General features: G+C 72.6%; 50 protein-coding genes and 1 pseudogene (2 of these 51 running past the window's edge). 26 read left to right on the forward strand and 25 right to left on the reverse strand.

All coding sequences use genetic code 11. The features are described from left to right. Positions 1-319: the 3' portion of an ABC transporter permease gene (locus ACWDZ7_RS28375; protein ID WP_451800838.1), read on the forward strand. It extends 530 nt beyond the left edge of the window; only the last 319 of its 849 coding nucleotides appear in the window; the start codon falls outside the window, past its left edge; the stop codon is at positions 317-319. A gap of 80 nt (positions 320-399) precedes the next feature. Here the strand turns inward: ACWDZ7_RS28375 and serC are convergent, their stop codons facing one another. From serC to ACWDZ7_RS28410, 7 genes are all read right to left on the reverse strand, one after another. Beyond that, the gene (gene serC / locus ACWDZ7_RS28380; RefSeq protein ID WP_451800839.1) at positions 400-1,518 is read right to left on the reverse strand and encodes a phosphoserine transaminase; all 1,119 of its coding nucleotides are present in this window, start codon (positions 1,516-1,518) and stop codon (positions 400-402) included. Between the two features lie 112 nt (positions 1,519-1,630). Continuing rightward, on the reverse strand, positions 1,631-2,890 hold the full coding sequence (locus tag ACWDZ7_RS28385; RefSeq protein ID WP_451800840.1) for a cytochrome P450 family protein: 1,260 nt from the start codon (positions 2,888-2,890) through the stop codon (positions 1,631-1,633). Then, positions 2,887-4,158 carry a cytochrome P450 gene (locus tag ACWDZ7_RS28390; RefSeq protein WP_451800842.1) on the reverse strand — a complete coding sequence of 424 codons (1,272 nt, stop codon included), beginning with the start codon at positions 4,156-4,158 and terminating at the stop codon, positions 2,887-2,889. The genes ACWDZ7_RS28385 and ACWDZ7_RS28390 overlap by 4 nt, the downstream gene beginning before the upstream one ends. Continuing rightward, complete coding sequence (locus ACWDZ7_RS28395) at positions 4,155-4,838, reverse strand: GTP-binding protein (RefSeq protein ID WP_451800843.1); 684 nt, start codon at positions 4,836-4,838, stop codon at positions 4,155-4,157. Before ACWDZ7_RS28395 ends, ACWDZ7_RS28390 begins: the two co-directional genes overlap by 4 nt. Further along, positions 4,819-5,175 (reverse strand): DUF742 domain-containing protein, encoded by a 357-nt coding sequence (locus ACWDZ7_RS28400; RefSeq protein WP_451518751.1) that lies wholly within the window; start codon positions 5,173-5,175, stop codon positions 4,819-4,821. Before ACWDZ7_RS28400 ends, ACWDZ7_RS28395 begins: the two co-directional genes overlap by 20 nt. Positions 5,176-5,177: 2 nt before the next feature. Then, complete coding sequence (locus tag ACWDZ7_RS28405; RefSeq protein ID WP_451800963.1) at positions 5,178-5,615, reverse strand: roadblock/LC7 domain-containing protein; 438 nt, start codon at positions 5,613-5,615, stop codon at positions 5,178-5,180. A gap of 8 nt (positions 5,616-5,623) precedes the next feature. Then, positions 5,624-7,804 carry an ATP-binding protein gene (locus tag ACWDZ7_RS28410; RefSeq protein ID WP_451800844.1) on the reverse strand — a complete coding sequence of 727 codons (2,181 nt, stop codon included), beginning with the start codon at positions 7,802-7,804 and terminating at the stop codon, positions 5,624-5,626. Between the two features lie 222 nt (positions 7,805-8,026). On the opposite strand from ACWDZ7_RS28410, the gene ACWDZ7_RS28415 reads away from it, so the two are divergent. Both ACWDZ7_RS28415 and ACWDZ7_RS28420 read left to right on the forward strand, forming a co-directional pair. Beyond that, positions 8,027-10,927: an FAD-binding and (Fe-S)-binding domain-containing protein gene (locus tag ACWDZ7_RS28415; protein ID WP_451800846.1), complete on the forward strand. Its 2,901-nt coding sequence runs from the start codon at positions 8,027-8,029 to the stop codon at positions 10,925-10,927. A 110-nt stretch (positions 10,928-11,037) separates the two neighbouring features. Further along, positions 11,038-12,042 (forward strand): EamA family transporter, encoded by a 1,005-nt coding sequence (locus tag ACWDZ7_RS28420; protein ID WP_451800848.1) that lies wholly within the window; start codon positions 11,038-11,040, stop codon positions 12,040-12,042. Positions 12,043-12,046: 4 nt separating this feature from the next. Here ACWDZ7_RS28420 and ACWDZ7_RS28425 read toward each other — a convergent pair whose 3' ends face one another. Then, on the reverse strand, positions 12,047-13,090 hold the full coding sequence (locus tag ACWDZ7_RS28425; RefSeq protein WP_451800850.1) for a HEAT repeat domain-containing protein: 1,044 nt from the start codon (positions 13,088-13,090) through the stop codon (positions 12,047-12,049). Positions 13,091-13,096: 6 nt separating this feature from the next. Then, positions 13,097-13,840, reverse strand: a complete 744-nt coding sequence (locus tag ACWDZ7_RS28430) for a HEAT repeat domain-containing protein (protein WP_451800964.1) — start codon at positions 13,838-13,840, stop codon at positions 13,097-13,099. Between the two features lie 161 nt (positions 13,841-14,001). Between ACWDZ7_RS28430 and ACWDZ7_RS28435 the strand changes: the two are divergent. The 7 genes and pseudogenes from ACWDZ7_RS28435 to ACWDZ7_RS28465 all read left to right on the forward strand — a co-directional run. Next, positions 14,002-14,793, forward strand: a pseudogene (locus tag ACWDZ7_RS28435) (TIGR03084 family metal-binding protein); the annotation flags it as partial. A gap of 185 nt (positions 14,794-14,978) precedes the next feature. Continuing rightward, entirely contained in the window at positions 14,979-16,685 is a 1,707-nt protein-coding gene (locus ACWDZ7_RS28440; RefSeq protein WP_451800851.1) for an acyclic terpene utilization AtuA family protein, read from the forward strand. Continuing rightward, the gene (locus ACWDZ7_RS28445; RefSeq protein ID WP_451800852.1) at positions 16,682-18,280 is read left to right on the forward strand and encodes an acyl-CoA carboxylase subunit beta; all 1,599 of its coding nucleotides are present in this window, start codon (positions 16,682-16,684) and stop codon (positions 18,278-18,280) included. Before ACWDZ7_RS28440 ends, ACWDZ7_RS28445 begins: the two co-directional genes overlap by 4 nt. A 10-nt stretch (positions 18,281-18,290) precedes the next feature. Further along, positions 18,291-20,171 (forward strand): acetyl/propionyl/methylcrotonyl-CoA carboxylase subunit alpha, encoded by a 1,881-nt coding sequence (locus ACWDZ7_RS28450; RefSeq protein ID WP_451800854.1) that lies wholly within the window; start codon positions 18,291-18,293, stop codon positions 20,169-20,171. After that, positions 20,168-21,367, forward strand: a complete 1,200-nt coding sequence (locus tag ACWDZ7_RS28455; protein WP_451800856.1) for an acyl-CoA dehydrogenase family protein — start codon at positions 20,168-20,170, stop codon at positions 21,365-21,367. Before ACWDZ7_RS28450 ends, ACWDZ7_RS28455 begins: the two co-directional genes overlap by 4 nt. A 9-nt stretch (positions 21,368-21,376) precedes the next feature. After that, positions 21,377-22,111, forward strand: coding sequence for an enoyl-CoA hydratase family protein (locus ACWDZ7_RS28460; RefSeq protein WP_451800858.1), 735 nt, complete (start codon positions 21,377-21,379; stop codon positions 22,109-22,111). Beyond that, positions 22,099-22,713 carry a TetR/AcrR family transcriptional regulator gene (locus ACWDZ7_RS28465; protein WP_451800860.1) on the forward strand — a complete coding sequence of 205 codons (615 nt, stop codon included), beginning with the start codon at positions 22,099-22,101 and terminating at the stop codon, positions 22,711-22,713. The genes ACWDZ7_RS28460 and ACWDZ7_RS28465 overlap by 13 nt, the downstream gene beginning before the upstream one ends. 31 nt (positions 22,714-22,744) lie before the next feature. On the opposite strand, the gene ACWDZ7_RS28470 is transcribed toward ACWDZ7_RS28465, so the two are convergent. Continuing rightward, on the reverse strand, positions 22,745-23,845 hold the full coding sequence (locus tag ACWDZ7_RS28470; RefSeq protein WP_451800862.1) for a citrate synthase 2: 1,101 nt from the start codon (positions 23,843-23,845) through the stop codon (positions 22,745-22,747). Between the two features lie 379 nt (positions 23,846-24,224). Here ACWDZ7_RS28470 and pdxH point away from each other — a divergent pair, with 379 nt between their 5' ends. Next, on the forward strand, positions 24,225-24,860 hold the full coding sequence (gene pdxH, locus ACWDZ7_RS28475; protein ID WP_451800966.1) for a pyridoxamine 5'-phosphate oxidase: 636 nt from the start codon (positions 24,225-24,227) through the stop codon (positions 24,858-24,860). 17 nt (positions 24,861-24,877) lie between these two features. Here pdxH and ACWDZ7_RS28480 read toward each other — a convergent pair whose 3' ends face one another. Next, positions 24,878-25,741 (reverse strand): alpha/beta fold hydrolase, encoded by an 864-nt coding sequence (locus ACWDZ7_RS28480; RefSeq protein ID WP_451800863.1) that lies wholly within the window; start codon positions 25,739-25,741, stop codon positions 24,878-24,880. 570 nt (positions 25,742-26,311) lie between these two features. Further along, positions 26,312-27,004: a metal-dependent transcriptional regulator gene (locus tag ACWDZ7_RS28485; RefSeq protein WP_125513430.1), complete on the reverse strand. Its 693-nt coding sequence runs from the start codon at positions 27,002-27,004 to the stop codon at positions 26,312-26,314. Positions 27,005-27,153: 149 nt separating this feature from the next. Between ACWDZ7_RS28485 and ACWDZ7_RS28490 the strand changes: the two genes are divergently transcribed. Continuing rightward, entirely contained in the window at positions 27,154-27,918 is a 765-nt protein-coding gene (locus ACWDZ7_RS28490) for an SIS domain-containing protein (protein WP_451800865.1), read from the forward strand. 66 nt (positions 27,919-27,984) lie between these two features. On the opposite strand, the gene ACWDZ7_RS28495 is transcribed toward ACWDZ7_RS28490, so the two are convergent. Together ACWDZ7_RS28495 and ACWDZ7_RS28500 are read right to left on the reverse strand one after the other, a co-directional pair. Beyond that, a complete protein-coding gene (locus ACWDZ7_RS28495) occupies positions 27,985-29,175 on the reverse strand; it encodes a sensor histidine kinase (RefSeq protein WP_451800967.1) in 1,191 nt (396 codons plus the stop codon). Positions 29,176-29,201: 26 nt separating this feature from the next. After that, positions 29,202-29,870: a response regulator transcription factor gene (locus ACWDZ7_RS28500; RefSeq protein WP_451800867.1), complete on the reverse strand. Its 669-nt coding sequence runs from the start codon at positions 29,868-29,870 to the stop codon at positions 29,202-29,204. A gap of 145 nt (positions 29,871-30,015) precedes the next feature. Between ACWDZ7_RS28500 and ACWDZ7_RS28505 the strand changes: the two genes are divergently transcribed. Genes ACWDZ7_RS28505 through ACWDZ7_RS28520 form a run of 4 tightly spaced genes read left to right on the forward strand, consistent with a single transcriptional unit; the run spans position 30,016 to position 33,516 of the window. Next, complete coding sequence (locus ACWDZ7_RS28505) at positions 30,016-30,540, forward strand: hypothetical protein (protein WP_451800868.1); 525 nt, start codon at positions 30,016-30,018, stop codon at positions 30,538-30,540. Next, a complete protein-coding gene (locus ACWDZ7_RS28510) occupies positions 30,537-31,607 on the forward strand; it encodes a peptidoglycan-binding protein (protein WP_451800870.1) in 1,071 nt (356 codons plus the stop codon). The genes ACWDZ7_RS28505 and ACWDZ7_RS28510 overlap by 4 nt, the downstream gene beginning before the upstream one ends. Further along, positions 31,604-32,317 (forward strand): ABC transporter ATP-binding protein, encoded by a 714-nt coding sequence (locus tag ACWDZ7_RS28515; RefSeq protein ID WP_451800871.1) that lies wholly within the window; start codon positions 31,604-31,606, stop codon positions 32,315-32,317. Before ACWDZ7_RS28510 ends, ACWDZ7_RS28515 begins: the two co-directional genes overlap by 4 nt. Beyond that, a complete protein-coding gene (locus ACWDZ7_RS28520; RefSeq protein ID WP_451800873.1) occupies positions 32,314-33,516 on the forward strand; it encodes an ABC transporter permease in 1,203 nt (400 codons plus the stop codon). The genes ACWDZ7_RS28515 and ACWDZ7_RS28520 overlap by 4 nt, the downstream gene beginning before the upstream one ends. A gap of 151 nt (positions 33,517-33,667) precedes the next feature. On the opposite strand, the gene ACWDZ7_RS28525 is transcribed toward ACWDZ7_RS28520, so the two are convergent. The 5 genes from ACWDZ7_RS28525 to ACWDZ7_RS28545 all read right to left on the reverse strand — a co-directional run bounded on the left by ACWDZ7_RS28525 (position 33,668) and on the right by ACWDZ7_RS28545 (position 39,248). Further along, positions 33,668-35,041 (reverse strand): PAS domain-containing protein, encoded by a 1,374-nt coding sequence (locus tag ACWDZ7_RS28525; RefSeq protein ID WP_451800875.1) that lies wholly within the window; start codon positions 35,039-35,041, stop codon positions 33,668-33,670. A gap of 436 nt (positions 35,042-35,477) precedes the next feature. Then, positions 35,478-36,050, reverse strand: a complete 573-nt coding sequence (locus ACWDZ7_RS28530; RefSeq protein WP_451800876.1) for a dihydrofolate reductase family protein — start codon at positions 36,048-36,050, stop codon at positions 35,478-35,480. 79 nt (positions 36,051-36,129) lie between these two features. Then, a complete protein-coding gene (locus ACWDZ7_RS28535) occupies positions 36,130-37,734 on the reverse strand; it encodes a transporter (protein ID WP_451800878.1) in 1,605 nt (534 codons plus the stop codon). Then, positions 37,731-38,507, reverse strand: coding sequence for an ABC transporter ATP-binding protein (locus ACWDZ7_RS28540; protein WP_451800879.1), 777 nt, complete (start codon positions 38,505-38,507; stop codon positions 37,731-37,733). The genes ACWDZ7_RS28535 and ACWDZ7_RS28540 overlap by 4 nt, the downstream gene beginning before the upstream one ends. An 81-nt stretch (positions 38,508-38,588) precedes the next feature. Then, positions 38,589-39,248, reverse strand: a complete 660-nt coding sequence (locus ACWDZ7_RS28545; protein ID WP_451800881.1) for a bifunctional DNA primase/polymerase — start codon at positions 39,246-39,248, stop codon at positions 38,589-38,591. A gap of 356 nt (positions 39,249-39,604) precedes the next feature. Here ACWDZ7_RS28545 and ACWDZ7_RS28550 point away from each other — a divergent pair, with 356 nt between their 5' ends. Then, entirely contained in the window at positions 39,605-40,993 is a 1,389-nt protein-coding gene (locus ACWDZ7_RS28550) for a transcriptional regulator (protein WP_451800883.1), read from the forward strand. A gap of 157 nt (positions 40,994-41,150) precedes the next feature. Beyond that, positions 41,151-42,971: a hypothetical protein gene (locus tag ACWDZ7_RS28555; protein ID WP_451800885.1), complete on the forward strand. Its 1,821-nt coding sequence runs from the start codon at positions 41,151-41,153 to the stop codon at positions 42,969-42,971. A gap of 38 nt (positions 42,972-43,009) precedes the next feature. On the opposite strand, the gene ACWDZ7_RS28560 is transcribed toward ACWDZ7_RS28555, so the two are convergent. Continuing rightward, entirely contained in the window at positions 43,010-44,284 is a 1,275-nt protein-coding gene (locus ACWDZ7_RS28560; protein WP_451800887.1) for an ABC transporter substrate-binding protein, read from the reverse strand. A 118-nt stretch (positions 44,285-44,402) separates the two neighbouring features. Here ACWDZ7_RS28560 and ACWDZ7_RS28565 point away from each other — a divergent pair, with 118 nt between their 5' ends. Together ACWDZ7_RS28565 and purU are read left to right on the forward strand one after the other, a co-directional pair. Next, positions 44,403-44,903: an SCO4402 family protein gene (locus tag ACWDZ7_RS28565; protein ID WP_451800889.1), complete on the forward strand. Its 501-nt coding sequence runs from the start codon at positions 44,403-44,405 to the stop codon at positions 44,901-44,903. Between the two features lie 64 nt (positions 44,904-44,967). Continuing rightward, complete coding sequence (gene purU / locus ACWDZ7_RS28570) at positions 44,968-45,849, forward strand: formyltetrahydrofolate deformylase (protein WP_451518501.1); 882 nt, start codon at positions 44,968-44,970, stop codon at positions 45,847-45,849. A gap of 44 nt (positions 45,850-45,893) precedes the next feature. Here the strand turns inward: purU and ACWDZ7_RS28575 are convergent, their stop codons facing one another. Both ACWDZ7_RS28575 and ACWDZ7_RS28580 read right to left on the reverse strand, forming a co-directional pair. Then, positions 45,894-47,261, reverse strand: a complete 1,368-nt coding sequence (locus ACWDZ7_RS28575) for a zf-HC2 domain-containing protein (protein WP_451800891.1) — start codon at positions 47,259-47,261, stop codon at positions 45,894-45,896. Beyond that, complete coding sequence (locus tag ACWDZ7_RS28580) at positions 47,258-47,854, reverse strand: sigma-70 family RNA polymerase sigma factor (RefSeq protein WP_451800893.1); 597 nt, start codon at positions 47,852-47,854, stop codon at positions 47,258-47,260. Before ACWDZ7_RS28580 ends, ACWDZ7_RS28575 begins: the two co-directional genes overlap by 4 nt. Before the next feature lie 257 nt (positions 47,855-48,111). Here ACWDZ7_RS28580 and ACWDZ7_RS28585 point away from each other — a divergent pair, with 257 nt between their 5' ends. After that, positions 48,112-48,486, forward strand: a complete 375-nt coding sequence (locus ACWDZ7_RS28585; RefSeq protein WP_451800895.1) for an STAS domain-containing protein — start codon at positions 48,112-48,114, stop codon at positions 48,484-48,486. Between the two features lie 3 nt (positions 48,487-48,489). On the opposite strand, the gene ACWDZ7_RS28590 is transcribed toward ACWDZ7_RS28585, so the two are convergent. Next, complete coding sequence (locus tag ACWDZ7_RS28590; protein WP_451800896.1) at positions 48,490-48,951, reverse strand: hypothetical protein; 462 nt, start codon at positions 48,949-48,951, stop codon at positions 48,490-48,492. 114 nt (positions 48,952-49,065) lie between these two features. Between ACWDZ7_RS28590 and ACWDZ7_RS28595 the strand changes: the two genes are divergently transcribed. Next, positions 49,066-49,578, forward strand: a complete 513-nt coding sequence (locus ACWDZ7_RS28595) for an EF-hand domain-containing protein (protein ID WP_451518506.1) — start codon at positions 49,066-49,068, stop codon at positions 49,576-49,578. A 35-nt stretch (positions 49,579-49,613) separates the two neighbouring features. Here ACWDZ7_RS28595 and ACWDZ7_RS28600 read toward each other — a convergent pair whose 3' ends face one another. Beyond that, on the reverse strand, positions 49,614-51,227 hold the full coding sequence (locus ACWDZ7_RS28600; RefSeq protein ID WP_451800898.1) for a class I adenylate-forming enzyme family protein: 1,614 nt from the start codon (positions 51,225-51,227) through the stop codon (positions 49,614-49,616). Between the two features lie 159 nt (positions 51,228-51,386). Between ACWDZ7_RS28600 and ACWDZ7_RS28605 the strand changes: the two genes are divergently transcribed. From ACWDZ7_RS28605 to ACWDZ7_RS28620, 4 genes are all read left to right on the forward strand, one after another. Beyond that, entirely contained in the window at positions 51,387-52,580 is a 1,194-nt protein-coding gene (locus tag ACWDZ7_RS28605; protein WP_451800899.1) for an amidohydrolase family protein, read from the forward strand. Between the two features lie 9 nt (positions 52,581-52,589). Next, positions 52,590-53,732, forward strand: a complete 1,143-nt coding sequence (locus ACWDZ7_RS28610) for an acyl-CoA dehydrogenase family protein (protein WP_451800900.1) — start codon at positions 52,590-52,592, stop codon at positions 53,730-53,732. Between the two features lie 8 nt (positions 53,733-53,740). Then, positions 53,741-54,607, forward strand: a complete 867-nt coding sequence (locus ACWDZ7_RS28615) for an acyl-CoA dehydrogenase family protein (RefSeq protein WP_451800902.1) — start codon at positions 53,741-53,743, stop codon at positions 54,605-54,607. A 388-nt stretch (positions 54,608-54,995) separates the two neighbouring features. Further along, positions 54,996-55,556, forward strand: a complete 561-nt coding sequence (locus tag ACWDZ7_RS28620; RefSeq protein WP_451800904.1) for an ATP-binding protein — start codon at positions 54,996-54,998, stop codon at positions 55,554-55,556. Between the two features lie 341 nt (positions 55,557-55,897). Here ACWDZ7_RS28620 and ACWDZ7_RS28625 read toward each other — a convergent pair whose 3' ends face one another. Next, positions 55,898-56,038: the 3' portion of a cyclase family protein gene (locus tag ACWDZ7_RS28625; RefSeq protein ID WP_451800905.1), read on the reverse strand. It continues 786 nt past the right edge of the window; the window shows 141 of its 927 coding nt (coding positions 787-927); its start codon lies off the right edge, out of view; the stop codon is at positions 55,898-55,900.

A 56,038-nucleotide genomic window follows, 5' to 3' on the forward strand; every position in this document is an offset into this window, starting at 1 on the left:
GGTCGGCGTCTACCTCGGCCTCGTCGTGCCGACGCCGGAGGCCGCCGGCGGGCTGTACGCGGTGGCCTTCCCGCTCACGATGATCTCCAGCGTCTTCGTGGCGCCGTCCCTGATGCCGGGCTGGCTCGCGCCCGTCGCCGCCTGGAACCCCGTCTCGTCGACGGGTACGGCCACCCGGGAGCTATTCGGCAACCCGGGCGGGGGCGGAGCGAGTTGGGTGGAACAGAACGCGGTCCTGATGGCGGTGGTGTGGCCGATCGTGATCTCGCTGGTGTTCCTGCCGCTGGCGGTACGGAGGTTCAAGGGCCTGAGCCGCTGAGTTCCGGGGCGCCCCGTCAGGGGCGCGGGGAACTGCGCGACCAGCCACAACGAACCCGCAGCCGGCCGCGCAGCGAAACGTCAGAGGCGCTCGATCACATAGTCGATGCACTTGGTCAGCGCCTCGACATCCGCAGGGTCGATCGCCGGGAACATCGCCACGCGCAACTGGTTGCGCCCGAGCTTGCGGTACGGCTCGGTGTCCACGATGCCGTTGGCGCGCAACGACTTCGCGACAGCGGCCGCGTCGATCTCGTCCGCGAAGTCGATCGTGCCGATGACCTGCGAGCGCTTGGCCTGGTCCGTGACGAACGGCGTCGCGTACTTGGACTCCTCGGCCCAGCCGTAGAGCGTGCGCGAGGACGCGGCCGTGCGGCCCGTGGTGAACTCCAGGCCGCCCTGGGAGTTCATCCAGTCCAGCTGCTCGGCGAGCAGGAACAGCGTGGCGAGCGCCGGGGTGTTGTACGTCTGGTTCTTGCGGGAGTTGTCGATCGCCGTGGGCAGGCTGAAGAACTCCGGGACGTGGCGGCCGGACGCGTGGACACGCTCGGCGCGCTCGATCGCCGCCGGGGAGAACACGGCGATCCACAGGCCGCCGTCCGAGGCGAACGACTTCTGCGGGGCGAAGTAGTAGACGTCCGTCTCGGCGATGTCGACCGGCAGGCCGCCCGCGCCGGACGTGGCGTCCACCAGGACGAGGGAGTCCGTGTCGGCGCCCGCGACCCGCTTGACAGGGGCCGCGACGCCGGTGGAGGTCTCGTTGTGCGTGAAGGCGTAGACGTCGACGCCCGCCTCCGCCTTCGGGTCCGGGTGCGTGCCCGGGTCGCTCGTGATCACGGTCGGCTCGGCCAGCCACGGGGCGAGCTTCGCCGCCTTCGCGAACTTGGAGGAGAACTCGCCGAAGCTCAGGTGCTGCGACTTGTTCTCGATCAGGCCGTGCGTCGCCACGTCCCAGAACGCGGTGGAGCCGCCGTTGCCGAGGACGACCTCGTACCCCTCGGGGAGGGAGAAGAGGTCCTTGACGCCCTCGCGCACGCGGCCCACCAGGTTCTTGACCGGGGCCTGGCGGTGGGACGTACCGAGGAGGGAGGTGCCGGTGGCGGCCAGGGCCTCCAGCGCCTCCGTACGCACCTTGGAGGGGCCCGCGCCGAAACGGCCGTCGGCGGGCTTCATGTCAGCGGGAATCTGGATCTCAGCCACGGGGGGAGCCTAGCGGCTTCTGGCACGGGGGCCTTGATCCGTCCGGCGGCTGAGACTCTGCCCCGGGGCTCTGCCCCGGACCCCGCTCCTCAAACGCCGGAGGGGCTGGAACTTAGGCGCCGGAGGGGCTGGAACTTAGCCGCACGGGCAGGTCGTAGAGGTCGTTCTGCGTTACCACCGGCTTGTTGCGGAGTTTTTCGTGCGGGATCGCCAGCGTCAGGGTCGGGAAGCGTTCGTACAGGGCCGGGAGGGCCACGCCCGCCTCCAGGCGGGAGAGCGCCGCTCCGGGGCACACGTGCGGGCCGTGGCCGAAGGAGATGTGGCGCGTGGCGGACGCGCGGGTGATGTCGAACTCGGCGGCCGTGGGGCCGTGCGCCGCCTCGTCGCGGCCGATCGCGCCGTACGAGACGATCAGCGCGTCCCCCTTGGGGATCACCTTCCCGCCCACCGGGACGTCCTCGGCGGCGAAGCGGATCAGGACGTGGGAGGTGGGGGTGGAGTGGCGCAGGGTCTCCTCCACCACCGCGTCCCAGCCGATCTCGCCGGAGAGGACCAGGGCGAGCTGCTCGGGGTGCCTGGAGAGGTTCACGACGGCGTTGACGATGAGGGAGATCGTCGTCTCGTGGCCCGCCGCGACCATCAGCTGAAGGGTGGAGACGATCTCGTCGTCGGTGAGGTGGTCGCCGTCCTCGGAGGCGGCGATCAGCGCGCTCGTCAGGTCGTCGCCCGGCTCCGCGCGGCGGGCGGCCACGGTCTTGCCCATCATCGCGGCCAGCTCGCCGAGCGTCGCCACGACCTCCTCCGGCGGCGTCTGCGTGGAGAAGAACTTGTCGAACAGGACCTTCAGGCGCGGGTGGTCGGTCTCGTCGATGCCCATCAGGTCGCTGATGACGTACATCGGCAGCGGATAGGCGAACTCCGCCTTCAGGTCGACCGCTTCGGAGCCCGACGCGGGCAGCCTGTCGAGCAGGCCGTGCGTCAGCTCCGCGATGCGCTCCCGCATCCTCTCCACCCGGCGCGGCGTCAGCGCCTGCGCGACCAGCGTCCGCATCCGGCGGTGCTCCTCGCCGTCCACCGTCAGCATGGAACGCCCGGGGTTCGCGAGGCCGATCAGCGGCCAGTCCGCCGGTATCTCGCCGCGCCGCCACGCGCCCCATACCCCGATGTCCTTCACCAGGCGCTTGTCGGTGAGGAGTTGACGGGCCTCCGCGTGGTGCGTGACCGCCCATACCGGCACCCCGCCCGGCAGCTCCACCTCGGCGAGCGGGCCCGCCGCGAGCAGTCGGGCGCTCTCCCCGTCCAGGTCGGTGACGAACGGGTCCAGGGCGATTCTGCCGGAGGGGCAGCCGGAGCCGGAGCCGGAGCGGGTCATCTGAGCTCTCCAAACGCTGAGGTCGGGGTCGGGGCGAAGCTCACCGGCAGGTCGGTCAGGCCGCGCAGCCAGGGGGACGGGCGGCGGGTCAGGTCCCCCGCCGGGACGGCCAGGTCGAGGTCGGGCAGGCGGTCCAGGAGCACCTCGATGCCCGTCCGCGCGATGACCTCCGCGACCTCCTGGGCGGGGAAGGGGCAGCGGTGCTCGCCGTGGCCGAACGCGAAGTGGGCGCTGTTGCCGCCGGTCAGGGCCGAACCGTCGGTGCGGACCAGCGGGTCGGCGTTGGCGGCGCCGAGGCCGAGCAGCAGCAGGTCACCGGCGTCGACGCGGCGCCCGCCGAGCCGGGTGTCGCGTGAGGCCCAGCGCCCGGCGACGTTCTGCGTGGGGGTGTCCTCCCACAGCACCTCGTTCATCGCCTCGGCGACGCTGTGCCGGCCGCCGAAGAGGGACGCGGCGAAACGGTCGTCGGTGAGCATCAGCCGCAGCGAGTTGCCGATCCAGTCGGCCGTCGGCTGGTGCCCCGCGGCCATCATCACCATCAGGTCCTGCGCGATCTCCTCGTCGCTGAAGCCGTCGTCCGCCGCCGCGGCCTCCGCGCTCTGCGACTCCAGCATGTACGAGGCGACATCGGCGCCCGGCTGCCCGTGCTTGTCGGCGATGAGCCGCGCCATCGAGGAGGCGAGGTGCTGCTGGCCCGCGAGTGCCCGCTCACGGCCGTCGATCATGTCGTTCATGGCGGTGACGAGACCGGGGCCCTGCTCGTCGGAGAAGCCGTAGATACGGGCCAGGACGCGCACCGGAAGCAGCATCGCGTACTGGGCGATGATGTCCGTGGCGCCCTTGCCGCAGAACTGGTCGATCAGCTCGTCCGCGAACTTCTCCGCGTGCGCCTTCAGCTCGTACGGGTCGACCGCTTCGAGCGCGTGCGCGATCATCGCGGCGCGCCGGGTGTGCCGCTCGCCCACCGTGTAGAGGATCGACGGCTGCTTGTGGCCGATCATCGGCAGGAGGGGCCAGTCGGCGGGGATGTTCGGCCACTGGTTCCACAGGTCGGAGTCGCGGCTGAACAGGACCGGGTCGCCGGTGACCTGGTGCAGCTCGCGGTAGCCGAGCACCAGCCAGGCCGGCACGTCGCCGTCGAGCAGCACGGGCGCCACGGGGCCGTGGTCGCGGCGCATCTCCCGGTAGAGCTGCGCGGGTTCGGTGGCGAAGCGGGGGCCGGAGAGCGGGACGGGGCCGGGGGTGGCGCCGGTCACGGGGCAGGTCACTGGGCGTTCTCCTGGGGGGCGTGCTGCTGACCGACGTTCTGTTGAGCGACGTACAAAGACTTCAGGTGCTCCACGAGCGTGATCAGTACGTCCTTGCTGGACTGGCGCGAACGCGCGTCGCAGTCCACGAGCGGCACCCCCGGATCGAGGTCGAGCGCCTCGCGCAGCTCCTCGGAGGTGTGCGCGGGCCCGCCGAAGTCGTTGCGGGCCACGATGAACGGCGTGCCGTGGTGTTCCAGGCGGTCGATCGCGTACCAGGAGTCCTCCAGGCGGCGGGTGTCGACGAGGACGACCGCGCCGAGCGTGCCGGAGAAGAGGCGGTCCCACAGGAACCAGAAGCGTTCCTGGCCGGGCGCGCCGAAGAGGTAGAGGACGTTGCGCGCGTCGAGGGTGATGCGGCCGAAGTCGAAGGCGACCGTCGTGGACGTCTTGTCGCGCAGTCCCTCCAGGCCGCCGGTCTCGTCGATGCCCTTGCCGGCCTGCGTCATCGTCTCCTCGGTGTTGAGGGGACGGATCTCGCTGACCGAGCGGACCAGCGTCGTCTTGCCGACGCCGAAGCCGCCGACCACGACGATCTTCAGACCGTTGTCGGCGGTCGCGGTCAGCTCTCTTCGGCCGGCACCGGTCGCGCCGCGGTTCGCGCCGCGGTTCGCGCTGCGTTCAGAGATTGCGGAGTCCAACGAGCACCTGCTCCAGGAGTTCGAAATCGGGAAGAGTGTGGGCGGGGCCCGAGCGGGGGTGGCGGGCGCTGATCCGACCGGCGTCGAGCAGGTCGGACAGCAGGATGCGGGTGATGCTCACCGGCAGGCCCAGCTCCGCGGCGATCTCCACGACCGCCGTCGGCAGCCCGCACATCCGCAGGATCGCGGCGTGCTCCGACTGCATGCCGGGCACCGGAGCGGACTCGGCGACGATGAGCGTCACCAGGTCGAACGGGGCGTCGGGCGCCGACCGGCTGCGGCCTCCGGTGAGGGTGTACAGCCGGTCGGGGGAATCGTCCCGGCCGGGGCGGCGCACGCTCATGCGGTGGGCCGGGTGCGGGGGCCGGGGCCGTCGTCCGCGCGGGGCGCGGCACGCAGGTGCTCGCCGAGCTGCTCGACCAGCTCGCTCATGGTGTGCCCGACCAGGCCCGCGTCGGCGTCCTCGGCGGCGATGACGGCGAGGTGCGCGCCCTCGCCGGCCTCGACGATGAAGAGGATCCCGCCGTAGAACTCGGCCATCGCCGAGCGCACCCCGCCGCTGCCGTCACCGAACTCGGCGGACGCGCCGTGCGACAGGGACTGGATGCCGGCGGCTATCGCGGCGAGCTGGTCGGCCTGGTCGACGGAGAGCTCCGGGGTACGGCACAGCTTCAGCCCGTCCCGCGAGAGCACGAGGGCGTGGCGGGCGCCGGGGGTGCGCTCAAGGAGCCCCACGAGGAGCCAGGTCAGCTTCTCGTCGGTGGTGGAGGAGGTGATGCCGGTGGTCATTGGGGGGTGTCGCCTTCCGGGTGCTGGGGAGTTGCTGGGTCGTCCGTGCCGCTCGGCGGACCGGAGGAATCCGGCGGAGTGGCACGAACGGCCTGACGGAAGCTGCTGAAACGGGCCGCGGTACTGGCCGCGTCGACGGCACGCGGCCGCGGATTCTCCCCGGTGTCACTATCGACCCGGGCCCGCTCGGCGGCAGCGAGGGTACGGCCGCGGGGGCGCTTGGGGAGGGGGGCCTCGACGGGGGTCGGGGTGGGGGCGGCCGGGGACTCGTGGGTGGGCACGGGGTCGCGGTCGACACGGTCGAGGCCGGGGTCGGGCGCGGGCGCGGTGTCGGGGGTGTACGGGGTGAGGGGTGGCGCCTTTTGGGCGGGTACTGGGGTGGTGGGGGCTGCCGGAGCCTGCGGGTCTTCGGCGAGCGTCGGGGCTGCCGAGGTGTGCGGGTCTTCAGGGAGCGTCGGGGCTGCCGGAGTCTGCGGGCCTCCGGCGAGTGACGAGGCTGCTGGGGCGTGCGGGTCTTCGGGGAGTTCCGGGGCTGCCGGAGTCTGCGGGCCTCCGGCGAGTGACGAGGCTGCTGGGGCGTGCGGGTCTTCGGGGAGTTCCGGGGCTGCCGGAGTCTGCGGGCCTCCGGCGAGTGACGAGGCTGCTGGGGCGTGCGGGTCTTCGGGGAGTTCCGGGGCTGCCGGAGTCTGCGGGGCTTCGGTGGGTGCTGAGGCTGTCGGAGTCCGCGGGGTCTCGGGGTGGCCCGGGGCCTCCGGAGTTTGCGCGGCTTCGGGGAGGCCCGGGACCTCCGGGTTGTGCGCGGCTTCGGGGAGCGCCGAGGCCGCCGACCCCCGCGGGGCCTCCGGGAGCACCGGGGCCGTCTGGGTGTCCGGGGTTTCGGTGGGTGCCGGGGCCGGCGAAGGCTGCGGGGTGCTCGGTGGCAGGGCACGGAGCGGGGACGGGGCCGTTTCCGTGGGGCCGGAGAGGAGTTCCTGCGGGATCAGCAGGAGTACGCCCGTGCCGCCGCGCGCCGAGGGGCGGAACGACACCGTCAGGCCGTGTTTGCGGGCCAGCCTGCCGACCACCGCGAGGCCGAGCCGCGTACCGGTGAGACCGCCGAGGCCCCTCGTCGCGCCGGACACGGCACGTTCCGCGCGACGCTGCTGAACCGGGCCCATCACCAGGCCGCTGTCCTCGACGGAGATGATGACGCCCGCCGCGACCTCCTCGATGTAGACGTGCACCTCGGAGGTGGGCGGAGAGAAGTTCGCGGCGTTGTCGAGAAGTTCGGCGAGCGCGTGCATGACGCCCTCGGCGGCGTGGCCCGCGACCGCGACCTCGCTGGCCGAGTGGACGCGTACACGCTGGTAGCCGCCGATGCGGCCCATCGCGCCGCGCAGGATCGACTCCATGACGATGGGCCGGGCCCAGCGGCGGCCCGAGCGGGCGCCGGTGAGGACCGCCACGGAGTCGGCGATGCGGCCGGCCTGCGCGGTCCTGTGGTCCAGGTGGAGGAGGTCGGTGAGGACGTCCTCGTCCGCGTGCCTGCCCTCCATCTCACGCAGGTCGGCGAGCATGCCGGTGGCCAGGGCCTGCATGCGGCCCGCCGCGTTGGCGCACGCGGCCAGCGCGGCGGCACGCTCCGACTCGGCGGTGCGCACGCGCTCGGTCAGCTCGGTCCGCACGCGCGTGTTCTCGGCGGTCAGCTCCGCGTGTACGCGGGTGTTCTCGGCGGTGAGTTCGGCGCGCACGCGGGTGTTCTCGGCGGTCAGTTCCGTGCGTACACGGTCGCGTTCGGACGTCAGCTCCTCCCGCACCCGGGTGTGCTCGGCGCTCAGCTCGGCCAGCGCGCGGGCGTGCTCGGCGGTGAGGCGGGCGTGCTCCTGGCCGAACTCGGCGGCTCTGCGAGCCTGTTCCTGCTGGAGGCGGGCGGCCTCCTGGCGGGAAGCGGCCAGCTGGCGCCGTGACAGGGCGAGCCCACGCAGGGCGTGGAAGGCGACGGTCACGGCGGCGCTGAACGCGAGCGCCGCGGCGCCGGCGCCCCAGGCCAGGGGGGTCCGCGTGGACGCGGGCGCGAGGGCGACGGCCGTCCCGGCGAGCGCCGCGGTGACGAGGGCGCAGGCCAGCAGGACGTACGCGGCGGGACGCAGCGGAGGGCGCTCCGTCCCGGGGCGCGCTATGGGGGTTGGCGCGGTCATCAATCGGGGTCCTCGATCGGAAGCGACACACTCTGCTCGAACATGCTCGGGCTTGTCTCACGCTCAGCTCAAGTTGTGGTCACTATAGGAGAGTTGGTGCGCGTGTTGGGAATGTTCCCTTCCGGATCGTTACATATCGGGTGAGGCGGGGTGCCTCCGGGGTGGCACCGAGGTGCCCCCAGGGTGCCTCCGGCGGGCCGCGGCGGGGGCATCCTGGACCGCATGAGCGACCTCGACGGCGACTTCGGCGGCCTCGGCGGCCTGGAGCGGGACCTGCGCGCGGTGGTACGCGGCGCGGTGGACCTCTCCGTGACCGCGCGGGCCCTGCACACGATGGACGCCTCCAACTACCGCCGCGTGCCCGCCGCGGTGGTGGCCCCGCGCGACGCCGACGACGTGGCGGCGGTACTGGACGTCTGCCGACGGCGCTCGGTGCCGGTGGTGGCGCGCGGCGCGGGCACCTCGATCGCCGGGCAGGCGACGGGCGTCGGGGTCGTCCTCGACTTCACCCGGCGCATGAACCGCGTCGTCTCCCTCGGTCCGGAGGCGCGGACGGCCGTGGTGCAGCCGGGGGTCGTCCTCGACGACCTGCGGGCCGCGGCGGCGCCGCACGGCCTGACGTTCGGGCCCGATCCGTCCACGCACAGCCGGTGCACGCTGGGCGGGATGATCGGGAACAACTCGTGCGGATCGCACTCGGTGGCCTGGGGGACGACAGCCGACAACGTCCGTCAGCTGTCGGTCATCAGCGGCCGGGGCGATGCCCTCCGCCTCGGCCAGGGCTGGGACGGCGCCCCCGCCGGCCTGCGCGCACTGGCGGACAGCGATCCGGCCCTCCTCCGCACCGGCTTCCCCGACCTCCCCCGCCGCATCTCCGGTTACGCCCTCGACGCCCTGCTCCCCGAGCGCGGCGTCGACCTCACCCGCGCCTTCTGCGGTTCGGAGGGCACCCTCGGCATCGTCACCGAAGCCGTCGTACGTCTCGTCGAGGCGCCCCGCGCCCGCGCCCTCGCCGTCCTCGGGTACGCCGACGAGAGCGCGGCGGCCGAAGCCGCGGCCGGCCTCCTCCCGTACGGCCCGCTGACGGTGGAGGGCATGGCCGCCGACCTCGTACGCCGCGACCCCCAGAGAAGCTCCCTGCCCAGGGGCGGGGCGTGGCTCTTCGTCGAGACGGGCGGCGCGGACCCGGCCGAGGCACGCGCGCGTGCCGAGACGATCGTGCGCGCGGCCGACGTCCTCGACGCCGTGGTCGTCGACGACCCGGCGCGCCAGCGGGCGCTGTGGCGGGTACGGGAGGACGCCAGCGGGACGGCCACGCGTATGCCGGACGACGGGGGAGAGGCGTGGCCGGGGTGGGAGGACTGCGCGGTGCCCCCGGCCCGCCTCGGCGCCTATCTGCGGGACTTCAGGGCGCTGCTCACCGGACACGGGCTGCGCGGCACCCCGTACGGACACTTCGGGGACGGCTGCATCCACGTACGCATCGACTTCGACCTGCTCGGCCCCGAGGGTGTGGCCCGTTTCCGCCGCTTCTCGGAGGAGCTGGCGGACGTGGTCGTGGCGCACGGCGGTTCGCTGTCCGGCGAGCACGGTGACGGGCAGGCCCGCGCGGAGCTGCTGCCGAAGATGTACGGGCCCGAACTCGTACGCCTCTTCGAGCGCGTGAAGGACGTATGGGACCCGGCGGGCCTGCTCAATCCGGGCATGCTGGTACGGCCCGCGCCCCTCGACGCGAACCTGCGCTTCGCGCCCCTGCCGCGCGAGCCCGTCGACGTCGCCTTCGGCTACCCCCACGACGGCGGTGACTTCTCGGCGGCGGTCAGGCGGTGCGTGGGGGTCGCCAAATGCCGTACGGCGACACCGTCCTCGCCCAGTGGGGTCATGTGCCCGTCGTTCCGGGTGACTGGCGAGGAGGAGCACTCCACGCGCGGGCGGGCGCGCCTGCTGCACGAGATGCTGGCGGGCGAGGTGGTGACGGACGGCTGGCGTTCCACGGAGGTCAGGGACGCGCTCGACCTCTGTCTGTCCTGCAAGGGCTGCCGTTCGGACTGCCCGGTGGGCGTCGACATGGCCACGTACAAGGCGGAGTTCCTGCACCATCACTACGAAGGCCGCCGCAGGCCCGCCGCCCATTACGCGATGGGGTGGCTGCCGCGCTGGCTGCGGGCGGTCGCCGTGACGCGTACGGCCCGGGTGGTGAACGCCCTCGCCCGGGTCGGCCCCTTGGCGGCCGTCGCCAAGCGGCTCGGCGGGATCGCACCGGAGCGGTCGATTCCGCCGGTGGCGCCGCGGACGTTGCGGCAGTGGTGGCGCGGAAGGCCGGAGTCGGAGTCGGGTTCGGGGCCGACGCCGAAGCCGGGGCCGAGGTCGCAGGGCGGCATGCCGCGGGTCGTGCTCTGGCCGGACACCTTCACCGAGCATCTCTCGCCGTCCGTGGGCAGGGCCGCGGTACGGGTCCTGGAGGCGGCCGGGCTGACCGTCGAGCTGCCGCCGACGGGCGTGTGCTGTGGGCTCACGTACGTCTCGACGGGGCAGCTGGAGCGGGCTCGCGCGGTGCTGCGCGCCACGCTGGACCGCGTGGAACCGCTGCTGGAGGCGGGTGTACCGGTCGTCGTCCTGGAGCCGAGCTGCGCGGCGGCCCTCAGGACGGACCTCGTCGAACTGCTGGGCGACGACCCGCGTGCCCACCGCCTCGCCGCGTCCGTCCGGACCTTCGCGCAGACCCTGGAGGAACTGGCCCCGCACTGGCGACCGCCACACGTCGGGCGCCCGGCGGTCGGCCAGACGCACTGCCATCAGCACGCGGTACTCGGCGACGAGGCGGAGCGGCGGCTGCGGGCGAAGGCGGGGCTGGCGGGCGAGCTGAGCGGCGGGTGCTGCGGGCTGGCCGGGAACTTCGGGTTCGAGCGGGGGCATTACGAGGTGTCGGCGGCCTGCGCCGAGGAGCAGCTGCTGCCCTCGGTACGACAGGCGCCGGGCGACGCGGTGGTGCTGGCCGACGGTTTCTCCTGCCGGACCCAGCTGGGGCAGCTGGCGGGGGTGCGGGGGCGGCATCTGGCGGAGGTGCTCGCGGAGGCGCTGGGGGCGCTGGAAGCGGAACGGGGTCATGTACGCGGCGCATAACCGCCGCCCATTCGGTATTTCCGCAATCCTGCCCTGGTCCATTACTGTGTACGGCGGAGTCCAGAACACTGAACTACCGTGAGCGGCGACAACGGCAGGAAGGCTCAGGCGTGAACGTCTCGCACAGCGATCAGGCGGCACCGGCGGCCCCTGCCCACGGGGCCGACCGGGCCGCGCAAGCCACCCAGGCCACCCAGGCCACCGAGGTCGCCCAAGCCGCCCAGGCTCCCCGGCCCACCCAAGGCCTCCGCGCCCGGTTCGGGCCGGTCGGACTCGTCCTCGCGGGCGGCATCTCCGTACAGTTCGGCGGCGCGGTGGCGGTCAGCGTGATGCCGCGAGTGGGGGCACTCGGCATCGTGACGCTGCGGCTCGCCTTCGCCGCGCTCGTGCTGCTCGCCGTCTGCCGGCCGAAGGTGCGCGGGCACTCCCGCGCCGACTGGGGCACGGTCGTCGCCTTCGGCGTGGCCATGGCCGCGATGAACGGCCTCTTCTACCAGGCCCTGGCCCGCATCCCCATGGGCGCCGCCGTCACCCTCGAAGTCCTCGGACCGCTCGCGCTCTCCGTCATCGCCTCGCGCCGCGCGGTGAACCTGATCTGGGCCGGGCTCGCGCTCTGCGGCGTGTTCCTGCTCGGCGGAGGGGGCGGCTTCAGCGGCCTCGACCCGGTCGGTGTCGCCTACGCGCTCGGGGCGGGCGCGATGTGGGCCGCGTACATCGTCTTCAGCGCGCGCACCGGGCGGCGCTTCCCGCAGGCCGACGGGCTCGCGCTGGCGATGGTGGTCGCGGCGGTGCTGTTCCTGCCGCTCGGGATCGCCGAGTCCGGGCCGAAGCTCGTCGATCCCGGCACGCTGGCGCTGGGCGCGGTGGTCGCCGTCATGTCGTCCGTGCTGCCCTACACCCTCGAACTCCTCGCGCTGCGGCGGCTCCCCTCGCACACCTTCGCGGTCCTGATGAGCCTGGAACCGGCCATCGCCTCCCTCGCCGGGTTCCTCGTACTCAGCCAGGCCCTGTCCCTGGCGGAGGCGCTGGCGGTCTCCCTGGTCATCGTGGCGAGCATGGGCGCGGTGCGGACGCAGGTGGGGCGGGGCAGGAAGACGGTGAGTGGTGAGGCGTGAGCGGTCACCGCGCGCCGCGTATCCCGAGAACGTACGCGGCGGTGAGCGCGACGCCACGGTCCTCGTCCTGGGAGAGGTCCGCGAGGGCGCGTGACGCCGTGGCTCCCGGGATGTCCGCGAGCGCCTGCGCCAGCCGTCGACGCACGGAGGGCGCAGACAGCGCAGCCAACCCAGACAGCGCAGACGGTCCGGCTCCGTCGCCCTGCGCGAGGCGGTCGACGAGTCCGGCGGCGATCTGATCCGCCAGCGCAGGACAGCTCGCCAGGGCGCTCAACGCGTCGGCCGCGTCGACGTCATTGGCCTCCTCGGCCACCATGTCGATGAGCGTAGGGATCGCCTCGGCCACCCCACGCGCCCCGAGCGCCAGAGCCGCGTACCTGCGGACCACGATGTCGGGGTTGGCGAGGGCGCCCCGCAGCAGTGCGGTCGCCTCGGCGTCCGTGATCTCGGCGAGGGACTGGACGGCGCGTTCGCGCACCTCGGGCGCCGGTGAGGCGAGGCCCTCCGCCAGCAACGCCCATCCGCCGTCGCCGGATCGCGCCAGAGCCCACCGCAGGGCTCCGGCGACGTTCGTGTCCGTCTCGCTCAGCGCCGCCTGGACCAGTGCTTCCACCGGCACCGGAACCTCTTCGCCCGAGGACAGGGCCGCGCGCTGGCGCTTCGCGGCGCTCTTGGACCCCAGCGCCTGGAGGAGGGCGACGGTCTGGAGGACGTCCTCCCAGCCAGAGGGTTCCGCCGCGTCGATCCGACGGAGCCGGGTGAGCAGTTCCGTCTCGTCCGCGATGCGTTCCCGCGTCCGGCGGATGAGGTCGTCGACCAGCTCCGAGGGTGCGAAGCCGGGGTCGTCGAGCGCGCGCCCGACGTCACGCAGCGACATTCCCAGGGACCGCAGGCTCTCGATGTGGAAGATCCGCAGGAGGTCGTCGTCGGAGTACTCGCGGTAGCCGCCGCCGGTGCGGCCCGTCGGCCGCACCAGGCCGAGCGAGTCGTAATGCCGGAGCATGCGGGCGCTGACCCCGGACCGCCGAGCCACCTCACCGATCAGCACGGCCGCTCACCCCTCCTGGCCCCTTCCGCCCTCCTGGCCGGTCCCGCCGAGGGCGACGACGCGCTTCGCCTCCTCGACGGCGAACTCGAACCCGGCGTCCGGGTCGCGCAGCAGCCGTTCCGTGGCGAGCGCGTGCGTGCGCACGCGAGGATCGGGCCCCGTCGTACTCACCGTACTCGTCGTCCCCGGCGTCCCCGGCGTCCCCGTCGTCCTCGTCGCGGCGCGCAGAGCCGGCAGGATCACCTCGCCGAGTGCGATCAGCGCCCGGCTGAGGCTCAGCTGCGTCTCCCGTCCGCCGCGCCCGAGCTGTGTCGCCAGTGCCGTGGCCAACCCGGGCTCTTCACCGTCGGGTACGAGCGCGACCGCCGCCCGCCAGGCGCTCCGCGCCACCTCGTCATCCGCGTCGGACAGCAGCGCCGGTGTGATCGCCGGCCACGCCCGGCGGTCGCCGATCTTGGACAGTGTGTGCAGCGCCTGGCCCCGCGCCTGCGCACGCTCCGAGCGCACCTGGCGGAGAAGCGCCGGGACCGTCGTCGACGCCGGGTGGCGGGTGAGCGCCCAGGTCAGCATCTCGCGTACGTAGAACTCGGGTTCGGTCGCGCAACGCTCGATGAGCTTGTCGATGAACCGCGGGTCGGGGGACGTGCCGACCGCGAGCGCCGCGCGCAGCCGCACGGACGAGCGGCTGTCCTCCAGTCCCCGCAGAGCGCGAAGCGTGTCCTGTTCCGGGTCCTGCTCCGGCATGACCATCGGGATCACTGAGATCACCTCCTCGGCACAGTGAAGACCTTGTCACGGTGTCAAGGTCAAGCCACCGCCACCGCCCCTCAAACTCATGCAAGCACGCTTGCTTGTTTCTATGCGCGCTGCCATGCTCCAGGCACACCGCCGTCCCCCGAGGGGAGCGTTCCGTGTCCGACGCGTCCGATGTCCTGTCCGTGCTCGACGACCTGCGCGGCGAGAGCGAGGAACTCGACCGGCTCGTCGCGGAGTTGAGCGAGGACCGCTGGGCCCTCGCGACGCCCGCGCCCGGCTGGACGATCGCCCACCAGATCGCCCACCTCGCCTGGACCGACCGGGCCGCACTGCTCGCCGCCACCGACCCGGAGGCCTTCGCCGCCGAGGTCGAGAAGGCGGTCGCGGCTCCCGGCTCGTTCGTCGACGAGGGCGCCGAGGAGGGGGCCGCGCTGCCGCCCGCCGAACTGCTCGCCCGCTGGCGGGCCGGGCGCGGCGAGTTGGGGCGGGTCCTCGGCGAGGCCCCCGCCGGGACGCGTCTGCCCTGGTACGGGCCGCCGATGGCCGTGCCGTCCATGGCGAGCGCGCGGCTCATGGAGACCTGGGCGCACGGCCAGGACGTGGCGGACGCGCTCGGCGTGCCGCGCGCTCCGACCGACAGGCTGCGGCACGTGGCGCGGATCGGCGTGCGGGCGCGGGACTTCGCGTTCGCCGTACGAGGGGAGAGCGCGCCGCGTGAGGAGTTCCGGGTCGAGCTGACCTCGCCCGTGACGGGGGAGGTGTGGGCGTACGGCCCGGCGGACGCCGCCCAGCGCGTGACCGGGCCCGCGCTCGACTTCTGCCTCCTCGTCACCCAGCGCGCCCACCGCGCGGACCTCGCGCTGCACGCGGAGGGCGCGTCCGCCGACCGCTGGCTGGACATAGCCCAGGCCTTCGCGGGACCACCGGGCGCCGGCCGCCAGCCGCGTGCACTGCGTGAGCCTCGTGACCCGAGCGAGCCGAGCGAGCCGCGTGAGCCGCGTGAGCCACGCGATTCGTGCGATCCGCGCGGCCCGGTCGAGCCGAATGAGCCACGGGATTCGAGCGATCCACGCGAGCCGCGTGACCCATGCAAGCCACGCGACCCCCGCAAACCCCGCCAGGAAGCCGGCCGATGACCCCAGAACCCCTCCGCATCGGCAACGCCTCCGGCTTCTACGGTGACCGCTTCGACGCGATGCGCGAGATGCTGAACGGCGGCCCCCTCGACGTCCTCACCGGTGACTACCTCGCCGAGTTGACCATGCTCATCCTCGGTCGTGACCGGCTCAAGGACCCCGCGCGTGGGTACGCCAAGACGTTTCTGCGGCAACTGGAGGAGTGCCTCGGCACCGCCCACGAGCGGGGCGTGAAGATCGTCGTCAACGCGGGCGGGCTCAACCCGGCCGGGCTCGCCGGTGCCGTGCGTGAGCTGGCCGGACGGCTCGGCGTCCCCGCGCGGGTCGCGCACGTCGAGGGCGACGACCTCGGGGGGCCGGACGGCCGCTTCCCCGGCGCCCTCACCGCCCACGCCTACCTCGGCGGCGCCGGAATCGCGGCGTGCCTGAGCGCGGGGGCCGACATCGTCGTCACCGGACGCGTGACCGACGCCGCCCTGGTCACCGGGCCCGCCGCGGCCCACTTCGGGTGGGAGCCGACCGCGTACGACCGGCTCGCGGGCGCGGTCGTCGCCGGGCACGTCCTGGAGTGCGGGACGCAGGCGACCGGCGGCAACTACGCCTTCTTCGCCGAGTACGGCCCCACGTCCGTACGCCGCCCCGGCTTTCCGCTCGCCGAGATCCACGAGGACGGCTCGGCCGTCATCACCAAGCACGACGGCACGGGCGGCTTCGTCGACGTCGGCACGGTCACCGCGCAGCTCCTCTACGAGACGACGGGTGCCCGCTACGCCGGCCCGGACGTCACCGCCCGGCTCGACACGGCCGTCCTCACCCAGGAGGGCCCGGACCGCGTACGGATCGACGGCGTGCGCGGCGAGGCCCCGCCGCCCACCCTGAAGGCCGGACTGACCCGGATCGGCGGCTTCCGCAACGAGGTCGTCCTCGTCCTCACGGGACTGGACACCGAGGCCAAGGCCGCGCTCGTCCGCGCCCAAATGGAGGACGCCCTCGACCGCGCCAAGTCCCGCCCCGCCGAGGTCCGGTGGGAGCTGGCCCGCACCGACCGCGCGGACGCGGCCACCGAGGAGACCGCGTCCGCCCTGCTGCGGCTCGTCGTGCGCGACCCGGACGCGGACACGGTCGGCCGCGCCCTCAGCGGCGCCGCCGTCGAACTCGCCCTCGGCAGCTACCCCGGCTTCCACGTGACCGCGCCGCCCGGCAAGGCCGCGCCCTACGGCGTCTTCGAGGCGGCGTACGTCGACCGGTCCGGCGTCGCGCACGTGGCCGTGCTGCAGGACGGGGAGCGGCGCCCCGTACCGTCCGGCGACGACACCCTCGTACTGGAGGAAGTGGATCCGCCACCGCTGCCCGAACCCCTGCAGCCCGGGCCCACCCGCCGCGTGCCGCTCGGCCTCGTCGCCGGGGCCCGCAGCGGCGACAAGGGCGGGGACGCCAACGTCGGCGTGTGGGCACGCACCGACGACGCCTGGCGGTGGCTCGCCCACGAACTGACCGTCGACCGCTTCCGGGAACTCCTCCCGGAGACCGCCGACTTGACCGTCGTACGCCACGACCTGCCCAACCTGCGCGCCCTGAACTTCGTCGTGGAGGGCCTGCTCGGCGAGGGCGTCGCCGCGCGGGCCCGCTTCGATCCGCAGGCCAAGGGCCTCGGCGAGTGGCTGCGCGCCCGCCACCTGGACATACCGGAGGTCCTGCTGTGACCGTCCTCGCCTCCGCGCTCGACCCCGCGAGCGCCGAGTACGCCGAGCACCGCGCCGCCATGCTGGAGAAGCTGGCCGCACTCGACGCCGAGCAGGCCAAGGCCCTGGAGGGCGGCGGCGAGAAGTACGTCCAACGGCACCGCGAGCGCGGCAAGCTGCTGGCCCGGGAGCGGATCGAGCTGCTCCTCGACCCGGACACGCCGTTCCTGGAACTGTCCCCGCTGGCCGCCTGGGGCAGCGACTACCCCGTCGGCGCCTCCATGGTCACCGGCATCGGCGTCGTGGAGGGCGTCGAGTGTCTGATCACCGCCAACGACCCGACGGTCAGGGGCGGCGCCTCCAACCCGTGGACGCTGAAGAAGGCCTTCCGGGCGCATGAGATCGGGCATGCCAACCGGCTGCCGTCGATCCACCTCGTGGAGTCGGGAGGCGCGGACCTGCCCTCCCAGAAGGAGATCTTCATCCCGGGCGGCGCCCTGTTCAAGCACCTCACGCAGTCCTCGGCGGCCGGGATTCCGACGATCGCCGTCGTCTTCGGGAACTCGACCGCCGGCGGCGCCTACGTCCCCGGCATGAGCGACCACGTGATCATGGTCAAGGAGCGGGCGAAGGTCTTCCTCGGCGGACCGCCGCTGGTGAGGATGGCGACCGGCGAGGAGAGCGACGACGAGTCGCTCGGCGGCGCCGAGATGCACGCCCGCACCTCCGGCCTCGCCGACTACCTCGCCGAGGACGAGCGCGACGCGCTGCGGCAGGCGCGCAGGGTCGTCTCCCGCCTCAACTGGCGCAAGGCGTACGCGGAACCGGGCACAGCCGAGCCACCCAAGTACGACGAGGACGAACTCCTCGGCATCGTGCCCGGCGACCTGAAGAAGCCCTTCGACCCGCGCGAGGTCATCGCCCGCATCGTCGACGGCTCCGACTTCGACGAGTTCAAACCGCTGTACGGCACGAGCCTCACCACGGGGTGGGCCGCCCTGCACGGCTACCCGGTCGGCGTCCTCGCCAACGCGCAGGGCGTCCTGTTCAGCGAGGAGTCCCAGAAGGCCGCCCAGTTCATCCAGCTGGCGAACCAGCGCGACATCCCGCTCCTGTTCCTGCACAACACCACCGGCTACATGGTCGGCAAGGAGTACGAACAGGGCGGCATCATCAAACACGGCGCCATGATGATCAACGCGGTCAGCAACTCGCGCGTACCGCACCTGTCCGTCCTCATGGGCGCCTCGTACGGCGCCGGGCACTACGGCATGTGCGGGCGCGCCTACGACCCGCGCTTCCTCTTCGCCTGGCCCAGCGCGAAGTCCGCCGTCATGGGCCCGCAGCAGCTCGCCGGGGTCCTGTCGATCGTCGCCCGCGCGTCCGCCGCCGCGAAGGGGCAGCCCTACGACGACGAGGCCGACGCGGGGCTGCGCGCCATGGTGGAGCAGCAGATCGAAGCCGAGTCGCTGCCGTTGTTCCTCTCCGGGCGGCTCTACGACGACGGGGTCATCGACCCGCGCGACACCCGCACCGTCCTCGGCCTGTGCCTGTCCGTGATCCACACGGCCCCCTACGAAGGCGCGCGCGGCGGCTTCGGCGTCTTCCGGATGTGAGGCAGTGACGATGATCGAGTCAGTACTGGTGGCCAACCGCGGCGAGATCGCCTGCCGCGTCTTCCGCACCTGCCGCGACCTCGGCATCGCCACGGTCGCCGTCCACTCCGACGCCGACGCGGACGCCCTGCACGTACGGGAGGCCGACACGGCGGTACGGCTGCCCGGCGCGGCGCCCTCCGAGACGTATCTGCGCGGCGACCTCGTCGTGAAGGCGGCGCAGGCGGCGGGCGCCGACGCCGTCCACCCCGGCTACGGCTTCCTCTCCGAGAACGCGGGCTTCGCGCGCGCCGTCCTGGACGCGGGCCTCGTCTGGATCGGCCCGCCCCCGGAGGCGATCGAGGCGATGGCGTCCAAGACGCGCGCCAAGGAGCTGATGGGCGTCGAGCCGCTCGGTGACGTCACCGAGGCCGACCTGCCGGTCCTGGTGAAGGCGGCGGCCGGGGGCGGCGGGCGCGGCATGCGCGTCGTACGCGACATGGCGGATCTGGCGGGGGAGCTGGCGGCGGCGCGCGCCGAGGCGGCCGGTGCCTTCGGTGACGGCGAGGTGTTCGTCGAGCCGTACGTCGAGGGCGGACGGCACGTCGAGGTGCAGGTGATGGCCGACGCGCACGGCACCGTGTGGACGCTCGGCACCCGCGACTGCACCCTCCAGCGCAGGCACCAGAAGGTCATCGAGGAGTCCCCGGCGCCGGGCCTCGCCCCGGACCTGGCCGCCGGGCTGCACGCGCAGGCGGTGCGGGCCGCGCGCGTGACCGGGTACCGGGGCGCGGGAACGGTCGAGTTCCTCGTCACGCGGGACGGGCGGGCGCACTTCCTGGAGATGAACACCCGCCTCCAGGTCGAGCACCCCGTCACGGAGGCCGTGTTCGGTCTCGACCTCGTCGCGCTGCAGCTCCAGATCGCCGAGGGACTCGCACTGGAGAAGGACCCGCCGCCCGCGCGCGGGCACGCCGTCGAGGCCCGCCTGTACGCCGAGGACCCGGCGGCCGACTGGGCCCCGCAGACCGGCACCCTGCACCGCCTGGACGTGCCGGGCGCCGTCCGCCTGGACACGGGTTACACGGACGGCGACACGATCGGCGTCCACTACGACCCGATGCTCGCCAAGGCCATCGCGTACGCGCCCACCCGCGCACAGGCCGTGCGCAAGCTGGCGGGCGCGCTGGAGCGGGCCGTCGTCCACGGGCCGGTCACCAACCGCGACCTGCTCGTACGCTCCCTGCGCCACCCCGAGTTCACCGACGCCCGCATGGACACCGGCTTCTACGACCGGTACGCCGCCGAACTCGCCGCCGCCCCGACCGACCCGCACGCACCGCTGGCCGCCGCCCTCGCCGACGCGCACGGCCGCTCGCGGTTCGGCGGCTGGCGCAACCTCCGCTCACAGCCCCACCTCAAGCGCTACCGCACCGAGCCCGACGGCACCGAGCACGAGGTCCGCTACGACCACACCCGGGCCGGCCTGACCGCCGAGGGGGTGCGGGCCCTCACCGTGACGCCGACGCTCGTCGAGCTGGAAGTGGACGGCGTACGAAGGAAGTTCACGGTCGCGCGGTACGGGGAGCGCGTGTACGTCAGCACGCCCCGCGGCGACACCGCCCTCACCTCGCTGCCGCTGCTCCCCGAGCCCACCGCGCGCCGCGCACCCGGCTCGCTGCTCGCCCCGATGCCGGGCACCGTCGTCAAGATCGCCGAAGGGCTCGCCGAGGGCGCGCCGGTCACGGCCGGGCAGCCCCTCGTCTGGCTGGAGGCCATGAAGATGGAGCACCGCGTCTGCGCTCCCGCCTCCGGCACGCTCACCGCGCTGCACGCCGTGCCCGGCCACCAGGTCGAGGTAGGCGCGCTGCTCGCCGTCGTCCAGGCCGCTTCCCCGGAGGAGTCCGTATGAGCACCGCACGGAGTACCGCACGCAGTACCGCTCGCACCGTCCTCGAAACCGAAGAGCACCGAGTCCTGCGCGCCGCCGTCGCGGCCCTCGGCAAGCGCTACGGCCGCGACTACATGACCCGCGTCGTGGCGGGCGACGGCCACCCCGACGAGCTGTGGGCGGACGCCGCCAAGCTCGGCTACCTCGGCGTGAACCTGCCCGAGGAGTACGGCGGCGGAGGCGGCGGCATCTCGGAACTCTCCATCGTCCTCGAAGAGCTGGGCGCGGCGGGCTGCCCGCTCCTGATGATGGTCGTCTCGCCCGCGATCTGCGGCACCGTCATCGCCCGCTTCGGCACCGAGGAGCAGAAGCGGGCCTGGCTGCCCGGCCTCGCCGACGGCTCCCGCACCATGGCCTTCGGCATCACCGAGCCGGACGCGGGCTCCAACTCCCACCGCATCACCACCACGGCCCGCCGCGACCCCGACTCCGGCGACTGGCTCCTGACCGGCCGCAAGGTGTTCATCTCGGGCGTCGACATCGCCGACGCCACGCTCATCGTCGGCCGTACGTCGGACGCCCGCACCGGCAACCTCAAGCCGTGCCTGTTCATCGTCCCGCGCGACGCCCCCGGCTTCCAGCGGCGTCAGATCGAGATGGAGCTGCAGGCCCCGGAGAAACAGTTCGAGCTGGTCCTGGACGACGTACGGCTGCCGCCCGACGCGCTGGTGGGCGACGAGGACGCGGGGCTGCTCCAGCTCTTCGCCGGGCTGAACCCCGAGCGGATCATGACGGCCGCCTTCTCGCTCGGCATGGCCCGCTACGCCCTGCACCGCGCCACCGAATACGCCCGTGAGCGCACCGTCTGGAAGACGCCCATCGGCGCCCACCAGGCCATCGCGCACCCCCTCGCCCAGTCCCACATCGACATCGAACTGGCCCGCCTGATGACGCGGAAGGCCGCCGCGCTCTACGACGAGGGCGACGACACGGCCGCGGGCGAGGCCGCCAACATGGCCAAGCTCGCCGCCGCCGACGCCTGTGTGAAGGCCGTCGACCAGGCCGTGCACACCCTCGGCGGCAACGGCCTCACCAAGGAGTTCGGGCTCGCCTCGCTCATCGTGGCCTCCCGGGTGGCACGGATCGCCCCCGTCAGCCGGGAGATGATCCTCAACTACGTCTCCCACCAGACGCTCGGCCTGCCCAAGTCGTACTGAGGAGCGCCCATGAGCCTTGTCGTCTCCTCCCCGGCGCGTGGCGTCACCACCGTCCTCCTGGACTTCCCCGAGCGCCGCAACGCGCTCTCGGCGGACCTGGTGGGCGCCCTCGCCGAGGCGCTCCACGACCTCGGCGAGGACCCCGGCGCACGCGCGATCGTCCTCGCCCACACCGGGGCGACGTTCTGCGCCGGGGCCGACCTGCGCGAGCCACCGGACCCCCGGGACTTCGTACGGCTGCTCCGGCAGGTCGTGGAGCTGCCGAAACCGGTGCTCGCCCGGGTGGACGGCCATGTCCGGGCGGGCGGGCTCGGGCTGCTCGGCGCGTGCGATCTGGCGGTCGCCGGGCCCGCCGCGTCGTTCGCGCTCACGGAGGTCCGCATCGGCGTCGCGCCCGCCGTGATCTCCCTCCCCCTGCTGCCCCGCCTCGATGCGAACGCCGCCTCCCGCTACTGCCTCACCGGCGAGCGCTTCGGCGCGGCGGAGGCGGCGCGGATCGGCCTCGTCACGGCGTACGCGTCCGACGTGGACGCGGGCCTCGAACCGATCCTGGACGGGCTGCGGCGGGCGGCGCCGGGCGCCCTGGCCGAGACGAAGAAGCTGCTCACGGCTAAGGTGCTCGACGCGTTCGACGACCATTCGGACGCCGTCCTCGCCCTGTCCGCGCGGCTCTTCGGTTCCCCCGAGGCGCGGGACGGCATGGGGGCGTTCCTCGAACGACGGGAGCCCCCATGGGTGCTGTGACCACCGCCGACCGGGCGCCCAAGCAGGACCGCAGCCGCGCGACACGGCAGAGGCTCCTGGAGGCCGCGGTCTCCTGCCTCGCCGAGCACGGCTGGGCGGGCTCCACGGTCTCGGTGGTCGCCGAGCGCGCCGGGGTCTCGCGGGGCGCGGCACAGCACCACTTCCCGACCCGGGAGGACCTCTTCACCGCCGCCGTCGAGTACGTCGCCGAACAGCGCTCCACGGCCCTGCGCGGTCTGCGGGCGCAGGACCGGGCGGCGGTGGTCGAGGTCCTGGTCGATCTGTACCTCGGCCCCCTCTTCCGTGCCGCGCTGCACCTGTGGGTGGCCGCGTCCAACGAACCCCAGCTCGGATCCCGGGTCACGGAACTGGAGGCCCGCGTGGGCCGCGAGACGCACCGCATCGCGGTGGAACTCCTGGGCGCCGACGAGTCCGTCCCCGGCGTCCGCGAGACCATCCAGGGCCTTCTGGACATGGCCCGGGGCCTGGGCCTCGCGAACCTCCTCACGGACGACCGCGCCCGCAGGGACCGGGTGGTCGCCCAGTGGACGGTCCTGGTGGAGGGGGCGCTCACCGGAAAATTCAGCCCCTCCGGCGTTTGAGGAGCGGGGTCCGGGGCGGAGCCCCGAGGCGTCAGCGGGCGATGTCCGCGTACCCCTCGATGGCCCGCGGGGCCCGCGATCCGGGCCCCACATACCGGGCCGATGGCCGCACCAGCCGCCCCGTCCGCTTCTGCTCAAGAATGTGCGCCGACCACCCGGCGGTCCTCGCGCACGTGAACATGGACGTGAACATGTGCGCCGGCACCTCCGCGAAGTCGAGGACGATCGCCGCCCAGAACTCCACGTTCGTGGCGAGGACCCGGTCGGGCCGACGCGCGTGCAGCTCGTCGAGGGCCGCTTTCTCCAGTGCCTCCGCGACCTCGAAGCGGGGCGCCCCCAGCTCACGGGCGGTGCGGCGCAGCACCCGCGCACGGGGGTCCTCGGCCCGGTACACCCGGTGCCCGAAGCCCATCAGCCGCTCACCCTTGTCGAGCGCCTGCTTCACGTACGCCACCGCGTCACCCGTGCGCTCGATCTCCTCGATCATGCCGAGGACCCGGGACGGGGCACCACCGTGCAGCGGCCCGGACATCGCGCCGACGGCCCCGCTCAGCGCCGCCGCCACGTCCGCGCCGGTGGAGGCGATGACGCGGGCGGTGAACGTGGAGGCGTTCATGCCGTGCTCGGCGGCCGACGTCCAGTACGCGTCGACGGCCTGGACGTGCTTGGGGTCGGGCTCCCCGCGCCACCGCTTCATGAACCGCTCGACGACGGTCTCCGCCTTGTCGATCTCCCGCTGCGGAACCATCGGCAGGCCCTGGCCGCGGGCCGACTGGGCGACGTAGGACAGGGCCATGACGGCGGCGCGCGCCAGGTCCTCGCGGGCCCGCTGCTCGCTGATGTCGAGGAGCGGCCGCAGGCCCCACACGGGGGCGAGCATCGCGAGCGCGGACTGGACGTCGACGCGGATGTCCCCGGAGTGCACCGGGATCGGGAAGGGCTCGGCGGGCGGCAGGCCGGGGTTGAACGCGCCGTCGACGAGCAGGCCCCACACGTTCCCGAAGGAGACGTGGCCGACCAGATCCTCGATGTCGACGCCGCGGTAGCGAAGCGCGCCGCCTTCCTTGTCCGGTTCGGCGATCTCCGTCTCGAACGCGACGACTCCTTCAAGTCCGGGTACGAAGTCGGACATCAGGCGGCTCCTCGTGATGGGTTCGACATGATGGTTCGCGGAGTGGTGGGTTGCGACCAGCTCATGACCATGCGTCAAAGATGGGCGATTATGATCCGGTTCCGCGGTCAATTGCGCCCTTGTCCGGCGAATTCGACGACTCGCGGTCCGAAGCGGTCATCCCGGTGATGCCCCGTGAGGCTGGTGGTCACCCAACCGATTCGGCAGCAGGACGATATCCCCTGGTGCCACCTTTGGCGATGGAATGCGGCACTCAGTGCCACAGGTCACCTCTCTCCTGTGCGATACGCCCCACCGGGCGCCCCTTCGTATACGGCAAGATGACCGTGTGACCGACTCCAGTGCCTCCTTCCCCGAATCTCTCCCCGAGCCGGCCGGTATGCGCGAGCAGTACGTCACCGAAGGCCTCGCCGAGAGTGAGCTGCCCGCCGATCCCATGGAACAGTTCGCGCGCTGGTTCAAGGAGGCGGCGCGCGACACGGACGCCGTGCGCGAACCGAACGCCATGGTCGTCTCCACGGCCGACGCCGAGGGCAGGCCGAGCTCGCGCACGGTGCTCCTGAAGGGCTTCGACGAGCGGGGCTTCGTCTTCTTCACCAACTACGACTCCCGCAAGGCCCACGAGCTGGCCGCCAACGCGTACGTCTCACTGCTCTTCCCCTGGCACCCCATGGCCCGCCAGGTCATCGTCTCCGGCACCGCCGCGCGCGTCGGCCGCGAGGAGACGGTCGCCTACTTCCGCACCCGCCCGCACGGCTCCCAGCTCGGCGCCTGGGCGAGCGCCCAGTCCTCCGTGCTCACCTCACGGGACGAACTCGACCGCGCGTACGCCGACTTGGCGGCCCGCTACCCGGAGGGCGAACAGGTCCCCGCCCCGCCGAACTGGGGCGGCTTCCGCGTGACGCCACAGTCGGTGGAGTTCTGGCAGGGCCGCGGAAACCGCCTGCACGACCGCCTGCGGTACACCCGGATGCCGGACGGCACGAGCTGGCGGCTGGACCGCCTGAGCCCCTGATCCGAGCCCGTCCGGCGTCACCCCCTCAGAACCCCCTCCAGAAACGGTTCGATCGCCGCGCGCCATTCGCCCGGCTGGTCGTAGTGGACGAGGTGCCCCGCGTCGACCACCTCCGCGTACTCCCCGCGGGGCAGCACGCGGACCATCTCCTGGGACTCCGCCCGGCCCAGCTCGCCGTCCAGACCGCGGACGACGAGCGTGGGGCAGCGGACCTGGATCAGCTCCTCCCAGTGCGCGTCGTGCACCCACGGCTCGCGGGACTTGAGCATCTGGGCGCGGTCGAACACGGGCCGCCAGCCGTCCGGGCCCTCGGCCATCACCTCGGTGAAGAACTCGCCGCGCGCCGGATTGGGCCGCTCCACCCAGGGGTCGTCCTCGCCGAACCACTTGCGTACGTCGGCGAGCGTCGCGAACGGCACGGGCCAGGACTTGAACCAGTTCTCCCACTCGCGCTGCGAGGCCGCGCCGAGCGCGGAGGCCCGCATGTCGCAGATGATCAGGCCCCGGACGAGATCGGGGCGGCGCGCGGCGAGCTGCCAGGCGGTGAGCGCCCCCATGGAGTGGCCGATGAGGACGGCGGGCGCGAGACCGAGCTGGAGGAGGGCGGCCTCGGCGTCGTCCACGTAGGCCTCGCGGGTGTAGGGGCCCTCCGGGGGCTTCTCGCTCCGGCCGTGGCCGCGCTGGTCGAGGGCGATCGCGCGGTGCCGCTCGGAGAGCCAGCGGGCGGTGCCCGCCCAGTGGGACGCGCGCCCCATCAAGCCGTGCAGCAGGAGCACGCCGCCCGGCGCTCCCTCGGCCTCCCTCAGTTTGGGAGGATCGGCGAACTCCCAGGCGGCGAGGCGTACGCCACCCGCGCCCGTCACGTCGATGCGCCGCACCATGATTCCTGGCACCCCCCTTGATTCCGCTCGGGATCCACGCCTGGTCCTGCCCCGCACCCCCGCACGCTATCGAACTCCCTTTCGAAAGCGGGCGGATTGCCAGTAACACCCCTCGTTCGGGTGACCACGCTCAAGGATTGACGGGCGTGGCCGAGGGGAGATCTTCATCGGGAAGCGGGCCGCTCGGGGATATCGGCCCGTGGGGATCGACCCCGAGAGCTCGGGGCTCCGGGTCGGCACAGGGGAGGACAGGTCCCGGCGCCTTCGGGCGCCGGGACTCTCGCGTCCAGGACCACCAGACGGGCACATCCTCCCGCCCCCTCTCCGGCCGTGCGGCCAGACCCGGTGCCGACACGGTCAAGAGCCCTCAGGTCATATGCCTCTCGCGACAGCCTCGCACGCGAAACGCTCGCGCGCTGCGATTCCGCACACTGAATCTTGGATTCCGCAAGATCTCGTGGAGATCGTGTAGGCCCGTCAACTACCCCACCAGTAGCGGAAGTTGACGGAAGTGTCCGCACGCGGCGACCTGGCCCCGAAGGGGGGCGGCCACCGCGTGCGCGCGGTGTCTCAGCGCTTGGCGACGAAGACGTGCGAGGCGATCTCCGAGGACAGCTCCGCGGCCTCGCCGCTGCTGCCCACGAGCACGCCGCCCGCCGACTCCGTCACGCTCACCACGGAGCCCGGCTGCACACCGGCCCGCCGCAGTGTGTACATCAGCTGGGCGTCCGTCTGGATCGGCTCGCCGATGCGGCGCACGACGACCGTCTTGCCCTCGGTGCCCGGATCGAGCTCCGTGAGGGAGACCATGCCCTCGTCCAGGAACGGGTCCGCGCCGTCCTTCTCGCCCAGCTCCTCGAGGCCCGGGATCGGGTTGCCGTACGGAGACTCGGTGGGGTGGCGCAGGAGCTCCAGGACGCGGCGCTCCACGGCCTCGCTCATCACATGCTCCCAGCGGCACGCCTCGGCGTGCACCTGCTCCCATTCGAGCCCGATCACATCGACGAGCAGGCACTCCGCCAGGCGGTGCTTGCGCATCACACGGGTGGCCAGGCGGCGGCCCTCCTCGGTGAGCTCCAGGTGCCGGTCGCTGGCGACCGCCACCAGACCGTCACGCTCCATGCGCGCCACGGTCTGGCTCACCGTCGGTCCGCTCTGGTCGAGCCGCTCGGCGATCCGGGCGCGCATGGGGACGACACCTTCCTCCTCCAATTCGAGGATGGTGCGCAAATACATCTCAGTGGTGTCAATCAGCCCCGACATGGGTGCCCCTCAGAATCGCTCGTGCGCTGGCCCTGCCCTCAATTCTGACGCATACCACTGACAACCGTGCCGCGCCGTGGGGAAACCCGCCCCAGACCGTCCGGAGACAGTGTTGACAGGGCACTGGTCCAGACCGCAACGTGATGCGAATGAGCTCCAAGAGCGAGAGCAAGCTGGCCGGTCAGTATTTCGACGCCGCCATCGACCTGCTCCAGCGGGTCCGCGACGAGGAGTCCGGGAACATCGCGGAGGCCGGCACCCTGCTCGCCGACGCGGTCGCGTCCGGCGGCCGCCTTTTCGCCTTCGGCGCCGGACACTCCTCGCTCGCCGCGCAGGACGTCGTCTACCGCGCCGGCGGCCTCGCCCTGATGAACCTCCTGGCCGTGCCCGGCGTCGTCGGCGTCGACGTGATGCCCGCCACCCTGGGCTCCGCCCTGGAGCGCGTCGACGGCCTCGCGGGCGCCGTCCTGGACTCCTCCCCGGCCCGCCCCGGCGACGTACTCGTGATCATCTCCCTCTCCGGGCGGAACTCCCTGCCGGTGGAGATGGCGATGAACGCCCGCGCGCTCGGCCTGAAGGTCGTCGGCGTGACCTCGGTGGCGTACGCGACCGAGACCAGGTCGCGGCACGTCTCCGGGAGCTTCCTGAGGGACCACTGCGACGTGGTGATCGACTCGAAGATCGCCGTGGGCGACGCGGAGCTGTCCCTCGACGGCGTCGACGCGCCGTTCGGCCCCGCGTCCAGCGTCGTCACGAACGCGCTGATGCAGGCGGTGACGGCCGTCGCGGTGGAACAGCTCGCCGAGCGGGGCATCCAGCCGCCGCTGCTCCGTTCGGGGAACGTGGACGGCGGCCACGACTGGAACGGCCGGGTCTTCCAGCAGTACGGGGACCGGATCTTCTACCGCCACTGAAGCGCCCCGAAGCGGCGCGGGTCCGTGACATGTGCGGCTCCGCCGCGTGGGCGCGCGCTCGGCCACCTAGGACCTGTGATCCGCGCGAAATCGCACCCGGACGGTGAGTCCGCCCCCCTCGTTCGCGTTCGCCGCGACATCCGCGTCGTGCGCCCGCGCGATCGCCGCCACGATCGACAGCCCGAGCCCCGCTCCCTCGCCCCGCGCATGCGTACGCTCGTTCAGGCGCCGGAAGGGCTCGAAGAGGTGCGGGACCGTGTCCGGCGGTACCTCGGGGCCCGTGTTGGAGACCTCCAGCTCGCCGCCCCGGGTGACCGATACGCTCACCCGGCCCCCCGGCACGTTGTAGCGGACCGCGTTCGCCACCAGGTTGTGTGTGAGGCGGTCGAGCAGGACACCGTCGCCCTCCACCGTCAACGGCTCGGCCCGTACCGACACGGTCACGTCCCGCCCGGCCGCCTCCTCGGTGAGACCGTCCGTCACCGCGTGCGCCAGGACGTCGAGCGCGACCGGCTCGCGCCGCTCCAGCCCCTGCTCCGACGCGGCGAGCAGCAGCAGCCCCTCGATGAGGTGCTCGCTGTCGTCGGCGACGGAGATCAGCTTCGTACGGATCCTCGCCACTCTCCCGGCGTCCGGTTCACCGGCGAGCCCGATCTCGGCCGCCGCCCGCTGCACGGCCAGCGGCGTGCGCAGCTCGTGCGCCGCGTTGGCCGCGAATCGCTGTTGCGCGCCGACCAGCCGCTCCATCCGGTCCAGCATCTCGTCGAACGTGTCGGCCAGCCGCTTCAGTTCGCCCGGCGGAGCGTCCAGGGCGATCCGCTCGTGCAGATTGGCCCCGGACAGGCGGCGCGCGGTCCCGGTGATCACGGCGACCGGGCGCAGCACCCGGCCCGCCATCCACCAGGCGAGCGCGATCGACAGGACGGCGTACACGGCGAGGACGATCGCGGAGACCGTCAGGAGGCGATTGAGCGCCGCCTCCCCGGCCAGGTCGCTGATCTTCGTCACGGCGAGGCCGTCGTCGAGGCTCGCCGGCACGCCTTCCAGCCGCCGGGCGGGCGCCGCAGACGTCGTCGGCACCGGGACGGTGGTCCGGGGAGGGACCGGTTCCCGGGGCACGGCCGTGGTCACCGCCGTACTGATCGACGTATACAGGCCCTGCTGTACGAGCAGGTACACGAGCCCGGTCAGGAGCGCCCCGGCCAGCACCAGCAGGCCCCCGTACAGGGTGGTCAGCCGAGCCCGCTCGCTGCCCATCGGCACCCGCAGGGGCGCCCGCCGGGTCACAGCGAGCGCCCCGCGATCCGGTAACCGGCCCCGGGGACCGTCTCGACCACCGGCGGTTCGCCCAGCTTCGCCCGGAGCTTGGAGAGGGTCACGCGGACGGCGTTGGTGCGGTAGCTGGTGTCCTCCTCCCAGACCTGTTCGATCAGGTCGTCGCCGCTGACGACCGCGCCGTCCGCCCGCAGCAGTGCCTCCAGGACCGCGAACTCCTTACGGGACAAGGAGAGATGACGGCCGTCGCGGCTGGCCTGGCGGCGGGCGGTGTCCAGGACGAGGCCCGCGCGTTCGAGGACGGGGGGCAGCGCGGGGCGGGCGCGGCGGCCGAGCGCGAGGACACGGGCGAGCAGCTCGTCGTACGCGAACGGCTTGGTGAGATAGTCGTCGGCGCCGAGGCCCAGGCCGGCCACGCGGTCACGCACCGTGCCCGCCGCCGTCAGCATCAGGACGCGCGTGAGTAGCCGCTGCTCGACGACGCGGCGGCACACCTCGTCGCCGTGCAGGCCCGGCAGATCGCGGTCGAGGATCATGACGTCGTACTCCCCGAGCTGGAGTTTCCGCAGCGCGGTCAGACCGTCGGGCGCGATGTCGACGGCGAGCGCGTCGCGCCGCAGCCCGTCGGCGATCATCTCGGCCAGGAATTCCTCGTCCTCCACCAGCAGTACGCGCATGGGGCCCTGTGTACCTGAGAGTGACCTTTCGCCGGTGTAAGCGTCCCCGTTGAGAGAGACGAAACCCCGCTTCCCGCCAGCCTGTGCGTGTCAGCGACAGCACCACGCCGATGTCATGAACCAGGGTCATGAAGGGGAAGCAGTCATGAGGACCAGGTCGACCAGGTCACGTACGCGCTCGGCGGTCATCGCCTCGGGATTCGCCGCGCTCGCGCTCTTCGCCGGAGCGTGTTCTTCCGATCCCGATCCCGATCCCGGTTCCGGTTCCGGTTCCGGGACGGGGAACAGCGAAGGAGGAGCCGGCAAGGGCGCCGCCGCCGACAAAGCGTTCAAGGAGCGCGAGTGCCTGCGCAAGCAGGGGCTGAAGGTGCCCGAGCCGAAGGCCGGTCAGGACAGCCGGGGTATCTCCATCGGCGGCGACATGAGCGCGGAGAAGATGCAGGCCGCCATGGAGAAGTGCGGCATGGGCGGCGGCTCCAAGGGCGGCGGCGTCTCACAGGCCGACAAGGACAAGATGCTCAAGTACGCGCAGTGCATGCGCAAGAACGGCTTCAACATGGCGGACCCGAAGTTCCAGGGCGGCGGGATGCAGGCCCAGCCCATGCCCAAGGGCGCCGAGGCCAGGAAGATGGAGAAGGCGGCCAAGGCGTGCAAGGGCATCGTCGAATGAGGCGCCGCACCGCGGTCGTCGCGACCGTCGTCGCCCTCCTCGCGATCGCCGGCGGAGGGATAGCCGTCACCGCCCTCGCCGACGGAGGCGGAGGGAAGGGCTCCACGGCCCGCGGCGCCGGCCTGCCACCCGCCACCGCGCGCGTGGAGCGAGGCGACCTCAGCAGCGGCACCCAGGTCGACGGCACCCTCGGCTACGCCAAGGAGCGCAAGGTCACCGCGGGCACGACAGGCACCCTCACGTGGCGCGCGGGCACCGGCTCCACCATCCGGCGCGACGGACGCCTGTACGAGGTGAACGGCGCCCCCGTCCACCTCATGTACGGCACCGAACCGATGTACCGCACGCTGAAGCCGGGCGCCGAGGGCAACGACGTACGGCAGTTGGAGGAGAACCTGGCGGCGCTCGGGTACGGGACCGGGCTCGCCGTCGACGACACGTACACGGCGGGCACGGCGGACGCCGTGAAGCGCTGGCAGAAGGCCCACGACCGCAAGCAGACCGGGCGCGTCGGCCCCGAGCAGATCTCCTTCCAGCCCTCGGCGGTCCGCGTGAAGTCCGCCGGTTCGGACGTCGGCGACCAGGTCGCGCCGGGCAGGCCGGTGCTCTCGACGACCGGCTCCGAGCGGGTCGTACGCATCCGGCTCGACGTAGCCGAGGGGAAGCTCGCGAAGAAGGGCGCGAAGGTCACCGTCACGCTCCCGGACGGCACGACGGTGGACGGCAAGGTGGCGGCCGTCGGCAAGACCGCCGAGCCCGGCGACGACCCGTCCGACAAGACTCCCAGGATCCCTGTCACGGTCACCTTCGACGATCCGGGGAAGGTCGGCGGCTTCGACCAGTCCCCGGTCACCGTCGACCTCACCGGCGAGAGCCGCGAGAACGTCCTGTCCGTCCCCGTCAACGCCCTCCTTGCCCTGCCGGGTGGCCGCTTCGGCGTCCAGGTCGTCGCGGGCGGCCGGACACGCGAGGTCGAGGTGGAACTCGGCATGTTCGGGCAGGGCCGGGTCGAGGTGAGCGGCGGCGGGCTGCGGGCCGGGATGAAGGTCGGGGTGCCGAAGGTATGAGCACCGCCCAAGAGCCGGCGCCGGTCGTGGAGTTGCGGGGCGTCACCAAGGAGTACGCGGGTGGGGTCGCCGCCCTGCGCGGAGTGGACCTCACCGTCACCGCCGGTGAACTCCTCGGCATCGTCGGGCCGTCCGGCTCCGGGAAGTCCACGCTGCTGCACATCGTCGGCACCCTCGACCGGCCCACCGCGGGCTCCGTCGCCATCGCCGGGCACGACATCGCCGCGCTCGCCGACCGCAGCCTCTCCGCGCTGCGGGCCTGGCACATCGGCTTCGTCTTCCAGGCATTCCACCTCGTCCCCGGCATGAGCGCCCGCGACAACGTCGCCGAAGGGCTGCTGTACTGCGGGCTCTCCCGCGCCGAGCGGCGCCGCAGGGCCGCGTACGCCCTGGAGCGCGTCGGTCTCGCCGACCGCATGAAGCACCGCCCGCACGAACTGTCCGGCGGGCAGAAGCAGCGCGTCGCCATCGCCCGCGCGGTCGTCGGCGAACCCGACCTGCTGCTCGCCGACGAACCCACCGGCGCGCTCGACTCCGCGTCGGGCGACGCCGTCATGGCCCTGCTGCACGACCTCAACGCGGAGGGCGCGACCATCGCCGTCATCACCCACGACACGGAGATCGCCGAACGGCTGCCGCGGCAGGTGCGGATCAGGGACGGGAGGGTCGTCGCGGATACGCGGGGCCGCCGGGCGGGGGTGGCGGTATGAGTGCGCGCGGGAAGCTCAAGGCGGCGCGGCTCGGTCTCCGCGACGTCCTGCATGTCGGCTCCGCGGGTCCGCGCGCCCGCCCCGTGCGGGTCGTGCTGTCCGCGCTCGGCATCGCCATCGGCATCGCGACGATGGTCGCGGTGGTCGGCATCTCCTCCTCCAGCCAGGCCCATCTGCTGCGGGAGCTGGACAAGCTGGGCACGAACCTGCTGGTGGCCTCGCCGGGCGAGGCGATGTTCGCCGGGGAGAAGGTGACGCTGCCGCGCGACGCGGCCGAACGCGTGGCGCGGGTCGACGGAGTCGAGGACGTGGGCGCGACGGGAGACCTGGACAGCACGGTACGGCGCAGCGAGAAGATCCCCGAGGACGAGACCGGCGGGATCGCCGTGAAGGCCACCACGGAAGGCCTGCTGAAGGTGGTGCGGGGACGCGTGGCGCACGGCAGCTGGTTCAACGCGGCGAACAGCCGCTACCCGTCCGTGGTCCTCGGCCATGTGGCGGCCCAGCGGCTGGGCATCACCTCACCGGGCCAGCAGGTGTGGCTGGACGACCGCTACTTCACGGTCATCGGCGTCCTCGGCCCGCTGCCGCTCGCCCCGGACGTCGAACGCTCGGCGCTGACCGGCTGGGACGCCTCGAAGAAGCTGCTCGGCTTCGACGGCCGTCCGACATCGGTGTACGAGCGTTCCACTGACACCTCTGTCACGCGGGTCCGCAAGCTGCTCGCCCCGTCCATCGACCCGGAGAACCCGCGCAACGTCCAGGTCACCGACCCGTCGTCGGCACTCCAGGCGAAGGCGGCGACGGAAGGCGCCTTCTCCACGCTACTGCTGGGCCTCGGCGGGATCGCACTCCTTGTGGGCGGGGTCGGAGTCGCCAACACCATGATCATCTCAGTCCTGGAGCGCCGCCACGAGATAGGCCTGCGCCGCTCACTGGGCGCGACGCGGGGCCAGATCCGCGTCCAGTTCGTGACGGAGTCCCTGTTGCTGTCGGGCCTCGGCGGTGTCGCGGGCGTGGCGCTGGGCGCGGCGGCGACGGCGGCGTACGCGGCATCCGGCGGCCTGCCGTGGGTGGTCCCCCTTTGGTCCATGGCAGGCGGCTTCGGGGCGACGCTGGTCATCGGCACGGTGGCGGGGCTGTACCCGGCGGTCCGGGCGGCGCGACTGTCTCCGACGCTGGCGTTGCAGGCGGGGTGAGCCCCGGGCGAAGACGGCGGCACCAGCGAGGCCGTACTCGTCCTGACGCCGGCCCGACCGGAGCTGTAGGCGCGGCAGGTCGAGCGGGTCATCGGCCTCCGCGAGACGGCTGGAGAGGGCCCCTCGTGGGTGAGGGTTCTCGTGGGAACCCTCACCCACCCACCGCCCCCGCAAGGTCGAGCGACGCCGCGACCCTCGCCGCGACGCTCTCCGCGTACGTCGCGTCCGCCCGCTCGAACTGACCCCGCCCCGGACCTCGTAGAAACGTCACGACCCCCCGGGTCCGCCCCCGGCTGCGCAGCACCGCGCACAGGGCGTGCACGGTGCCCTCCGGCCACTGCCGGGCGCACGCCCACTCCCGGGCCCGCTCCGGCGCGGCCGCCCCCGCGCTCGCCCGCACAGATCCGGCCCGCTCCACGCACTGCGGCGCCGGATGACCCTCGGGGTAGCGGACCGGTATGCCCGCCATGGCCACCGGCAGGCACGGCCCCGGCACTCCCGCGGGTGTCGCCGCGACCCGCACGAGCCGCACCGGCTCCTCGCCCGTCACCAGGTCCACCAGGGCGTGGTCGGCGAACCCGGCGAGCGCGAAGTCCAGCTGGACGGTGGCGGCCTCCGTGGGGTCCTCGCACTCGGCGGCGGCCCGCGCCGCCCGGTGCAGCTGCTGGGAGCGGAAGCGGAGCTGCGAGGCCTCCTGCTCGGTGAGCTTCGCCTCCGTCACATCCAGGAAGAGCCAGCCGACACCGAGCGGAACCGGCTCCTCCGCGAGCGGTGAGGCGAGCCGCAGAAAACCGCTGCGCCAGCACCGCCGCTCGAACCCGCCCTCCTGTCCGCCGCCGGCCCGCACCGACACCCACAGCTCGGCGGGGGCGGGCGGCGCCCCCTCGGCGAGCACATGCGCCAGCGCGCTCTCCAGCTCCTCGACGCCCTGCCCGAGCAGATCGGCGAGGGGCCGCCCGAGCACCGCCGTACGCCCGAGTCCCAGGGCGCGGGCGGCGTGTTCGTTCACCACCGCGGGGCGGAGGTCCGCGTCGACGAGCACCACACCCCAGGAGGCGTTCTCGAAGAGCGCCTCGCTCAGGGCGATGGACCGCTCCAGGTCGATCTGCGCGTGGACCTCGCTGAAGGCGCAGTACACCCCGGCGGGCTTGCCGTCGCCGCCGCGTACGGACGCGGACTGCATCCGTACGAGGACACGGCCGCCGTCCTTGGTCACCAGGGCGAACTCGTGCACCTGGCGCCCCGGCGCGTCCATCGCCGACAGCAGCCGTCCCTCGATCTCCCCGGCGTCGGCGGCCCGCACGGCCCACCCGGAGAAACCCCGCCGCCCGACGGCCTCCGCCGCCGACCACCCGAGAATCCGCTCGGCCTCGCGGTTCCAGTGCGTCACCACGCCGTCGGCGTCGAACGCGCACAAGGCCGCGTCCATCCCGTCCAACAGCGCCGCGAGCAGGTCCGCCCCGCCGGGCTCGGGCTCCTCGGGGCCCAGTTCGTCAGTAGTTCCGCTCCGCCGCGAAGCACTCACCCGGAACCCCCTGCAGGCCGTGTCCTCGTTCTCAGATCATTCAACTCGACCGTGCCGCACCTCCACAGGGAGTTCCCGGAAGTCGGAGGTAAATCGTTGTGCGGGAAAATCGGTTGTGCGGCTTCCGGGGCGGTTCCTAGGGTGGTGTGCACACGAGAAGGGAGGTGGTTCGGCCGATGTATGGAAACCGGACGCGTGAGGTGACTGCGGGCTAGCGGCCCGTCGTCGCAACTCGAATTCGGCGCCGGACCAGCACGTGTGTTGTGCGTGCAGCCGGCCCTATTCCCAAGCAGTCACCCGACCCGCGAGCCGCCGGTACGTCCGGCCGGCTTCCTCCGCCCGGCCCCGCCGGTGCGGCAGGAACCACGGCTCGCGGGTCGTCTGCGTTCCCGGCCACCGCACACGCCCGGGGCCGGGGCCAGGGGCGTGTGCGGGATCAGCGGACGACGTCGAAGACGTTCTTCTGCAGGCCGTTGGCGTACGCCTCGTGCTCGACGAGCCGCAGCTTCTGCGTGTCCTTGTCCGTGTCGCTGAACAGCCGCTTGCCCGCGCCGAGCAGCAGCGGGAAGACGAGCAGGTGGTAGCGGTCGATCAGGCCGGCGTCCGAGAGGTTCCGGTTGAGGGTGGCGCTGCCGTGGACGATGATCGGGCCGCCCTCGGTCTCCTTCAGCGCGGCCACCTCGTCGAGCGAGCGCAGGATCGTGGTCGGGCCCCAGTCCGGCACCAGGTCGTCGTCGCCGAGGGTGCCGGAGACGACGTACTTGGGCATCGCCTGGTATCCGGCGAAGTCCTCCATGCCCGGCCAGACCGGGCTGAACGCCTCGTAGCTGACCCGGCCCAGCAGCATCGCCGTGGCCTCCTGCTGCTCCCGGCCCTTGATCTCGAAGGCCTCCGGGAGGAACTCCATGTCCTTGAAGGTCCACCCGGAGTTCCGGTAGCCCGGTTCGCCGCCGGGGGCCTCCACGACGCCGTCGAGCGAGACGAAGGCGGTGCTGATCAGGGTGCGCATCTTGGATCTCCAGGTATCTCGTTCATCAACTGCTCACCACATCAGACCGTTGTCCGTCGGAAAAGTCATCGGTCGACGGCTATCCCTTGCTGACGGCCGTGAGGATCTCCGGGAGGCGGCGCGCCAGCCGAGGAGCCGCGAGACGCAGGCCCGCCTCGGTGATCGCCCAGCCGTAGGCCGCGCCCAGGGGCAGCAGGAGCCAGGTCGAGGAGGCCGCGTCCGAGGCGTGCAGCCAGATCGTGAGGGCCAGGACGGGGGCGCACAGCAGGGCCGCCGCGACCATGCCGCCGAAGATGGAGATCCAGGCGAGGCCCGCCTGGCCGGGGGCCACGTTCTTGTAGCCCTCCTGCGGGATCGAGTACGGGAAGCGGGTCGAGGACCAGGCGCCCGTGGCCAGCATCGCGCCGAGCAGCGCGAAGGAGAGGCCGATGACCTCCGGCAGGGCGGGCCAGTCGCCGAGCATCGCCGTGGTGATGACGGTGACCAGGGCGGCGTAGGGGAGGGTGATGACCAGGAGGGCCAGGGTGCGGCCCCGCAGCTCCACGTACGCGTCGCGCGTCGAGGAGATCGTCATCGCCACCATCCAGAACGCCGAGGTGTCCTGGCCGAACTGGTTGTACGTCAGGACGCCGAGCATCCCCGCCGCGAAGCACGCGAAGTACACCGAGCCGGTGCCCTGGAGGGCGTTGAAGACCGGCACGATCAGCCCGATGGCCAGGGAGGTCACCCAGGCCGCCTTCGTCTTCGGGTCGCGCCAGACGTAGCGCAGGCCGCGGTCCATGACGGTGCCGGTGCGGCCCGCGGGGAGCAGGCCGCCGAGGAGCCCAAAGGCGCGTGAGGTGCCCTTCTCCGGTTCCGCCGCCGCCAGGGTGGAGCCGTCCGGCGTCGTCATCAGACGGGTCAGGCTGCGCTGCCAGAGGGTGAGCAGCGCCAGCAGGGCGGCCGCTGACAGGGCGAGTTGGGCGGCCCCTGTCGCGTACGAGCCCTCGCTCACCGAGTCCACCGCGCCGAGCGCCGCGCCCGGCGGGATCCAGCGCACGACGGCCGCCGCCGGGTCGAGGGTGGAGAGCCCGGACGAACCCAGCCTCTGCGCACCGAAGTTGACGGCCTGCGCGCCGACCGCGATGACCAGGCCGCTGAGGACAGCGAGGTCGCGGCCCTTGCGGCTGGTGAGGAGGCGGATGTTGGCGGCGGCGACCGCGCGGGCCAGGGCCACGCAGATGAGGAGGGTGAGGGCGCTCGCCAGGACGCCCGTGACGGCGGCCGCCGCGCCGCGCGCCAGCGCGATCGTCGCGCCGACGGCCAGGCAGAGCGTGAACAGCGGGCCGATGCCGACCAGCGACGCCACGAGCAGCGCCCGCACCAGCGGGCGGGGGCGCAGCGGCAGCATCACCAGGCGGGTCGGGTCGAGGGTCTCGTCACCGCTGGGGAAGAACAGCGGCATGACCGCCCAGCCGAGGGCGAGGACGCCGACGAGGAGTACGCAGAGAGTGGCGGCGTGCGTGTTGCCGCGCAGCACGATCAGGCCGAGGAGCTGGAGCGCGGCGACGAGGAGGGCGAGGGCGACCGACGCGATGTAGGCGGCCCGGCGTCCGGCCGACTGCCGCAGGCCGTTGCGCAGGAGCGACAGCTTGAGCCGTACGAGGACGGGGGTGATCGCCGCTGTGCTCGCGGAGGCCGTCATCGGGCACCGCCGCCCAGCCAGTCGAGGTCGGAGGCCGTGTCGCGGCCGTTCGCGCCGACGAGTTCGAGGAACGCCCGCTGGAGGGAGGGCGCCGAGCCGCGCACCTCGGCGAGGGTGCCCCGCGCGCGGATGCGGCCGGCGGCCATCACGGCGACCCAGTCGCACAGCGACTCGACCAGCTCCATGACGTGGGAGGAGAAGACGACGGTGGCGCCGGAGGCGGTGTAGCGCTCCAGGACGCCGCGGATCGTCTGGGCCGAGACGGGGTCGACGCCCTCGAACGGCTCGTCGAGGAAGAGCACTTCGGGGTTGTGGAGCAGCGCCGCGGCCAGGCCGAGCTTCTTGCGCATGCCGGTGGAGTAGTCGACGACCAGCTTGTGCTGGGCGCCGGCGAGATCGAGTACGTCGAGGAGCTGGGTGGCGCGCTTGTCGACCTCCGCGCCGGGCAGTCCGCGCAGCCGCCCGGTGTACGCGAGGAGTTCGCGCCCCGAGAGCCGCTCGAAGAGCCGCAGGCCCTCGGGGAGTACGCCGATGCGGGCCTTGACCTCGACGGGGTCGCGCCACACGTCGTGGCCGACGACCTCGACGGTGCCCTCGTCCGGTCTGAGCAGTCCGGTGACCATGGAGAGGGTGGTGGTCTTCCCGGCGCCGTTGGGCCCGACCAGACCGATGAACTTGCCCGCGGGCAGCTCCAGATCGATCCCGGCCACCGCGATCTGCTCGCCGAACCGCTTCCAGAGCCCCTGGACCCGTACCGCCGCCGCCTCGGTCACCGTGCCGCCCTTCGCCGCCTTCGCCGCCTTCGTCGTGTCCGCACGATACGTCGGGGGCGGCCCGCGGGTGCGGCCGACGGCTCAGCGGCGGGCTTCCCTGCCGCACGCGTACGCCAGCGGGGAGATGATCTCCTCCGCGTCCGGCAGCCAGCGGTTGGCGGCGGTCGGGCGGCAGGCCCACTGGACGGCGCCCGAGGCACCGAAGCGGGTCGGGGGAGCGGCCACGTAGGCCCCCTCGCCGAGCGTGACCAGATCGATGGCAGCCGGTGGCCAGCCCAGTTTGCGTACGAGGTCGGGGACCTTGGCGGTGGCCCCGGGGAGTACGAAGAACTGCATGCGCCGGTCCGGTGTGCACGTCACGGGGCCGAGCGTGAGCTCCATGCGCTCCATGCGGGCGAGCGCGAGGAACCCGGCGGTCTCAGGCACGTCGATCGCGTCGAACGTACGCCCCGTGGGCAGCAGGATCGACGCCTTGGGCTGCTTCTGCCACAGCCGCCGGGCCACGGTCGCGCTGCCGGTGGCCTGGGTCGGCCAGTCCTCGCGCGCCGGATGTGCGCCGGGGGAGGCGCACACGGCGCTGCCGCACGAGCACCGCTCGGCGCCCTCGGCGTACTCCAGCCATGTACCGGGGAAGATGTCCCAGTGACGCTCCTCCGCGTATCGCACGGCCGTGTCCAGCAAGGCTGCTCCGCGCTGCTTCGGGATCTGCGCGGCTGACGTGACTCCGATGGTCTCTTCCACGGAGTTCTCAACTCCCGCCGACACCCCGGGTTACGGGCGCACGCGAGGGCGGGGGAGGGGCATCGATCCTGCGAACGGGCGCACGGGTGCACGGGTGGGGGCGCGCGGGGGAAATGGCATCCATGTGCGGGTAGCCAGGTCAAGGGCAACCGGAAGACGCCTCGGAGGGAGCCTCCGAGGAAGCCTCTGAGGAACTCCGAGCAGATCCATACATCTTCTTACTTGTGGTTCTTCATGGCTTCTTATGCCTCTTTCGTGGCGCATCTTCGCCTTGCCCCAAGGGCATTGATCGTCGTGAGGCGGCCCCGGCGGCCGCCCCGTATCCGATGGTCCACGGTGCACACAGGGGGTACGCCATGGCCGCCAGGCCTCTCGTCGCGCGGCAGCCCAACGAACGGCTGCAAGCGCTCATCCAGGAAGCCGGCTGCTCCAACGCCGGCCTCGCCCGCAGGGTCAACATGTGCGGCGCGGAGCACGGTCTCGATCTGCGCTACGACAAGACGTCGGTGGCGCGCTGGCTGCGCGGGCAGCAGCCGCGCGGCCGGGCACCCGGCATCATCGCGGAGGCGCTCGGCCGCAAGCTGGGCCGCACCGTCACCATCGACGAGATCGGCATGGCGAACGGCAAGAACCTCGCCTCCGGTGTGGGACTGCAGTTCTCGCCGACCGTCCTCGGCGCCATCGAGCAGGTCTGCGAGCTGTGGCGCAGCGACGTGGGCCGGCGGGACTTCCTCTCCGGCTCGTCCGTGGCCGCGTCCGCGCTCGTCGAGCCCAGCCGCGACTGGCTGATCTCCTCGCCGGACCCGCAGGTCGGACGGACCGCCGGGCCGCGCGTCGGGATGGCGGACGTGGCGGCGGTCAAGGCGATGACGGAGGCACTGACGCGCCTCGACCACCAGTACGGGAGCGGTCATGTGCGGCCCGTCGTCGTGCACTACCTCAACTCCGTGGTCTCCGGGCTGCTCGCGGGCTCCTACCGGGAAGCGGTCGGGCGGGAACTGTTCGCGGCGGTCGCCCGGTTGACGGAGCTGGCTGGCTACATGGCCGTGGACACGGGCCAGCCGGGTCTCGCCCAGCGGTACTACATCCAGGCGCTGCGGCTCGCCCAGGCGGCCGGGGACCGGGGATACGGCGGGTACGTGCTGGCGGCGTCGATGAGCCATCTCGCCGCCCAGCTCGGGAACCCGCGCGAGATCGCGCAGCTGGCGCGGGCCGCGCAGGAGGGGACGCGCGGGAGGGTCACGCCCCGCGTGGAGGCGATGTTCTGCGCCGCCGAGGCGCGCGGGCACGCGCTGCTCGGGGACGCGCGGGCCACGCAGGCGGTGGCGGGACGCGCGACGGAGGCGATGGACCGGGCGACCGGCGAGGCGGACTCCGGTGACGACCCGGTGTGGATCGAGCACTTCGACCATGCGTATCTGGCCGATGAAATGGCGCATTGTCACCGGGACCTCGGGCAGGCGGAGGCGGCGGCGCGCAGCGCGCAGGAGTCTTTGGACGGGCATCCGGAGACGCGGGCCCGGCGCCGCGCGATCGGCCTGGTCCTGCTCGCCACGGCGCAGGTGCAGCGGCGCGAGGTGGAACAGGCGTGCCACACGGGCATGAAGGCCGTGGAACTCCTCGGCACGCTGCGGTCGAACCGCGGCGCGGAGTACCTGGAGGACTTCCAGCAGCGCCTGGAGCCCTACCAGGAGGAGCCGGTGGTACGGGAGTTCGGGGCGCGGGTCGACGTGCAGGCGGCGTGAGGCGCGCGGGCGCGCCTTGTTCAGCGTACGGGCGGAAGGTTTTGTTACTCCCACCACTGGGCGGGAGACGCCGTCCCTGGCTGCGTGGCAGAGGGCTGCGGGGACCCGGTAGCGTGAGCCGACGGTTCCGTAGGTCCCCCCATGTGTAGGAGTCCCGGTGACGCAGCAGAGCGGTCAGGGCGCTGCTTCCTCCGATCCGCGGCAGCCCGCGGACCGGCCCGCCCACGAGGGCGTCGTGCTGCCCGCGGACGGCAGCGAGCCCCTGCTTCCCGGCACCGCGGGCCGGCAGACCACCCCGGCGGGCGGCACGCCGTGGGGCCGGCCCTGGGGCCCCGAGGACGGCCGACCCCAGCCCTGGGACGGCCGACAGCCCCAGGCGATGCCCCTGCCCCCGGAGGACGCGGACACCTCGTACGGCGCCCAGCAGGGCTACGCGGCTCAGCCCGAGCAGGGCGCGCAGGGATACGCCGCCCAGCCCGGACAAGGTGCTCCCGCCGCGCAGCCCGCCCAGGGCGACGCTCCGTACAGCGGTCAGCAGGGATATGGCGCCCAGCCCGCGCATGGACGGCAGCCCGGCCATGGCGTCCACGGCGCCCAGCCTGGATACGACCCTCAGCCCGCGCACGGCGCCCAGCCTGCTCAGCCGGGCCACGGTGCTCAGCCCGCGCACGGGGCCCAGCCTGCGTACGACCCCCAGCCCGGCTACGGTGCTCAGCCCGCGCCGGGAACCCAGCCCGGCCACAGCGTCCAGCAGCCACCGCACGGCGCTCACCGCATGCCGCTTCCACCGCTTGGGCAAGGTGCTGGTCCGTTGCCTCCCGTTGTCTCGCCGGGTTTCGGCGGGGGCGACGGGGACGCGACGCAGTACATCGAGCCCGTGCCCGGCGGGGGCGGTGGCGACGGTGATGCCACGCAGTTCATCGCGCCCGTTCCCGCCGCCGGGGGCGGTGATGAGGGGGTCACGCAGTACATACCCCCGGTGAGACCCGGGGCTCTGCCGCCCGAGGCGACGGGTGGCGACGCCACGCGGTACCTCGGCCGCGCCCAGGCCCCCGCGCCCGGCCCCGCGTCCGACAGTGAGCCCACGCAGTACATCGCGCCCGTCCCCGGCAGCACCGGCCCCGCCGGTCACGGCGCGCCGCCCGAGCCGGCCGCCGCGCCCTACGGCATCCGGCCCGGCGCCCCCGGCGACCGGCAGCCGCCCGCCGAGTTCGACAGTCTCTTCCGTACGGAGCAGGAGGCCGAGGGGCCCGCCTCCACCCAGCAGATGCCCCGCTTCGAGGCCCCGGGGTCGGCCCCGGCGCCCGCGCCGGCCCCCGCCGGGAGCGGCCACGGAGGCGGCCGGCGCACCCGCACCGGCTCGAAGGTGCCGCTCATCGCCGCGGTCGGCGTCGGCATCGCCGTGCTCGGCGTCGGCGCGGGCGCGCTCCTCAGCTCCGGGGGCGATGACGACAAGGCGGACGACGGCAAGCCCGTCTCCGCGTCCGCCCCGGCCGACGAGCGCCCCTCTCCCTCCGCCGACCCGGCCAAGGCGCAGGCGGTCGCCCTGGACAAGCTGCTGGCCGACAGCAACAACAGCCGTGACATGGTCATCGCCGCCGTACGCAACGTCGGGAAGTGCAAGGACCTCAGCCAGTCGGCGACCGACCTGCGCGCCGCCGCCAAGCAGCGCAACGGCCTGGTCACGCGCCTCGCCGGGCTGAAGGTCGACAAGCTCCCGGCCAACGACCTCCTGACGTCCTCCCTCAACAGGGCCTGGAAGGCGTCCGCGTCCGCCGACAACCACTACGCCGCGTGGGCGGACCAGGTGGCAGGGAAGAAGGGGTGCAAGAAGGGCCACGCCCGCAGCACCCCGCAGCAGGGCGCGGGCAACCGCGCGAGCGGCGAGGCGACCACCGCCAAGGAACAGGCGGCCAACCACTGGAACGCGATCGCCCGCAAGTACGGGCTGACCACGCGCGAGAAGTCCCAGCTGTAGAGGAGTCCCGGCTGTAGGGGTTACGCCGGTCGCGTCGGTTACGTCGACTGCTCCAGCGTCTGCTCCACGTTCACGAAACCCTCGCGCGCCGGGACGAGCCGTCCGTCCCGTACCACCTGGAACGTGACGCCCGAGTTGATCAGGCGCGGGAAGTCGCTGGCCGCGAGCAGGTCCTCGAAGCGCCAGCTCAGCAGCGGGGTGAGGCCGCCCGTCCCGACCCGCAGACCGCCGTCGAGGGCGCGGCGCAGGGTGCGGGCGGAGACCTCGCCGCCGTCCAGCGACTCGACGGCCTGCTTCAGGACGGTGTACGCGATCCACGTCGTCTGGACGCCCGCGTCGGCCGGGTCGACCCGGTTGTCGCCGAACGCCTGCTCGCGGATGACCTTGCGCATCTGGGACCAGCGGGGGTCGCCCGACGCCGGGTACCAGCCGGTGACGTACGCCCCTTCGTACGGGCCGCTCGCGCCGCCGGTGCGGTCGACGAGGGACTGGTCGACGCTGCCGAGCACGGAGGAGATCCGTACCGGCGGATAGTCGTCCCGGGTGCGCCGGAACGAGTCGTAGAAGGTGTCGGTGCGCGCCCCGAGCGCGGCCGTCACGCAGCCGTCCTTGGCGCCCGCGTGCTCCAGCGCCTGCTCGGCCTGCGGGGTGAGGTCGGTGCCGTCCTCGGGGGCCCGGATGTCGGCGACGGGCTTGTGGTGGCCGTCGCGGAGCCCGGAGTTGAGCAGCTTGGGCAGCTCGTCGCCGGCGAGGGTGTCGGGGCGTACGAGGGAGACGCGGTCGCAGCGGGCGGCGAGCTGGCGGCCGTTGCCCGCGAGGAGGGCCGGTTCGCCGCCGTTGACGGGGTAGGACAGGGGGCTGCTGAACTCGTCGTCGGTGATGCCGTAGCCGCCGATGTAGGGGATGCCCGCGACTTCCAGCGGGGCGAGGAAGGAGCTCCCGTGCTGGCTGTACGCGCCGACGACCGCCGCCACGTCCTGGTCGACCGCCTCACGTGCGCAGTCGGCGGCGCCCGCCGCGTCGTTGTGGTCGTTGCAGGTGATGACCTTCAGCTCGTGGCCGTCGATGCCGCCGTGCGCGTTGACCCAGCGGGCGTAGGCCTGCGCCATGGCGGGGACGCCCGGCTTGTTGGTGGCCTTGGTCTTCTCGGGGGCCCAGGTCATGACGGTGATGGGGTCGTCCCTGGAACCCCCCGAGGTACCAGGGATGACCCCGCATCCGGCGATCAGTGACGTGCACGCCGCCGCGGCGGCCGCGGAGAGGGCCGCGGTTCGGGAGGGGCGGGGGAGGAAGGTGCGTCGCCGGCCGGTCATGTCCCCGCACGATGCCGGTGGAGGGCCAACCGTGGAGTGACTCGTTCTCAACGGACAGTGACATCACGGTGAACGGGCGGGGGCCGATTCGAGTGCATGAAGTGGGAACGTACGATCGATGACCGTGCAAGGTTCGGAGAACACTTCCCGTCGCGGCCGTCGCTCCAGCACCATGGGGGGCATGCCGACCAACGACATGCCGTGGTGGCGCTGGCGCAGCAATGTGCGCTCGGCGCTGCACATGCTCTCCGACCCCGACTTCCAGCGCGCGTGCTGGCTCGCGGGGCGCGAGGAGTACGGGGACGTGACCGACGCCGTGTACCGGCTCGTCGAGGACACGTGGCTGGACAACTGGTCCGCGGAGAAGTACGTAGGGACGATCTTCCGGGACCCGCAGGAGGCGGCCCTCGTCGACACGGCCGTGCTGAGGGTCCTGCGGATCATGCACGAGGTCGGGCCCGACGCGATGGTCTCCGTCTACCTCCGGCACCCGGGCTGGCCGGACGCCGTACGGGCGGCGCGCGAGGCGCACGTACGCCTCGCGGCGGGGGACGGGGAGGATCCCGACGAGGCGCCGCGGACGCTTGAGGTGCTCCGGATCCTGACCCGCTCGGCCTGAGCGTGCGGTGAGCCGGGGTGGACGCCTGCCCGCGGCGGGCGGCGCGTATGGGAACCTTGGCCGCATGAACGAGCAGTCTGTCGCCCCCGCCGCGCCCGCTGAGCAGTACGTCCTCACCCTGTCCTGCCCCGACAAGCAGGGCATCGTGCACGCCGTGTCGAGCTATCTCTTCATGACCGGATGCAACATCGAGGACAGCCAGCAGTTCGGTGACCACGACACCGGGCTGTTCTTCATGCGCGTCCACTTCTCCGCCGAGGCCCCGGTGACCGTCGACAAGCTGCGGGCCAGCTTCGCCGCGATCGGCGACTCCTTCCACATGGAGTGGCAGATCCACCGCGCCGAGGAGAAGATGCGGGTCGTCCTGCTGGTGTCGAAGTTCGGGCACTGCCTGAACGACCTGCTGTTCCGCTCGCGGATCGGCGCGCTGCCGGTGGAGATCGCCGCGGTCGTCTCCAACCACACGGACTTCGCGGAGCTCGTCGCCTCGTACGACATTCCCTTCCACCACATTCCGGTGACCCGGGACAACAAGCCGCAGGCCGAGGCGCAGCTCCTTGAGGTCGTGCGCTCGGCGGACGTGGAGCTGGTCGTCCTCGCGCGCTATATGCAGGTGCTCTCGGACGACCTGTGCAAGGAGCTGAGCGGGCGGATCATCAACATCCACCACTCGTTCCTGCCGAGCTTCAAGGGCGCCAAGCCCTACCACCAGGCGCACGCGCGCGGCGTGAAGCTGATCGGTGCCACCGCGCACTATGTGACGGCCGACCTCGACGAGGGGCCGATCATCGAGCAGGAGGTCGAGCGGGTCGGCCACGACGTGACGCCCGACCAGCTGGTCGCGATCGGCCGTGACGTGGAGTGCCAGGCGCTGGCGCGGGCCGTGAAGTGGCATGCGGAGCGCCGGATTCTGCTCAACGGGCGGCGGACGGTCGTCTTCGCCTGATCCCGGGTGCCTCCGGGGCCCCGGGTGGCTCGGGGACCCCGGGGCTACAGCCTGCTCAGTGAAGCCGCCGCGAACAGGACGTCTCTGATCGCCTCGCGGTCGCCGTTCTGGCCCGCGGCCGCTTCCACCGGGGAGATGTGGCCCGCGGCAAGACGGCAGAACTCGACGCCGTCCAGGGCCACATGGGCCACCTCGCGCTCGGCCGACGCCGTCGCGCCCGGTGAGTCGAGCGGGATGAACCACTCGCCGCCGCCCAGCCCCTCGATCTCCAGGCGCAGGCTGCGGCCCGGCGCGCCCGCCGCGATCAGGCCGCGGGACGGCGTGGCGAGCCCGGAGCGGCGGCGGTCGGCCAGTGTGCCGGGGAGCAGCCGCGCGGCGAGGTCGATCATGCGGTGGAGGTGCCGGGGCGCGGGCGGCTCGTAGGGGTAGTCGACCGCGTCGGCGATGTCGCCCGCGTGGATCCAGCATTCGAAGGCGCGGTCCACCATCGCGTCCCGCAGCGGCAGCGCGATCACCGTCCCTGTCCCCGTCCCAGTCCCTGTCCCCGTCCCAGTCCTCGTCCCAGTCCTCGTGTCCGTCCCCGGTCCAGGGCCGACGGCGTCGCCGCCGTGTTCGGCCGGTGGCACCGTCCCGTACGGCACGGGGAGCCGCCCGGAGCCGTCGCCCGCGAAGGACACCGTGCGGATGACCTCGTGGGTCTGGTCCCGCCAGGGTCCCCGCACCGCGCGCGTCGGCGGGAAGCGCGCGGCGCGCCAGTACGCCTCGGTGCGGTGGGTCGGGAGCCGTGGGCCCGCGGTCCCGGGACCCAGCGGGTCGTCGAGGCCGAGGGCGACCGCGACCAGGCCGTCGACGGCGAGGAGATGCGCGATGACGCCGGCCACGGTGGTCCTCCTGTTCACCGGGGCGTCCCGCTCGAACCAGCGAAGGCGCACCGGAGCGTGCCACTCCGAGTCGCCGATGTCCCGCAGCAGGGCGTCGAGGCGGGCGGTCTCCGCGTCGTAGGGCACGGCCCACTCGGGCACCGGGATGCGCGGCGGGCGGCGGACGAGGCAGCTTTCCAGGACGCGCGTGCGCAGACCGGGGTCGAGGTCGAGGCTCTCCTCGGGGTGCAGCAGGCCGACGGCGTCGCGCAGCCGCAGCGCCTCCTCCGCGCAGGGCCCGCAGTCGCCGAGGTGCTCCTCGACGGCGAGGGCCTCCGCCGCCGAGCACGCGGAGAGCGCCCAGGCGCCGAGCAGGGACTTCAGGACGGGGTGCTCCAGGACGAGCGGCTCGGGCGGCGGCTTGGGCGGCGGCGGGTCGGGCACGGGCTGTCCGGTGTCCTCTATGGAGGAGCGCGGCTGCGGTATGCGCGGGGCGGCGGCGCCGGTGCCGTCCGGCTCCTCGTACGGCTCGGGGCGGTCGGAGCCGGTCACAGTGCTGTCCCGTACCCGGGCGAGGCGCCGGCGGCGGGGCTCGCGGAGGGGTCGGCGGTGTCGTTGGCCGTCGACAGGAGCTGGAGGCCGAGGCGGAGCCTGCGCCGGGCCTCGTCCTCCGTCACGCCGAGGTCGGCCGCCGTCTGGCGGTAGTCGCGCCGCTGGAAGTACGCCAGCTCCAGTGCGGCCCGCAGTGGGGTGGGCATGGCCGTCACGATGTAGTCCGCGCGGGCCGCGACCGAGGCGCGGCGCACCTTGCGCTCCAGGTCCTCCCGGGTGCCCTCGCCGCCCCGGGCCAGGGCGGCGGACTCTGTCTGGCGGAGCCTGCGGACCGCCCGCTCGTGGGTGAGCCCGGCTATCCAGGAGCGCAGGGGGCCCTGCTTGGGGTCGTACGCGTCGGGGTTCTCCCAGATGTGGGCGAAGACCTCGCGGGTGATGCGGTCGGCGGCGCGCTCGTCGCCGAGGACGCGGTGGGCGAGGCTGTGCACGAGCGAGGCGAAGCGGTCGTACAGCTCGCCCAGGGCGGCGGCTTCCCCGTGCGCCAGCCGCTGTTGCATCCGGTGGTCCCAGCGCCGCGGCGCGTCCTTCGGCATGCGGCCCCCTCGTACGCTCGCCTTGCTGTGCCTGCCCGTCCCGTTTCCGACTGTCCCTCGAATGTAGTCGGCGGCACTGACAGTGCACTCCTGTTTACGGCAAAGCGCGAACCCTGGCGGACACCGGATGATATTGACGGTGGGCCCCTGGTGTTTCATGGGAGGGCGGTGGGGCAGCCGAAGCAGAACGAAGCGTAAGGACCGCTTCCGGATACTCCGGGCCGCGGACGGGGCAGGGCTGGCGAGAGGCGTGGCGCGTGACGCTCAAGGTGGCGGTGGGCGAGGAGTCCGGCTGGGCCGTGCTGCGCGTGTCCGGCGAGATGGACGTGCTGACCTCGCCCGTGCTGCGCCAGCGGGTGCACGACGCGGTGGCGGACGGCCGCCGCAGTGTCGTCCTCGACCTCTCCGACGTGCTGTTCTGCGACTCCAGCGGCGTCGGCGTACTGATCGCCACGCGCCGTCTGATCCGCTCCTGCCAGGGCCGGCTGCGGCTGATCCTGCCCGCGCAGGGCGCCGTCGACGGCTCGCACGTCAACCGCGTCCTCGCGGCCCTCGGCGTCCGCAGGCTCTTCGAGGTCTTCCCGGACGTCGGCGCGGCCCTCGACGAGGCGGCGACACCGCTCTCCGCGTAGCCCTCAGACGTGCCGCTTGGCCGCCGCCACGAAGGAGTTGATGGCCTCCCGGGAGATCCGGCGCCGCTCCGCCAGGCCGTCGCGGTCGTCCGTCCGGTGCACGTCGGCGACCTTGTCGAGGGTCTCCCAGGCCAGCTGGACCAGTGCGTCCTCGCTGGTGAGCAACTGCACCCGGAACAGCGCCTCCTGCGCCTCGGACCGCATCTCGTACGACCGGAAGCGCGACTCCTCGCCCTCCTCGACGCGGTCCCCGTGCCTGCTGAACCAGCGGTCCACCAGGACCCGCCGGTAGTTGACCAGCGCGCCCGCGTACGCGCAGTACGCGTCTATCCGCTCCTGGCGCAGCTTCTCGCGGCGGGTGAATTCCTCCGTCCGCTCGATCGCCCTGCGCTGGAACGCGTGGGTGACCCCCGCGCCCAGGAGGGTTCCCAGCACCGCTATGACACTCGCCGCGACCGCTTCCACACGGAACAGTGGAGCACATCGCGGCACATCACCCCTTCGACGACGTACGCTCGCTGCCGGGGTACCCACCCCCTGAAGTGCACCCAACCGCGGAAGTGAGGCGGCCCGAAGACCATGGACAGTGCCGAGTACGAGCGTAAGATCGCGGCCCGGTTCGCCATCTTCGACCAGGACGGCAACGAGTACATCTCCCGTGAGGACTTCAGCACGGCGGCGGCAGCCCTGTGCAAGGAGTTCGGCGCGACGGCGCGGTCCGACAAGGGGCAGGCCCTCTACATCGGAGCCGAGGCGTTCTGGCAGGGCATGGCCGGGATCGCGGACCGGGACGGGGACCAGCGAATCACCCGGGACGAGTTCGTGGGCGGCGCGGTGAAGCGGCTGCGGGACAACTCCGGGCGGTTCGCCGAGATCGCCCGGCCCTTCCTGCACGCCGCGATCGGCATCGCCGACGCCGACGGCGACGGAGCGGTCGCCCCCGGCGAGGTCGAGCGCGCGCTCAAGGCGCTCGGTGTGCCCGACGGCATCGCCGCGGCGACGGCCACCGGGCTCGACGCGGACGGCGACGGCAAGGTCGCCGAGCAGGAGATCGTGACGGCGTTCGCGGAGTACTTCACGGTTCCCGAGTGAGTGCTTTCGAGTCGGGCCGAAGCATTGCCGAAGCATTACGGGGCCCGTGAGAAGCGCTCCCGCAGCTTGTACTTGAGCACCTTGCGCAGCGTCTCGTTGCGGGGAAGCGTCTCGACGACCTCCAGCTGTTCCGGCAGCTTGTAGGTGGAGAGGCCTTCCCCGCGCAGATACGAGGTGACCGCGTCCAGGGTCAATGGCGCGGCGCCTTCGCGCTGTTCGACCACCGCGCAGACCCGTTCCCCGCGTTCGGGGTCGGGCAGCCCGATGACCGCCGCGTCGCCGACGGCCGGATGCCGGTGGAGGAGGTCCTCGATCTCCTTGGCGGAGATGTTCTCGCCCTTGCGGATGATGATGTCCTTCGCCCGCCCGGTGAGGACCAGGTGGCCCGTCTTCGTGAGGTGGCCGAGGTCCCCGGTGATCAGGAACCCGTCGGCGTCGAAGACGGCCGCGCTCTGCTCCGGGTCGACGTAGCCCCGGCAGACGGCCTCCCCGCGCAGCCGGATCTCGCCGTCCGTCTCCGGGGGCAGCTCCTCGCCGTCGGCGCCGGTGATGCGGATCTCCATGCCGGGCGGGGGCCTGCCTTCCGTGGTCGCCAGGTTCTCGGCCGTGTCGTCCGGATCGCCCATGGTGATCATCGGGACCTCGGTCATGCCGTAGCCGTGCGTGAGCTGGCAGCCCATCTCGCGTACGACGGCGTGGTAGATCTCCGGCGGTTTGGGCGCCCCGCCGCCCGCCAGGAGCCGCAGCGTCGGGATGGCCTTCCGGCCCGGCGGCAGCTTGCGCTGCTCGGCGAGGAACATCGAGTAGAAGGCCGTGGACCCGCCCGCCACGGTCACGCCGTGCCGCCGGTAGCCGTCGAGCGCGTCCGGCAGCGCGAAGTGCTCGAACATGACCGCGGGGAAGCCGTACAGGAGCAGCATCACCGTGTAGTCGGGGCCCGCTATGTGCGCGTAGGGGAACGCCATCGAGCCGACGTCCGACGCCTTCAGACGCAGCGCGTGGGCCAGGCAGGAGCCACCCGCGATCAGTGAACGGTCGGTGTGCAGGACGCCCTTGGGGTCGGACGTGGTGCCCGACGTCCAGTAGATCCAGCGCACCGACGTGCCGTCGGAGGGCGGCGGGGGCAGTACGGACGGGTCGCCGTCGGGCAGCTCGTCGTACGCCTCGAAGACGCCTTGGGCGCCGAGCCGCCGCGCCATCTCCGCGTGGTCGAAGCCGCGCCACACGCCGGGCACCGCGAAGAACTGCGCCCGGGACTCGCGCAGCGCGAAGCCGACCTCGCGGTCGCGGTGGAAGGGGATGACCGGGGACTGGACGGCGCCGACGCGGGCGAGCGCGAAGGAGAGCAGGGCCGTCTCGACGCGGGTGGGCAGCTGCCAGGCGACGACGGTGCCGGGGCGCACGCCCATGCCGTACAGCCCGGCGGCGACGCGTTCGGCGCGCTCACGCAGCGCGCCGAAGGTGAGGGTGCGGTCGTCGGCGGGGTCGGCGGCGGCCTGGATGAGGACGGGCGCGTCGGGGGTGAGGGCGGCGCGGCGCTCGACCAGCTCCCAGAGCGTGCGGGAGGCGCCCAGTCCGTACGCGGTGTCGTCGCGCCCGTACGGGGTCCCGTCGCCGTCGTACGGGGTCTCGTTCTGCGAGGTCCTCATGCGATCCCCTCGGATACGGGCGCGAGCTGATGGGCAGTCAGACGGTGCCGAGAGCGTAGAGCTCGGCGCCTTGTCGGTCCATAGGCGCGGGGCTAGCCTGCTATCTGACGGGTCATCAGATAGCCCGGAGGGACCGGAGAGATGACCGGAGGAGACACCATGACCGAGCTTCCTCGGATCGTCAGCGTCGACGACCATGTGATCGAACCCGCGCATCTCTTCGAGACCTGGCTGCCCGCCAAGTACCGCGACCGAGGCCCCAAGCCCCTCACGGCCGGCATCGGGCAGCTCGCCTACGTGGGCGGCAGATACCAGATCACCATGGACCCGGACGGGCCGCCCACCGACTGGTGGATCTACGAAGACCTCAAGTTCCCGTACAAGCGCAACATCGCCGCCGTCGGCTTCGACCGCGACGACATGACCCTGGAGGGCATCACCCGCGCGGAGATGCGGCGCGGCTGCTGGGACCCCGTCGCCCGCCTCAAGGACATGGACCTCAACCACGTCGAGGCGTCCCTGTGCTTCCCGACCTTTCCGCGCTTCTGCGGCCAGACCTTCGCGGAGGCCGCCGACAAGGAGGTCGCCCTCGCCTGCGTACGCGCGTACAACGACTGGATGGTCGAGGAGTGGTGCGGCGACAGCGCTGGCCGCCTCATCCCGCTCTGCCTCATCCCGCTGTGGGACATCGACCTGGCGGTCGCCGAGATCCGGCGGAACGCCGCGCGGGGCGTGCGGGCCGTCACCTTCTCCGAGATCCCGACCTACCTGGGGCTGCCGTCGATCCACTCCGGCTACTGGGACCCCTTCTTCACCGTCTGCCAGGAGACCGGCACCGTCGTGAACATGCACATCGGGTCGTCCTCCCAGATGCCCGCCGCGTCCCCCGACGCCCCGCCCGCCGTGCAGGCCTCGCTCTCCTTCAACAACGCCATGGCGTCGATGATGGACTTCCTCTTCAGCGGCGTCCTCGTGAAGTTCCCGACGCTGAGACTCGCCTACTCCGAAGGGCAGATGGGCTGGATTCCGTACGCCCTGGAGCGCGCCGACGACGTATGGGAGGAGCACCGCGCGTGGGGCGGCGTGAAGGACCTGATCCCCGAGCCGCCCTCCACCTACTACTACCGGCAGATGTTCTGCTGCTTCTTCCGCGACAAGCACGGGATCGCCTCCCTGGACGTCGTCGGCCGGGACAACGCCACCTTCGAGACCGACTACCCGCACGTCGACTCGACCTTCCCGCACACCAAGGAGGTCGCGCTCGACCACGTCAAGGGACTCGACGACGAGACGGTCCACAAGCTGATGCGCGGCAACGCCATCCGCATGCTCGGCCTGGACCTGGACAAGTAGGCCGCGCGCGTGGACCTCACCTACACCGAGGAGGAGGAAGCCTTCCGGGCCGGCCTGCGCGCATGGCTCGCGACGGTGCTCCCCGAGCTTCCCGCCAAGCCCTCCCCGCGGGACTGGCCGGGACGGCGCGCGTACGACACGACGTGGCAGCGCATGCTGTACGACGCGGGCTACGGCCACGTGCACTGGGACGCCTCCCCCACGCAGCGGCTGATCTTCCTGGAGGAGACGGAGAGAGCGGGCGCCCCCTATGTGGGCGCCAACTTCGTGGGACTGCTGCACGCGGGACCCACCATCGCCTCCGAAGGCACCCCGGAACAGCGCGCGCGCTGGCTGCCGCCCGTGCTGCGCGGCGACGAGGTGTGGTGCCAGGGCTTCAGTGAACCGGACGCGGGCTCCGACCTCGCGTCGCTGCGCACGCGCGCGTGGCGGGACGGCGACCACTACGTAGTGAGCGGGTCCAAGATCTGGACCTCGCACGCGGAGGTCGCCGACTGGTGTGAACTGCTCGTCCGTACGACACCGGTGAGCGAGGCCGTGCCCAAGCACCGGGGCATCTCCTGGCTCGCGATGCCGATGGACGCCCCGGGGATCACCGTGCGCCCGCTGCGGACCCTCGCCGGGTCGACCGAGTTCGCCGAGATGTTCCTCGACGAGGTGCGGGTGCCCGTGGCCCACCGCGTCGGCGACGAGAACGACGGCTGGCGCGTGACCATGGTGACCCTCTCCTACGAGCGGGGCACCGCCTTCGTGGGGGAGGTGGTGGCCTGCCGCCGGATCCTCGGCGAGATCGCCCGCGAGGCCCGAGGGAACGGCCGCTGGGACGACGCTGCGCTGCGCCGCAGGCTCGGGCGGCTCTCCGCCGAGTTCTCGGCGCTGTGGCGGCTCACGCAGTGGAACGTGAGCGAGTCCCAGCGCTCCGGCGGGGTGCCGGGGGTGGGCGGCTCGGTCTTCAAGCTGCGGTACTCGCACGCGCGGCAGGAGCTGTACGACGCCGCCGCCGAGGTGCTCGGGGCGGGCGCGCTCGACCTCCGGCACGAGTGGACCCTCGACCGGCTGTCCTCGCTGTCGTACACGATCGCCGCGGGGACCTCGCAGATCCAGCAGAACATCGTGGCCGAGCGGATCCTCGGCCTGCCCAAGGGACGGTGAGAGCCCGTATGGATTTCCAACTGACGGATGACCAGCGGGCCTTGCGGTCCGGGGTGCGGGAAGTCCTGGAGGGGCGGTTCTATCGGCGGTTCTCGTCGGAGGCCTGCGCGCGGGACGCCGCCGGGGACCGGATCGACCGGGGGCTCTGGCGGCAGCTGGGCGAGGCGGGTTTCTTCTCCCTGGCGCTGTCCGAGGAGCGGGGCGGCGCCGGGCTCGGGCCGCCGGAGGCCGTGCTGGCCTTCGAGGAGGCGGGGCGGGTGCTGCTGCCCGGGCCGGCGGTGGCGTCGTTCCTGGCGGCGGGCGAGGTGGAGGGCGCCGCCACGGGGGATGTCGTCGTGACGGCCGTCGACGGGACGCTGGTGCCGTGGCTGGAGGAGGCGGACGTCGTCCAGGGGGACGCGACGGGGGCCGTCGCGCTGCGGTCCGTCGATCCGTTGACGCCGCTCCACCGCGTGCCGGGCCCCTCCGCCCCCGGCCGGGGGACGCTCCTGCACGCCGCCGAGCAGCTCGGCAGCGCCGCACGGACCTGTGAGATGGCCGTCCGACATGCCCGGGAGCGCGAACAGTTCGGGCGGCCCATCGGCGCGTTCCAGGCCGTGAAGCACCTCTGCGCGCGGATGCTCGTACGCGCGGAGGTCGCCCGCGCCGCCGTGTACGCCGCCGCCGTCACCGGGGACCCGCTGGAGATCTCCGGCGCCAAGCTGCTTGCCGACGACGCCGCCGTGCGCAACGCGCGCGACTGCCTCCAGGTGCACGGCGGCATGGGGTTCACCTGGGAGGCCGAGGTGCATCTGCACCTCAAGCGGGCCTGGGTGCGCTCGGAGCTGGGCCAGGGATCCACCGAGGCCGAGGAAGCGCTTGCCGATGCGCTGTGACAGCGCTCCGTTACATTACGGAGCGTTGATATCGGGTTGTGTCCTACGCGTGACTCGTCACGGCACGGAGTCGGCGCCCGGCTCGGGTACCTTGTGTGAGATGCGAGTGGTTCTGAGGCTGAGCCATCCCGGTGGCGCCCCTGTGGCGGCGCCGGACCCGGCGATGCGCGCCGCTCGCGGCGCGGGCCGGGGTCTCATGCCCGCCTGTTCGACCCCCCGCGGTACGCGTCGCACAGTATGCAGCACGCGTACTCCTTCGCGCTGGAATATGCCCGAAGCGCTTGTTGGGGTAACTGAACGTCAATCATGCTGTCTCCTAAGGGGATCACGTTCCGTGACCCCGTGGAGTCGCGAGGCGATGTGTCCGCCGGTTCGGATGGTGTGAGCGGTGCAGGTGCTTCAAGTTCAGCTGGAGGTCGGGGCCGACCCCGCGGAGGTGGGGCGGGCCAGGCGATGGGCCCGTTCGCGTCTGGCGGGGTCGGGTATAGAGATCGACGAGCCGGTGGCCGAGACGCTGATCCTGCTGATCTCGGAGCTCGTCACCAACGCCGTTGTGCACACGGGCTGTCCGGCCGTGCTGCGCATGCTCGTGTCCGGCGTCCCCGACGACGTGCCGGGGACGGTCCGGGTGGAGGTGGCCGACCGCAGCGCCCTCCCGCCCAAGCAGCGGCACGCGGAGGGTGACGACACCAACGGCCGCGGCCTCGAGCTGGTGGACGGCCTCGCGGACCGCTGGGGCTGGCAGCCCGAGGGCGGCGGCAAGAGCATCTGGTGCGAGGTGGACCGGTGCGAACCGGGCGTCCCCGCCGCGACCTTCGACGGGGTGTCCCATGGGGACACCGACGTCGCTGTCGATGCCGATGTCGGCCTCGCCGCCGACCTCGCTGTCGACATCAGTGCCGCCGTCGACGCCGATGCCGATGCCGACGTGGCGTACGAATCCGTCTGACCCTGAGCCCTTGTGCGCCGTCGCGTGCCACGATGCGCGCACCCATGCGCGGCACGACAAAACGGGCATAATTCTTTAATCCCCAGCAGGGTGTTGACGTAGCGTGTCCGATTGATCACGCTTGTGTGCAGCGATTCGCCGCGAGGGGACGTCGAGGGTGCTCGGTGACGGAAATCCTTGAACCGTGGTCCTTGACGAGACGTGGATCGCGACTTCGGCGTCGGTCCCCTCGGGGCGCGAGGGGCAGTGTCGAGCGCCGAGCCGGATGGCGGCGCGCGGCATCGCGCTCGGGGCGGAAGCCGCCGCGCCGCCGTCCGAGAAGCGGGCTCACGGCACCGCGCTCACAGCACCGCGACCGGAGCCACGGGTGTCCCCGTGCCGCCGACGAACGGCTCCGGCATCGCGGAGAGCAGGAAGGCGTAGCGGGAAACTTCTGCACAGGCTGTGGACAACTTCTCCAGGTTCCAGTTCTGGCCCTGCGG

Source organism: Streptomyces sp. NPDC003032 (assembly GCF_053591415.1).

Bases quoted from the DNA above. Each gene is read 5' to 3' on its own strand.
- ACWDZ7_RS28385 (WP_451800840.1), bottom strand. From the start codon at position 2,890: ATGACCCGCTCCGGCTCCGGCTCCGGCTGCCCCTCCGGCAGAATCGCC.
- ACWDZ7_RS28410 (WP_451800844.1), bottom strand. From the start codon at position 7,804: ATGACCGCGCCAACCCCCATAGCGCGCCCCGGGACGGAGCGCCCTCCG.
- ACWDZ7_RS28415 (WP_451800846.1), top strand. From the start codon at position 8,027: ATGAGCGACCTCGACGGCGACTTCGGCGGCCTCGGCGGCCTGGAGCGG.
- ACWDZ7_RS28430 (WP_451800964.1), bottom strand. From the start codon at position 13,840: ATGGTCATGCCGGAGCAGGACCCGGAACAGGACACGCTTCGCGCTCTG.
- ACWDZ7_RS28440 (WP_451800851.1), top strand. From the start codon at position 14,979: ATGACCCCAGAACCCCTCCGCATCGGCAACGCCTCCGGCTTCTACGGT.
- ACWDZ7_RS28450 (WP_451800854.1), top strand. From the start codon at position 18,291: ATGATCGAGTCAGTACTGGTGGCCAACCGCGGCGAGATCGCCTGCCGC.
- ACWDZ7_RS28455 (WP_451800856.1), top strand. From the start codon at position 20,168: ATGAGCACCGCACGGAGTACCGCACGCAGTACCGCTCGCACCGTCCTC.
- ACWDZ7_RS28460 (WP_451800858.1), top strand. From the start codon at position 21,377: ATGAGCCTTGTCGTCTCCTCCCCGGCGCGTGGCGTCACCACCGTCCTC.
- ACWDZ7_RS28465 (WP_451800860.1), top strand. From the start codon at position 22,099: ATGGGTGCTGTGACCACCGCCGACCGGGCGCCCAAGCAGGACCGCAGC.
- ACWDZ7_RS28470 (WP_451800862.1), bottom strand. From the start codon at position 23,845: ATGTCCGACTTCGTACCCGGACTTGAAGGAGTCGTCGCGTTCGAGACG.
- pdxH (WP_451800966.1), top strand. From the start codon at position 24,225: ATGCGCGAGCAGTACGTCACCGAAGGCCTCGCCGAGAGTGAGCTGCCC.
- ACWDZ7_RS28480 (WP_451800863.1), bottom strand. From the start codon at position 25,741: ATGGTGCGGCGCATCGACGTGACGGGCGCGGGTGGCGTACGCCTCGCC.
- ACWDZ7_RS28485 (WP_125513430.1), bottom strand. From the start codon at position 27,004: ATGTCGGGGCTGATTGACACCACTGAGATGTATTTGCGCACCATCCTC.
- ACWDZ7_RS28490 (WP_451800865.1), top strand. From the start codon at position 27,154: ATGAGCTCCAAGAGCGAGAGCAAGCTGGCCGGTCAGTATTTCGACGCC.
- ACWDZ7_RS28495 (WP_451800967.1), bottom strand. From the start codon at position 29,175: ATGGGCAGCGAGCGGGCTCGGCTGACCACCCTGTACGGGGGCCTGCTG.
- ACWDZ7_RS28500 (WP_451800867.1), bottom strand. From the start codon at position 29,870: ATGCGCGTACTGCTGGTGGAGGACGAGGAATTCCTGGCCGAGATGATC.
- ACWDZ7_RS28505 (WP_451800868.1), top strand. From the start codon at position 30,016: ATGAGGACCAGGTCGACCAGGTCACGTACGCGCTCGGCGGTCATCGCC.
- ACWDZ7_RS28510 (WP_451800870.1), top strand. From the start codon at position 30,537: ATGAGGCGCCGCACCGCGGTCGTCGCGACCGTCGTCGCCCTCCTCGCG.
- ACWDZ7_RS28515 (WP_451800871.1), top strand. From the start codon at position 31,604: ATGAGCACCGCCCAAGAGCCGGCGCCGGTCGTGGAGTTGCGGGGCGTC.
- ACWDZ7_RS28520 (WP_451800873.1), top strand. From the start codon at position 32,314: ATGAGTGCGCGCGGGAAGCTCAAGGCGGCGCGGCTCGGTCTCCGCGAC.
- ACWDZ7_RS28530 (WP_451800876.1), bottom strand. From the start codon at position 36,050: ATGCGCACCCTGATCAGCACCGCCTTCGTCTCGCTCGACGGCGTCGTG.
- ACWDZ7_RS28535 (WP_451800878.1), bottom strand. From the start codon at position 37,734: ATGACGGCCTCCGCGAGCACAGCGGCGATCACCCCCGTCCTCGTACGG.
- ACWDZ7_RS28550 (WP_451800883.1), top strand. From the start codon at position 39,605: ATGGCCGCCAGGCCTCTCGTCGCGCGGCAGCCCAACGAACGGCTGCAA.
- ACWDZ7_RS28560 (WP_451800887.1), bottom strand. From the start codon at position 44,284: ATGACCGGCCGGCGACGCACCTTCCTCCCCCGCCCCTCCCGAACCGCG.
- ACWDZ7_RS28565 (WP_451800889.1), top strand. From the start codon at position 44,403: ATGACCGTGCAAGGTTCGGAGAACACTTCCCGTCGCGGCCGTCGCTCC.
- purU (WP_451518501.1), top strand. From the start codon at position 44,968: ATGAACGAGCAGTCTGTCGCCCCCGCCGCGCCCGCTGAGCAGTACGTC.
- ACWDZ7_RS28580 (WP_451800893.1), bottom strand. From the start codon at position 47,854: ATGCCGAAGGACGCGCCGCGGCGCTGGGACCACCGGATGCAACAGCGG.
- ACWDZ7_RS28595 (WP_451518506.1), top strand. From the start codon at position 49,066: ATGGACAGTGCCGAGTACGAGCGTAAGATCGCGGCCCGGTTCGCCATC.
- ACWDZ7_RS28600 (WP_451800898.1), bottom strand. From the start codon at position 51,227: ATGAGGACCTCGCAGAACGAGACCCCGTACGACGGCGACGGGACCCCG.
- ACWDZ7_RS28605 (WP_451800899.1), top strand. From the start codon at position 51,387: ATGACCGAGCTTCCTCGGATCGTCAGCGTCGACGACCATGTGATCGAA.
- ACWDZ7_RS28615 (WP_451800902.1), top strand. From the start codon at position 53,741: ATGGATTTCCAACTGACGGATGACCAGCGGGCCTTGCGGTCCGGGGTG.